This is a genomic window from Gottfriedia acidiceleris (assembly GCF_004138285.1).
Taxonomy (GTDB): domain Bacteria; phylum Bacillota; class Bacilli; order Bacillales; family Bacillaceae_G; genus Gottfriedia; species Gottfriedia acidiceleris_A.
The window spans coordinates 749,731-807,401 of the sequence record NZ_SCFN01000001.1; the positions used below are offsets into that span (position 1 = coordinate 749,731).

Sequence of the window (57,671 nt, forward strand, 5' to 3'; positions counted from 1 at the left end):
CATGCAGGATTATTAGAAGAGTTTAATGAAGATGTAAAAATTTTAGGTCATGAACGAAATATTCCGTATTTAACTCAGGAACAATCATTCTTAAATTACTATAATGAGTTTTTTATTGAAAATGCCCTATTATACGGTGTTCCAGCGGAATATGTTCAAAGGATGCCACGTACGACTGAGAAAATGCCCTATACTAGTAAGCGTTCATTAACTCATATTATAGATGAAGGCGATTTAATTGATAGTATTTTTGGATTGAAAGTATTGTACACACCTGGTCATGCAACTTCTCACATTACTTTATTTAGTGAGGATGATGGCATTGCATTCGGAGGAGATTTATTATTAGATAAGGTTTCGTCAAACCCAATCATTGAGCCTCCATTAAATGGTGAAAACGAACGTGTAAAGCCATTACTACAATACAATCACTCTTTACAAAGAATAGCAGAACTTCCGATTAAAAAATTATATACTGGTCATGGTGACCCAGTTACAGATATTAAAGGGTTAGTAAAAAGTAGATTAGAAAAGCAGAAGACTAGAGCTGAAAAAGTATATGAAATGATAAAAAAACAACCGTTAACTGCATATGAAGTTTGCCAAATGTTATTTCCAAAGGTTTATCAAAAACAACTTTCACTTACTTTATCTGAAACAATTGGTCAATTAGACTACCTGGAAAACTTAGGTTTTATTAGTTTAAATGAACGAAATGATGGTATACTTGAGTATAAAACGAATGAGCATTCAGTCAGTCAATAATAGAGGTGGGAATTTTTGAGGTTAAGTAACCAAACGGTAGTAATAACAGGTGCTTCGAGTGGTCTTGGGAAAGATTTAGCTTTAACTGCAGCAAAACAAGGCGCTAATATCGTCTTAATTGCTAGAAGAGAAACAGAGCTAAAAAACTTAAAGGCAAAAATACAAGAAGATTTTCCAGTTAAATGTCATTATTTTGTTGTAGATGTGACAGATGAAAATGCAGTATACGATGCATTTCATCAAATTGAAGAGCAGTTTGATGGAATCGATGTTTTAATAAATAATGCAGGGTATGGTCTATTTCAAACAGTTGAACAAATGTCACTTCAAGATATGAAGCAAATGTTTGATGTGAATGTATTTGGAGTCATGATTTGTTCAAAGCTTGCTCTTACGTCTATGAAGCTGAAAGGGAAGGGTCATATTATTAATATCGCTTCTTTAGCTGGTAAGATAGCAACTTCGAAGGCTGCAGCATATGCAGGTTCTAAGCATGCAGTACTAGGATTCAGTAATGCTTTGAGACAAGAAGTTGAAAAAGACGGTATCTATATTACGAATATAAATCCTGGTCCGATGGATACACCTTTTTTTGATATTGCAGATGAGTCAGGATCGTATGCTAAATCCGTTCGTAAAATGATGCTGGATCCTGAAAAAGTTGCTTCAAAAGTTATCTCTTTAATTGGAAATAATGTACATGAAATCGATTTACCTTCATGGATGGGATTTGGAGCAAAACTTTACTCTGTATTCCCCAGGGTTAGTTATTATTTTATGATGAAATTCGGAAATAAAAAATAACAGAAGTTGTTCAAGAGACAGCTTAGATGATATAGAAAAAAGAGCTAAGAGAGGAATCTTCTCGAAGCTCTTTTTTATTTAGGTTTGTTTTTATTATTCAACTAATTGACAGTATAATTTAAGTACACTTCTTCACAAACTTAACTTTTCCCCCTGAATATTTCTGATTAAATAAAAAAAGAAGTGCATTATTCCTTAATCGGAGTAATGCACTTTTTTACAAATATGTTGCTTTTAAGCGGTTAATATCTTCTTTCGGTGGTAGACCAAACAAACGAGAATACTCGCGACTAAATTGAGATGGGCTCTCGTAGCCTACACGGATGGCTGCCTCTATGGCATCTGTTGACTCAGATAATAATATGCGACGAGCTTCCTGTAATCTCAGTTGTTTTTGGTATTGAATAGGGCTCATTGCTGTTAATTCCTTAAAGTGTCTATGTAGCGAAGAAACACTCATATTTGCAATTTCAGCAAGGTCTTCAATTCGAAAAGACTGGTTATAGTTATTCATTATATGGTTAACAACGTCACTGATTTGACTAGTGGAACTACCTTCTACAGCTATTTGCCCAAGAGTTAATCCTTGCTGTCCTTGCAAAAGTCTATAGATGATTTCCTTCGTAATAAGAGGCGCGAGTACAGGTATATCTTTTGGCGTATCAAGCAATCGAGATAATCTAGTTACCGCGTCTAATAAAGATAACTCTATTTGGCTAACATACATGCCTCTTTTAGTATTATCTTTATGAAAAGTAAGTTCCGAATCATTTAACACTTCCAAGATTTGTTTGGGGGTAAATTCAAGTTTAAGTGCTAAATATGGATTTTCTATAGAAGCTTCCGTGACTATTCCAGTAATTGGTAAGTTAACAGAAGCAATTAGGTAATCAGTTGGACTGTATACATAATGCTCTTGTGCCAATACTACTTCTTTTTTACCTTGAACGATAATACACAGTGATGGCCTGTAAACCCCATAATTTGGTCCAGTAACATTAGAATATCGAGAGAAAACTAAAGTAGGAATTGCAGTCGGATGAGATCCATCCTGTTCTATATGACTCTCTATAAGTTGAATAAGTTCAGCTCGATGTTTATCGATTTGATCAGACATAAAAACCTCCTGGATACCTATTATTTCTATTTTTATTTTAATATATTTTGCACTGTTATATAAGTGGATTGAGAGGATTATGCAATCATTTGATAAGAATTGGATAACGGTATCCTATTCATTTATTGCATAATAAGAATACAAAAACAATATACCTACTGCACAAATTGAAAATTAAAACTTTAAAACATAAGAGATCATCTTAGATAAATAACATCACAGTTAAGGAGTGAAAAAATAATGAACAATACTTGGAAAATTTACTTTCTAACTCTTGTTAGCTTTGTTGTAGGCACTTCTCAATTTGTCATTGTAGGTACGTTGGATAAAGTAGCTATCTCTGTTGGTGTTTCAGTTGCAACTGCAGGTGACTTATTACTGTTTTTTTGCTCTTGGTAATGCGATCGGTACTCCTCTAGTTATGATAGCAACTACGAAGCTGGATCAGCGTAAACAATTGTTACTTGCACTCGCCATCATTTTATTAGGCGTCATTGGAGTAATTGCTTTACCTGGATTTGGTCTACTTATGGCCTCGAGAGTTTTACTAGGGATTGGAACAGGAGTCTTCGTTGTCACCGCCTATGGAATAGCTGCAAAACTTGCAGTTCCTCCGACGGCAGGGTCGAGCGATGGCAAATGTCGCAATGGGATATAGCTCTTCCCTTGTTTTTGGAGTTCCACTTGGGCGTATGATAACTTCGTCTTATGATTGGAGAGTTATCTTCTGGGGGATAGGATTCTTTAGTCTACTATCAATCTTTACTGTTGCTAGGACGTTTCCATTCATGGAAAGTGAATTGTCAGTCTCTCTAAGTAAACGACTTTTACTTCTGAGAAATCCAAGAGTCTTAACAACACTATGTATAACCTTTTTTGTATTTATTAGTTATTCAATTCTCAATACTTATATCACACCTTTTCTGACCGTCATAATACCGAGTATGAAAGAGAATCTGAGTATAATTCTTTTAGCAATGGGTATTGCGAGCTTGATTGGTTCTAAGGTTGGTGGTTTATTGGCAGACCGGATTGGCATAGTCCGAACGCTTGTCGGTTCGATGGCTATCCATACTATTTCTTTATTGATGTTGTATACAGTTTCGGATTTTAAGTGGGTAATTGTGATACTCCCATTACTCATGATTTGGGAATTGGCAGCTTGGACATTTGGACCGACCCAAAACTTCAACCTAGTTTTATTGGCTCCTGAAGCTTCTAGTATCGTTCTTAGTCTGAATAGCTCTTTTGTACAACTCGGATTCGCAGTTGGTGCTGGTATTGGAGGTATTGTAGCGGGAAGATCAACTATATTAGAAATTAGTTTAGTTGGAGCTACATCAGTCTTGATTGCTTTATTGATAGGGTGTTTTTCATTTAGAAAGAATCGTGAGCTTTCAAGTGTAGAACAATAATGTTATAAAGGGATATTCGATATTTAGCTAGCACATCACCTTGAATAAAGAAACTGTATTTTATTTAAGTAAGTAGTTTAATCCAATTAATTAGGAAACAGGAGGAATTTATATGCAAAAAGTAATTTTAAACAATGGTGTCGAAATGCCTATTTTAGGATTTGGAGTTTTTCAAATTCAAGATGAAAATGAATGTGAACAAGCTGTTTATGACGCTATTATAGCAGGTTACCGTTTGATTGATACAGCGGCTTCTTATCTAAATGAAGAAGCAGTCGGCAGAGCAATTAAACGAAGTGGAGTACCTAGAGAAGAGCTATTTATTACAACAAAACTTTGGGTTCAGGATACTGGTTATGAGAGCACAAAAAAGGCATTCGCTAATTCACTGGAAAGGCTACAATTGGATTATTTGGACTTATATTTAATTCATCAGCCATTTGGTGATGTGCACGGTTCTTGGCGTGCTATGGAGGAATTGTATAGTGAAGGAAAAATAAAGGCCATTGGAGTAAGTAACTTCCATCCAGATCGCCTGATTGATTTAATCATTCATAATGAAGTTGTACCTGCGGTTAACCAAGTTGAAACACATGTTTTCAACCAACAAATAGATAGTGCTAAATTCATGGTAGAGAACAATGTTCAGATTGAGTCTTGGGGACCATTTGCTGAAGGGAAAAATAACATGTTTCAAAATGAAGTTTTAGTTTCAATTGCTGAAAAGCATAATAAATCCGTTGCACAGGTTGTCTTACGATGGTTAACACAAAGAGGAGTTGTTGCGATTCCGAAGTCGGTACGAAAGGAAAGAATCATCGAAAACTTCAATATCTTTGACTTTGATTTAAGCCAAGAGGATATGGACCAAATTGCCAAGTTAGATACGAAAGAGAGCTTATTCTTTTCACATAGAGATCCTGAAATGGTGAAGTGGATTGGTACGCGTAAACTTGATATTTAAAGCTTACTAAATCTTGTTTTATTATTTGTGAAATATATTTACATTTTCATTTCAAAAACAGCCAGTTAACTTAACTGGCTGTTTTTCTATTTGTTATTTAGTAGTCAATTTTTAACGACATACTAACCTGTTTTTGAGCCTCATTATTATTTCCAATCTTTCATCCTTACACCTCATTCTTTTATTCGAAGTAAACCCTATTGTTTTTCATTAGTCTAACTTCATGGGCTTTCAACTATATATATAGTAATGAGATCTAAGTGAAAGATGGTGGGGTAGATGACTAAAAGAGATTATTTAATAAAACCGCTTGTAGGTGATAGTTATCCAACAATTGATCGAGGAGATACTATCTACCTATGGGACAAGCAAGGAAAGAAATATATTGATGGTTCTTCGGGTGCAGTAGCGGCAAGTATTGGGCATGGAGTAAAGGAAATAATTGATGAGATGGTAAAGCAGGCCTCTAAAGTGGCGTTTGTTTATAGATCACAGTTTACGAGTGAGGCGGCAGAACGATTAGCTGAAAAAATAGGTCAGCTAGCACCTGGAGATTTAAACTGGAGTTTTTTTGTTAATAGTGGTACTGAAGCTACTGAAACCGCTATGAAAATGGCAATTCAGCATTTTCAAGAAAGAGGTATTCATACGAAAACGAAGATTATATCAAGAAGCATGAGCTATCATGGCATCACAATCGGATCTTTATCTATGTCAGGGCATCCATTAAGAAGGAAACGTTTTACTAGTTTACTAGAGGATTATCCAATGGTTGAAGCACCATATTGTAAAAGATGCCCATTTGAATTAGAGCCTGGAAATTGTGGCTTGCTTTGTGCGACTGCGCTTGATCGTACAATTCAAAAATTAGGTTCTGAAAATGTAGCAGCCTTTATAGCAGAACCAATTGTTGGTGCGGCAGGAGCTGCGTTAACTCCCCCAAAAGGATATTATGAAAAAATTAAACAAATTTGTGATAAACACGATGTGCTACTTATTGCGGATGAAGTAATGACGGGAATAGGTAGAACAGGAGAAATGTTCGGAATGAATCATTGGAATTGTGTGCCCGATTTATTAGTCCTTGGTAAGGGATTGGCGGCTGGTTATACGCCAATTGCTGTAGCGATCGCAAGTGATCGAGTAATGCAACCTATTTTAGAAGGCAGTCGGCTTGTTATGAGTGGACATACGTTTAGTGCGAATCCTCTCTCTGCAAGTATAGCTTTAGCTGTTTTAAACTATGTCGAAAAAAATGGATTAGTACAAAATTCTAAAATACAAGGTGAAAAGATTAAATTAAAACTAAGAGAATGGCAGAAAGAGTATCCTTTTTTATTCGATGTCAGGGGTGAAGGACTACTGATCGGTATAGAAATAAATGAAGATTTCTTTGATTGTAAAAGTGTAACAAATCGTGTAATTGAGATCGCTAAAAATCATGGATTATTACTCTATCCATCTGTTAGTGGTCCATATGGAAGATCTGAAAATAGTTTCTTGCTTGCTCCACCTTTAGTCATTACTGATGCGCAAGTCAATGAATTGCTAACTTTATTGAAGGAAGTATTTAATGAGCTAAATCAAGAAGCAAAGGAGATCGAATAATGGCAATCAATACTTTCGGGAAAATTATTAGTATTGAAGAAGCTTTGCTTTATTTTAAAGATGATATGGTGTTAATGTTTGGTGGGTTTGGAGGAATCGGTAACCCCCCTACATTAATAAGGAGTATTTTAGAAAAAGGTGTGAAAGATCTTACTCTAATTGGAAATGATACGGGTTTCCCTGATGTTGGAATCGGACAGTTAGTGACGGCTAAAAGAGTAAAAAAAATGATTACGACTCATATTGGATCAAATCCGAATGCTGGAAAGCAAATGACTGATGGTACGTTAGAAATAGAGTTCAGTCCTCAAGGTACATTTATCGAACGGATTCGAGCAGGTGGAGTTGGATTAGGTGGCGTTTTAGTAGATATTGGGATTGATAGTGTAATTGATGTTGATAAACAGAGAGTGAATGTATTTGGTAAAGAGTATTTAGTTGAAACTCCTCTCATTTCAGATGTTTCAATTGTTTATGCGAAGAAAGCAGACCCGTTTGGAAATTTAGTATTTGATAAAAGTGCTCGCAATACGAATCCTTATGTAGCAATGGCTGGAAAAATCACAATTGCGGAAGTTGAAGAGATTGTTCCTTTAGGAGCATTAGAACCTGAAGAAATTATCGTACCTGGCGCTTTCGTTAACCACATCGTTCAATCGGAAGGGGTGAATTGGAAGTGGGTTTGGGAAAAATAAATCCTAGGGAAATGATGGCAAAACGTGCAGCAAAAGAAGTAAAGAGCGGTATGATTGTGAATCTTGGGATTGGAATTCCTTCACTCATCCCAAATTACTTAACAGATGATTGCCAAGTAATGTTCCATGCAGAAAATGGCGTGTTAGGTTTAGGGCCTACTCCACAAAAAGGTGAAGAAGACGAAAATTTATGTAATGCTGCAGGATTACCTGTAACACTAATTCCAGGTTCCAGTTATTTTGATAGTAGCATAGCCTTTGCGATTATTCGAAAAGGTTTATTAGATTTAACAGTACTAGGTGCTCTCGAAGTCAGTAAAAGTGGCGATTTAGCAAATTGGATTGTTCCTGGTAAAAGAGTGCCAGGAATTGGTGGAGCAATGGACTTAGCTCAAAAATCAAAAAAAGTAATTGTTTTAATGAACCATACTAATAAAAATGGTGACCCTAAAATAGTCTCTGAATGTACACTTCCTCTTACATCTCCAAGTTGCGTAGATTTAATCATTACTGAAATGGCCGTAATTGAAGTTAAAAAAGAAAGTGGAGAGCTTTGGTTAAATGAAGTAATGTCTCCATATTTAGTCAGCGATGTGATTGAGAAAACTGGTGCCCCACTATTTGTGAACCCAAATGTTATTGTTCATCGTTGGGAGTGATCAAAATTGGATTTGAAAGCTAAAATTAATGACTACATTCATAAAAATAAGAACAAGGCAATTGAATTACTTCAGAATCTTGTTCGTGAAAAAAGTGTTTCAGGAAATGAAGCTAGTGCACAAAAAATTGTCTCAAATTATTTACAGAATCTTGGATTAGTGATTGATCGCTTTGAACCGTCAATTGAGGAATTAACGAAATCAACCTATTTTATTTCAGAACGAACTTCATTTGAAGACAGTCCGAATATAGTTGCAATTTTAAAGGGAACAGGAAATGGTAGATCTATTATATTAAATGGACATATTGATGTTGTTCCCGAAGGTGAAATAAGTAGTTGGGAGCGCCATCCGTATAGCGGTGAAATCGTAGGAAATCGCTTATATGGTAGGGGTGCAACAGATATGAAGGGCGGGAATGTTGCTGCATTATTTGCGATTGAGGCAATAAAAAAATTAAATATTCCACTTAAAGGCGACATCTATTTTGAAAGTGTTATTGAGGAAGAAAGCGGAGGGGCAGGTACGCTAGCAACGATATTACGAGGATACGTTGCAGATGCTGTCCTTATTCCAGAACCAACTAAAATGAAAATGTTTCCGAAACAGCAAGGCAGTGTTTGGTTTCGAGTAAAAGTAAAAGGTAAAGTTGCCCACGGTGGAACGAGGTATGAAGGTGTTAGTGCAATTGAAAAAAGTATAATGGTTATTAATCATATAAATCAATTAGAAAAAGTTCGAAATACAAGATTACAAGATGATCCACTATACAAAAATGTGCCAATTCCAATTCCAATTAATATCGGGAAAATAAATGGGGGTACTTGGCCCTCCTCTGTCTCAGATCTAGTTACTCTTGAGGGAAGGCTAGGTGTTTCACCAAATGAAACAATCGATGAAGCAAAACTTGAAATAACGAGGTGGCTAAAAACACTTTCATTAATTGATGATTGGTTTATTGAAAATCCGGTTGAGGTTGAATTTTTTGGAGCAAGATGGTTACCAGGTAGAATCGATCTTGGGCATCCATTTATGGAATCTCTGAAGAATTCCTATCAATATGTTTATAAAAATGAACCGATTATTGAAGCTTCTCCATGGGGTACGGACGGCGGATTATTTACACAAATAAAACAAATACCTACTATTGTGTTTGGACCAGGGGAAACGAAGGTTGCACATTATCCAAATGAATACATTGATCTAGATGAATTATTTCGCTGTGCGGAGGTAATTGCCTACACTTTACTAGATTGGTGTGGAGTAGATGAATAATGAAGTATTTTATCAAAACAAGTAGATCACAAATGGTAACCTTGTTGCAGATATTTGTTTTGATTATTTTAATGAACGGATAAGAGTAGAAGATTATAGAGGCAACATAGAAGCATTACTATATTTTATTGAGCAAGAAAGCACCTACGGATCGATTTACTAAATTAATTGTTAAAACTAGAACGGAAGACTACTTACATTACAAAAACGTGGATTTGTAAAAGAAGTTGAAGTCTCAAAATATTTTCACGGAAATAATTGTTATATTTTTGCTAAAATTGACGACATGAATGTTTGATCAAAAAATGATCTCTTAACTATTGACTTAAAATTTTAAATTATTTAAGAGCCTTAATTTAATACTAAGGCTCTTAAAGTTTGATTTAATATTCAGAAAACAGCGTTAATAATGAGAATGATTATTGTTATTATTGAAGTGTAGCAAAAATATTTTCTTTAAGGAGATGCTTATGGAAAAACAATTAGAAGTTCAATTTAAAAAATATGAAAAACTTCAATCTGAATGTAAAACATTGATGATTAGTTCAATGGATGATAAAGGGGATCCACATGTCAGTTATTCACCTTTTGTCATCTACGAAGGTAACTTCTATATTTTCATTAGTAAAATCGCAGCTCATTTTCAATATTTAGAAAACAATAAGTTTATTAGTGTGATGATTATTGCAGACGAAGCAACTTCTCCAATTTTATTTGCTAGAGAACGAATTCGCTATAAATGTACTCCTGAATACGTGGGTAATGTAGACAAAGAGCACATATTTGATAAGTTTATAGAAAATCACGGAGAACAGATGATTAAGGTTTTAAGAGGAATCGATCTGTCGTTATTCAAGCTTACACCAATGGAAGGCCGATATATCGCTGGATTCGGGCAAGCTTTTGAAATCGATCCGATTGAAGGAACATTTATACAAATTGATCCTTCTAAAATGAATCATTAAATAGAAAGGCCCGTTACTACAATAAGAGTAACGGGCTTTTAAATTATTGTGTGCGACAATTAAGTTCTTACTAGTTTAAAATTACTAGAAATAATGATAGTTAAAATGGAAATTGGAACACTAAATAGTAAAAAGATAAAGGGAGGATTTTTATGCGAAAGATAACTTTATTTTTTCTATGTCTATTTTTGTGGATACAGCTACCAGAAAAAACACATGCTGCAGACAAAATTCCAATTTTAATTTATCATTCCATTGATGAGTTTACTGGGCACGGAGTAAGAGACTTGTTTGTCTCACCAGAGAATTTTGAAAAGCAAATGATCTATTTACGTGATCATGGATTTACACTTTTAACTTTTGAACAATGGGGAGACCGTAATAAAGTAAAGAAACCTGTATTTATTACAATTGATGACGGTTATAAAAATAACTTAAATGTGGTAAAAATTTTTCAAAAATTGAAATCGGATACTTTTACACCAAAAGCAACTATATTTGCGATTTCCGACTATATTGGATGGCCGGATCGTCTTTCTAGCACGGATTTAAAAAAGATGTCTGATTCAGGGATGTTTTCAATCCAATCTCATACTGCAACCCATCAAGATTTAAGGAAGATAGATGATTATAAGCATGAGTTGAAAGATTCCAAAGATAAGATTCAATCAATTACTGGAAAAGCTGTGATAGCTCTCTCGTATCCTTATGGTTATCATAATGATAAAGTAATTGAGGAAACAAAGAAGTACTATACTTTTGCAGTAGCGACAGATCCGAAATATTATCTAGAAAAGGGTACAAAGAATGAAGTCTATCTTTTACCTAGAATCTATATTAAGTATGACACTACGATGGATGAATTTGCTAAGATTGTAGAAGGACAGGCTAAAGTTATTGTAAATTTTAGGGAGTCTGAGACTATTTATGAAAATTGAAAGAGTTGTTTCTTAGGTCAAATTCGCTTTAAATATTTGGACTTACCCCGTTCAAGTAGAGGTAAAAGCACTTTGTACCTTCCTTCAAATACAGCTAAATCGTAAACTTAAATTCTAATACTAGTGTTATATAATCAGCAAGCTATTAACGCTCAATTCTAACAGAGTTGGGCGTTTTTATTGTTTTAACAAGTATGATCGTTAATTGTTGAAAGAATATCACTTAAGCGACAATTCTAATGAATTATTTTAATCTAGTATAGGACACTAGAACTGTTCTCAATGTAGCACTAAAATATTTTTGAAAATTTAGAATTTAATCTTGAATAAAAGAATAAACTTCAATATAATGAAAAAAAAGGAAATCCTTCATAAATGAATGGGAGAATTGCAATGGAAGAATTAAAACAAAAAGTTCAAGATGAATTCGATAACTTTTCGAAGGGGTTAAAAAAGGTCGCAAAATATTTCCTTGCAAATCCGGAAGACTTCGCGATGGACTCAGGTGTACAAGTTGGACAGAAGATTAATGTAAGTGAAACAACTGTTATTCGATTTTGTCATGCACTAGGCTATAGTGGCTTTAGTTCATTACAAAAGGATATCCAGAACCAACTGTTGAATCGTAAAAGCAGTTTGGTTGAATACCATTCCATGAAAAATAAGATGGACATGGATCGAGATTTTTCTAAGAAAATGATGCATAAGGACGCAGAATTAATATTGCAAACTGCTGAAGGTTTAAACGAAGAGGATTTTAATTTGGCAGTAGAACGATTAAGTCAATCCGAAAGGATACTTGTTTCTGGTACACGTTCTTCCCATGCAATGGCACATTGGTTTTCGTTTGCACTTGAACTCATCCGAGGGAACGTTAGGATGTTTCGACCAGATACGGATGATATTGTTTTACGTATAGGTGAAATGAATGAAAATAGTACGTTCGTGGCATTTTCTTTTCATCGGTACGCATTAGAAACAATTAATATGGCTAGAGAGGCGAAATTGCGGGGGGCGTTTGTGATTAGTTTTACCGATTCAGAGGTTGCACCTATTCGGGAGTATACTGATGTATTATTTACCGTACAACTACCGATCAAGTCAACTTTGGATGTTAGTCCAGCAGTTTTTTCTCTTATGAATTCCTTACTTGGTGGAGTTGTAGTAAAAAATTCTGATCAGTTTATGAAGCGTACAAAGGCATATGAGAATTTTCATTTGCACCATTTCTTTGGGGAATAAAAGCTTTTCCTCTTATTTTTATAAAGAAAGTGGGTATGAGAATGTTTCAAATTAAACGATTGGAGGATATTGCTGAAATAGAATCCATTCAACAAATTGAAAAAGAAGTGTGGAATATGTCACCAATACCCATTCATCAAACGTACACAGCATCTCATAATGGTGGGCTAATTTTAGGAGCTTATTACGATAATCAATTAATAGGGTTTCAATATAGCTTTCCAGGGTATATTGACGGTAGATCCTATTTATGCTCCCATATGCTAGGGGTTTTACCTACCTATCAAAAAAGTGGATTAGGTAAAAAATTGAAAGAGGCACAGCGGAAGTATGCTTTAGAAATGGGCTATTCATTGATAGTTTGGACATTTGATCCATTAGAGAGTGTTAATGCCTACTTAAACCTACATAAGCTAAAGGGGATTGGGGCTACCTACATCGAAAATCATTATGGCGAGATGACTGACTCACTAAACAAAGGGCTGCCTACTGATCGTTTTTTAGTAGAATGGTGGATTCGTAGTGATCATGTATGTAAGGCCCCAAGCAGGGTAGACGTACAAGGGTACAAACCAATAGTAGAAACAAAGCTTGATAACTTTGGTTTTCCGACAATTAGCAAGGAATATGAAATTAATTTTACGGAAGATATTTATGTAATACCTATACCTGAAGACTTTCAACAAATAAAAAATAAACAGCCTGAGCTTGCGAAGGAATGGCGGTACAAAACAAGAAAATGGTTTCAAATCTTGTGTGAAAATGACTTTGCTGCAAGTGACGTTATTCGAAATCCAGATGAAAGAGTCAGTTATTATATTTTTGAAAAACGTGAAAATTTATCTATTTAAGCTTCTAAACTCTTTAGAGGAGGAGAGATTTTTTTTGGTTAATTCTCGAAATAGTGCATTAACGATTGATGGGCACTTTGATATTCTAATGGATGTTCAGATCCAAAGGGAAAAAGGAAGAAAGAAAGTAATTGAAACAGATTATTACCCTAGATTTGTAAAAGGCGGTATTAACGTCATTATCGCTTCTATATTTATAGACAGTGCATTTTTACCAGAAATGGCACTACGCAAAGCACTTAGTCAAGTAAGTGCACTTTATGAAGAAGTGCAAGAGTCTCCTGATAAATTAATGATTTGTTATAACGGAGTTGACATGGACCTTGCTAAGAAAAAAGGAAAGATTGGTTTCTTACTTTCCATTGAAGGAGCAGAACCGTTAGGAACAGATCTTAGTTTATTAAGAGTTTTCTATGAATTAGGGGTTCGCAATCTGGGACTGGTATGGAGCAGGAGAAATGCAGTAGGGGATGGGAGTTTCTTTCAACCAGTTCCTGAAGGAAGAAAAGGGGGGATTTCAAGCTTTGGAGTTAAGTTGATTAAAGAGGCAGAAAGACTGGGTATATCTATAGATGTATCGCACTTAAATGATGAAGGCTTCTGGGATGTCATTGAAATTTGTGAAACGCCAGTTATTGCTTCCCATTCTAACGCTCGTTCTATTTGTTCAACATTGAGAAATTTGACGGATGAACAAATAGGGGCAATTGCTTCCACAAATGGTGTAATAGGGATTAATGCTGCTAGTATGCTAGTATCGGAAGATGATTCTAAGAGCAACATTGTGCAGCTCGTTAATCACTTAGATCATCTTGTAGATGTAGCAGGAATTGAACATGTTGGAATAGGGTTAGACCTTTGTAATGACTTTATGAAATACCTATCACCAGATGATTTAGCAAGTTTGCCAAGAGTGCCCTTTGATGTGATAGATGGACATGACCAATTACCTCTTTTTATCGAAGAGCTAATGAATCGAGGGTATAAACAAGACGAAATAACAGCGATATTAGGAGGTAATTTTAGAAGAATTTATTAGCAAAGTGGAAGGCTTTTACGAAACCGGTTCACTTTAATAGGAGGTTTTAGAATGACGTATAGTCCAATCTCGATTCGGCAAATTACGCTGAACCGATTAAACATGAAGTTAAATGCTCCATTCACCACGAGCTTTGGTACCTTTCAAGATAAAGAGTTTTATATCATTGAAGTGGAGGATGAGGAAGGGAATATTGGATTTGGAGAATCTGTTGCCTTTTCCAGTCCTTGGTACAGTGAGGAAACGGTTAAAACGAATAAACATATTATGGAAGATTTTCTTATTCCATTATTGTTTGAGGCACCTATTCATCACCCTGATGAAGTGTCTCAACGTTTCCAGTCCATTAGAAAAAATAATATGGCAAAGGCTGGACTAGAAGGAGCAGTTTGGGATCTTTATGCTAAACGACAAAAATTACCGCTTTATCAAGCACTTGGTGGAAATAAAGACAAAATCGATGTTGGAATTAGTATCGGTCTTCAGCCAACATTAAAAGGGCTTCTTCAACTCGTGGAGTCTCATGTCAAGGCTGGTTACAAACGGATAAAATTAAAAATTAAACCTGGATCCGATTACGAAATGTTAAAAGAAGTAAGAAGGGAATTTCCAAATATTGCAATGATGGCTGATGCAAATTCTGCTTATACTTTATCTGATATGGAGACATTAAAAAAACTCGATGAATTTAATTTAACGATGATTGAACAGCCGTTAAGTCATGATGATATTATTGACCATGCCAAATTGCAGAAACAGCTAGTAACGCCAATTTGTTTGGATGAAAGTATCCATTCACTAGAGGATGCTAGAAAAGCAATAGAATTAGATAGTTGTCGAATTATTAATATCAAAATTGGGCGTGTTGGTGGACTGACTGAGGCCAAAAGGATACACGATTATTGTTTAATGAAAGGAATTCCCGTTTGGTGTGGAGGTATGCTTGAAGCAGGCATTGGACGTGCCCATAATATTGCCTTAACCTCATTAAATCAGTTTATTTTACCAGGAGATACTGCTGCTTCAGCAAGTTACTGGGAGCGAGATATTATCGATCCTGAGGTAATTGTAGACCAGGGAGTTATTCACATACCAAAGAAATTCGGCATCGGCTATGACATTAATCGAGAGGCGTTAGAATACTATTGCGTCGAAAAAAATGTATTCTAAGAATCGAGTTACAAAGTGAAAACTTAAAATTTTGAAAAGTCAGAAAATACAATTGACTAGAAATTCTAAGAGATTATATAATAGGTTAAAAGGAAATACTTTATAATTTATAAAAATGAAGTTTTTACTTTTTTAAAGAAATACTAACAGGTTTGAAAATACAACTTGATTCTTCAACTAATCATCTAATCAACTAATCAACTAATCTACCCCCCTAAAAAATCTTACTTTAGTAAATGTAATGTTCCTACCCTTTCATTCAAAAATCAATCACCAGAAGAGAGTAACTTAAATTCTAGTAGTCACACCTAAAGTTAAATAATTTTAGGTTTAATAAAATATTAAGGGAGAGTGCTGTTATGGGACACAATGTTTTGAAAAAAGTAAAAGAATTTGAGGTTTATTGTAATGAAATAGTAGAGAAGTACCAAATTCCTGGGTATGCGATTGGTCTAGCAAAAAATGGTGAACTTTTCTATGAAAACGGTTTCGGTTACCGTGATAAAGAAAATGAGTTACCATTATCCTCTGACACAGTACTTGGAATTGGCTCTGTAACTAAATCTTTTACTTGTGTAGCAATTCTCCAATTACAAGAGGCAGGGAAATTATCGGTTCAGGATCCTATTATTAAATATTTACCTGAGTTTAAGACAAGCAATGATGAATATACAAAACTGATGACAATCCACCACTTTATGACACATTCAGCAGGGCTTCCTCCAATTCCAAGTCTTTTTGGTGCTATGAGTAAAACGCTAGCATTAGATCCGAAATTTGATGGCGGCAAAGAGGAAGAAAAGTCTCCTGACATTCCATACATTGCTACATATGAGGAATTAATGGAATCGATCGCTAAGGGAGAGTATACATTGCTTGGTGCTCCTGGTACTGAATTTAGTTATTCTAATGACTGTTATGCTTTACTCGGAGCTGTTGTGGAAAGAGTCAGTGGCATAACTTATGAGCAGTATATGAAGGATTTTATATTAGATCCTGCTGGTATGAAGAATAGTGTCTTCCATCTTCATGAATTGGAAGGGCACGAAGATATTTCTAACTTATATGCATCTAGAAAAAAAGATGATGAGACGATTGTGTTTGAGTCAAATAATCCATGGGATGCACCATCGATGCGTGCAGCAGGATTCTTAAAATCAACAGTGAACGATATGCTGAAATATACAGAAATCTTCCGAAATGAAGGCAAAGTAGGAGAGGCTCAAATTTTGACACCTGAGAGTGTTGAAGCCATGACGACTCCTTATATCCAATGCGGATATACTGAATTCTATGGATACGGAGTAATGATTCATCCAGATTTCTATGGATATAAACTTGTTGAACATGGTGGTTCTATTAAAGGGGTATCAGCTCAAATGAATATTATCCCTGAGTTAGGTTTAACTGGTTTTTCTAATGCTAATTTAATAGGCGTTCCTTCTAAGAAACTTTTAAATAGTGCCTTTGCAGATTATTTGGAAAAACCATTAAGATCTTCACACTTAAACATGTCAGAAATACATTTAACTGTAGATCAATTACAAGAATATGTAGGGAAATATGCTTCAGGTGAGGGCGGAAAGGTTGACTTTTCTATCAATGATGAAGGAAAACTTTGTGCTCAAATGGAAGGAATGGTAGACTCCGTCGTAAAACCGATTGAGGAAGATTGGTTTTTATTTGAAATGAGAGAAGATGAATATTCTATTCAATTTAAAAGAGATGAAGAAGGTAAGATTATTCGTTGTTTATTTGGATTCAGACAATTAGTAAAAACGGAATAAGGAGGTTTGTCAATTGCGTACAAAAACTGCACGTAAAATAATCCCGAAATTCGCATTATTATCGGTGAGCGTTCTTACTATTTTTGCAATGACTGCTTGTAATTCTACTGACCAAGCATCGACGAATAACAAGAAAAATGCAACAAGCTCTTCAGTTTCTCCACAATTAGGTGGAACGATTACAGTAGGACTTTCTCAGGAACCAGATACTCTTGATATTCAAAAAACAGCAATGAGTACAGCTGATGAAATTTCAAATCGCTTAGGAAATACACTATTAACTCTTGACCCAAAAACCAATGAAATAGCTCCAGGTCTAGCAGAGAGCTATCAAGTATCAAGTGATGGTAAAACGATTACGTTTAAAATTCGTCAAGGAGTTGCCTTCCATGATGGAACTCCTTTAACATCAAAGTCATTTAAAGAAACTTTTGATCGTATGTTAAATCCAGCAACTGGTGCGCCTTTAGTCAGCTTTTTAGCTGGTGTAAAATCGGTTTCGACTCCAGACGATCAAACACTAGTCGTTGAATTGGCACAACCATCGGCACCTTTCCTAAATAACTTAACAACTGGGTTTTTACAGCCATTATCATTATCCGCTATCAATAAGGATGGAGCTAATTATGGAAGAAACCCTGTCGGAGTTGGTCCTTGGAAGTTTGAGAAATGGACAACAGGACAATCTGTTACATTAGATCGAAATAATGATTATAATTGGGCGCCATCCTTTTTTGCAAATAAAGGAAAGGCTTACCCAGATAAATTAGTTTATAAATTTATTACGGATCCCCAAACGATGCTTGCTGCTCTTGATAGTGGCTCGATTGATGTCCTAGTAAATGCAGCTCCAAAAGATGCTGAAAGATATCGCAAAAATGATAAGTTCCAAGTCCTCGATGCTGATCAACAAGGGCTAGGATTATTCTTAGAGATGAATCTTGATAACGAATTGTTAAAGGATAAAAATGTGAGAACAGCATTGAATATGGCTATTAACAAAGATGCCATCATTAAAGCAGCCCTTAATGGTGAAGGAACAGCAGCATATGGACCACTTTCATCCTCTATTTTTGGATATGATCCGAATGTGAAAGAATATGGCATTAAATACAATAAAGACGAAGCTACCAAACTATTAGAAAGCTCAGGCTGGAGTAAAAATAGTCAAGGTATTATGGAGAAAAACGGAAAGAAACTAGAGTTTGATCTTTCAGTCTATAGTACACAAAGTCAAGCTGCACAAATCGTTCAAGCGATGTTAAAGGATATAGGCGTTAACATTAATATTAAGCAAATGGAAACAGCAACCCTAATCCAAAAAGCATCTAAAGGAGAATTCGATCTTTCATTCTTAAGTTATTCTTATTCTGATCCTGACATTCTTTATATGCTATTCCATTCAAGTCAAATTGGTGGATTAAATCATATTCGAGTGAAAAATCCAGAGCTTGATGCTTTATTAGAAAAAGGCAGAACAACTACCAATGCTGAGGAAAGAAAGCAAATTTATGCTGACGCTCAAAAGTTGATTGTTGAAAATGCATACTGGGTGCCAGTCTATTCTCCTAAAGTGTTTTATATTGTCAATAAGAGAGTACATGATATAAAACTTCAGTCAACGAATATACTTTTAAATGACAGTTGGGTGAGTAAGTAATGACTCAATACATTCTAAACCGGATCATTTCAGCCATCATTGTTATCTTTGGTATCTCGATCCTCTCATTTTTTCTAATACACTTGATACCTGGTGATCCAGTCAAAATAATGCTCGGTATAAATGCATCACCGGAACAAGTAGCAAAACTAACACACCATTTGGGGCTGGATAAGCCCCTTTTGGTTCAATATTTACAATACATTAATAATGTTTTTCACGGCGATTTTGGGACATCCTTGAAAACCGGTAGACCGGTATTGACTGAAATCTTAGATCGTTTTCCTGAAACAATAAAGTTAGCAGCATCTGGGATGGTATTTGCCGTCATTATTGGAATCGCGTTGGGTATTTTAGCAGCGAAATACAAGGATACGATAATCGATACATTTTGTACTGGTCTAGCAACCTTAGGCGTATCTATTCCGAGCTTTTGGTTAGGTATCTTATTAATTTTAGTATTTTCAGTAAAATTAAGCTGGTTTCCGATAGCTGATGGAACTGGACTCAAATCACTCATTCTACCTGCTATTACTTTAGGAGTAGTCATGTCTACTATGATTAGTAGATTAACTAGAAATGGAATGGTAGAGGTTCTATCAAATGACTATATTCGTACTGCACGGTCGAAAGGTCTAGAGGAACGTCATATATTATTCCACCATGCTTTTAGAAATGTGCTTATTCCAATTATTACTGTCATTGGATTGCAAATAGCAGCTCTGCTTGGTGGCACGGTCATTATTGAGCAAGTCTTTAATTGGCCAGGTTTAGGTACACTCTCCATTGGGGCCATAATGTCAAGGGATTTTCCGATGATTCAAGGCACGATCTTATTTATGGGAGCTGTCTATGTTAGCGTTAATATATTAGTAGACATCGTTTACAGTTTAATCGATCCACGTGTTAATTTGAATGAAAAGGGTGAAGGGTAATGGCAAAATTGAGTGAGGCATATAAACCAATTGAGGCTCCCACTCTACGTAGGAAACCTAAACTTATTAAACTCACAACTTTCCATAAAATTCTTAGCTATAAGCGGGCAAAATACTGCCTAGTTTTCTTACTATTAATTGTTTTAATTGGCATTTTTGCCCCATTCATTGCACCGTATAATCCTGAGAAGCCTTTCTATGATGCCATTTTACAAGCCCCAAATAAGGAGCACATTTTTGGAACGGATTCATTAGGAAGGGATGTATTTTCGCGCCTAGTTTATGGAGTTCGCGTTACTTTAACTGTATCCACACTAGCTTTAGGTATCACTTTAGTTGCTGGTACGTTTATAGGGTTAATTAGTGCATATATTGGAGGGCTTGTTGATAACATTTTAATGCGTATCATGGATGTATTGTTAGCTTTACCGAGTATTGTTTTAGCTCTTGCCATTGTCGCGATATTAGGTCCAAGCCTTACAAATGCCATGATTGCTGTTGGAATCGCTTCAATACCGGGCTTTGCTAGATTAACTAGAGGTGCTGTTTTGACTGTAAAATTTTCTGATTTTGTCGAAGCTAGTCGTTCAATAGGAAGCTCAAATAGTTGGATTTTGAGAAGACAAATTTTACCCAATATTTTTGGGGTTCTGCTTGTTTATACAACGTTATTTATCGGAGTTGCCATTTTAGATACAGCTGGACTTAGTTTCATTGGACTCGGTGCCCAACCGCCGACACCGGAATGGGGAACCATGCTCAGTGAGGGGAAGCAATATATTAATGACGCTTGGTGGTTAGCTACATTTCCTGGTCTAGCGATTACGGCTGTTGTGTTTTCAGTTAATTTCTTAGGTGATGTTTTGAGAGATGTATTTGATCCGAAAACATCAAGGTAACGAAAAGGAGAGGGCGATTATGTCTAATGTACTAGAAGTAAGAGGCCTTACCACTGAATTTAAAAGTAAGCATGGTCCGCTTAAGATAATAGAGAACATTGACCTTACTGTAAAAAAAGGCGAGATACTAGGAATAGTTGGAGAATCAGGCTGTGGAAAGAGTGTTACTTCACTTTCTATCCTTCAGTTATTAGATAAAAAGGCTAAAATTTCTAGTGGCAGTGTTACATTTAATAATAGTAACTTAGTAGATAAAACAGAAAAAGATATGAGGAAAATAAGAGGAAACGAAATATCCATGATCTTTCAAGATCCTATGACCTCTCTTAATCCTGTATTAACCATCGGAATGCAAATAGGCGAAGTGATACAAAAGCATAAGAAATTAACTGGATCAAATTTGAAGGAAAAGGTGTTACATTTATTGCGATTAGTTGGCATACCACGTCCAGAAGCCATCTATCACGAATACCCTCACCGTTTATCGGGAGGAATGAAGCAACGTGTCATGATTGCCATGGCTATTTCTTGTAATCCAGCACTTTTAATTGCTGATGAACCAACCACTGCATTGGATGTAACGATTCAAGCTCAAATATTAGATTTACTTAAATCCTTAAAAGATGACTTGCATATGTCTATCTTGCTTATTACCCATGATCTTGGAGTAGTAGCAGAAATGTGTGACCGAGTAGTGGTTATGTATGCTGGACAGGTTGTGGAAACAACTGATACAAGAACACTTTTGCGTAATCCAAGGCATCCTTATACAATCGGGTTGATTCAATCCACTCCTCATCAATCTAAAGGCGATCGACGTCTTAAATCGATTCCAGGTCAAGTTCCAACTCCTGACCAATATCCAAATGGTTGTCGTTTTGCTGACAGATGCCCAAAGGTGTTGGGAATATGCAGAAATAGCCTTCCACCACTTATCGAAGTTGATGATCAAACATCTTGCAGATGTTGGTTGTTACAACAAAAGGAGACGTTCGTATGAGAGCCCCCCTCTTACAAGTGAAACATTTAGAAAAAAAGTTTAAGACCAATAAATCCTGGTTGAAACCTCCTCAATATGTACGTGCAGTAAATGGGGTTAGCTTGAATCTAAATCAGGAAGAGACACTTGGGATCGTTGGAGAATCCGGTTGTGGAAAATCAACAACTGGCAGATGCTTATTACGCCTTACCCAGCCTACGAGTGGAGAAATAATTTTTCAAGGAACAGATATCACTAAGCTTAGTAAAAAAGAAATGAATAAATTTCGTAAGGACATTCAGATGGTATTTCAAGATCCAATGGCTTCCTTAAATCCGAAACTGACAGTGAGAGAAATTCTATCTGAACCATTAATATCCAATCGTGTTCCAAGGAAAGAACATGATGAATTAATTAAAGATACTCTTAGTTTAGTAGAATTATCTGAAAGCTATTTATCAAGATATCCACACGAACTCTCTGGGGGACAACGCCAACGTATTGGGATTGCGAGAGCGATTATCATAAGACCAAAGGTAGTAATTCTTGATGAACCCGTTTCAGCACTAGATGTTTCAGTTCAGTCTCAAATTCTTAATTTGTTACAAGACTTACAAGAAGAATTAGGTCTTTCGTATATATTCATTTCACATGATTTAAGCGTAGTAGAACATATCGCGCATCGAGTCGGTGTAATGTATCTTGGGGAAATCGTAGAAATTGCAGATAAGGAACAATTATTTAAAAAGCCTTTGCACCCATATACGCAAGCGCTTATCTCTGCTATTCCGAAGACGGATCCAGACGATAATAAAGAGCGTATCATTCTTACTGGAGAGTTACCATCCCTAGACAATCCTCCAAGTGGATGTGCTTTCCATCAACGATGCATCCACGCCATGGATTCCTGTAAAACGGTTAAGCCTCAAATGAAAGAAGTAGAAGGAAGAAGAGTAGCTTGTCATTTATATAATGAAGAGAATAAAGTTTGATGAACGGATAGTGAAGCCCAGATAATTGGATTCACTTTCTTCACTTTGGAGGAGATAATCGTGAGTTTAAGACTAACAATACCAGAAGATATTTATCGGTTTGAATGGCCTAGTAATCCCGTGATTTCACCTAATGGGAAACAAGTAATCTATGAAAAATCGACTGCTTGTCAGAGTGGAAATGATTATTTAACCCATTTGTTCTTAGCTAATATAGAAGGAACATCAGATCAGCAACTAACTACTAAAGGAACAAGAAATACTCATCCTGTATGGTCGCCAAATGGCAACACTATTGCTTACCTATCTAATCGTAGTTATGGTTCGCAAATCTGGGTGTTATCGTTAGACTCAAGACTAGAGAGCTGTCTAACTAAATTTAAACATGGTATTAGCTCAATTATTTGGTCACCAAATAGTGATATGATTTATGGTTTAGTGCCAGTGGCGCAAGACGGAGAAGTTGAAGTGTTTTATGAAAATATAACTGAAGCTCAAGCCAGTGATGAAATCAGTGCTCGAAATAAGCAATGGCTCGAAGGTTCGAAAAGTTTCAACCAGCTTTATTACAAAAATGATGGGATTGGTCTTCAAAACTTATACACTCGCCAGCTTGTTTCGATAAATGTCAAAACTGGGGAATTCAAACAATTAACGAATAGGCCAAATCATATCTCAGATCCTGCTATTTCACCGGATGGAAAATATATTGCTTTTACTTCTTTAAATGATGGGGAGAGTGGTCTCTATGGGCGAAGAATCTACTCTATATCCGTTCATGGTGGAGAAGAAAAATTGGTATATTCAAAAGCAAATGCGCATTCGCTATCTTATTCACCTGATGGAAAGTGGATTGCGTATTTTTCAAACCATCATAATCAAATTCAATTACTCCTTATTCCGGCTGATGGAGGAGAGGTAAGATGTCTAAGCAAACAATATCATGATACGCTAAGTGATATGATTTTTACTGATATGCGCTTCCTAAAAAGTCCTTTGAAACCTCAGTGGTCCCAAAATGGAAAGTATGTTTTTGGTCTCGGAACTCGTGAAGGGAGAAATGAAATTGTCCGCTTTGCAGTGGATGATTCAGATGGAAGAGGGCGTATAGTAGTTGGTGGAGACAGAACTATTTTTCATTTCTCCTATAATGGGGATCAAACGTTTGTTATAGCGTATTCGTCTGTTGAACACCCTGGAAAAATTGCTGTGGTTAATGTTGAGAAAGATACAGGATACAATTATAAAAAGAGAGAACCAAAAGAAGATCTTTCTATTCAAGAAGTATCATCCTTTTCCACAAATGAAGTACGAATTGATCACTGCAATGATGCCTTTTTATCTGAGGTAAAGGTGGTCAAACCAGAAGTCTTATCGTATCTTTCAGAAGATGATTGGCACGTTCAAGGATTTGTTCTTAAGCCAGCTAATTTTGAAGAAGGGAAAAAATACCCTGTATTATTAGATATTCATGGTGGTCCCCATTCTTCGTTTGGCTATACTTATTTTCACCAAATGCAACTATTCTCTGCACATGGTTTTGCTGTTGTCTACCTTAATCCACGAGGGACTTCTGGGTTTGGTGAAGATTTTACTAACGCAGTGTGTGGTGATTATGGCGGGAAGGATATGAAGGACCTTTTTAATGGGTTAAACGAGGCCTTACGTCGTTTTGATTTTCTTGATAAAAACAAGGTGGCAGTCAATGGTATTAGTTATGGTGGATTTATGGTGAATTGGTTAATTACTCATACCAATCAATTTTTTGCTGCCGTATCCGAAGGCTGTATTTCTAACTGGGTGTCGATGTATGGTACTAGTGATATCGCCCCTGAATTTATGGATGTAGAATTTCAAGGGAAAACGGATGTAGAATTACTTTGGAAACGCTCCCCACTTGCTTATGTGGAAAATGTGAATACTCCACTTTTGCTTCTTCATAATGAGAGCGACTTGAGGTGTCCTATAGAACAGGCTGAACAGTTTTATTCACAAATTAAGCGCAGAGGAGGAGAGGTTGAATTTGCACGGATACCGAACTCAAGCCATGCACTCCTTCAAGTAGGGAAACCTACCCTGCGAATTGAAAGGTTAGAAGCTATGCTAGATTTTGTAACATCACGGTTACCAGAATAATTAGCAAAAGGGAGATTGGCCATTTATGAATGAGATAAATACATGGGTTTCTCAGCATGACGAGTCTATAAAATCCACTTACCAGTACCTTCATAAACATGCTGAAATTAGTTGGAAAGAGGTTGAGACAACTAGGTTCTTATGTAAACAATTAGAAAAATTGGATATTCCATACGAAACGTTTGAGGACATAACAGGTGTCGTTGGTTACTGGGGCAATAAAGAAGAAGGACCAACAATTGGGATAAGATCAGATATGGACGCTTTGTGGCAGCTAGTGGATGGAGAATGGAAAGCGAATCATTCTTGTGGTCATGACGCTCATATGACCATGGTCCTTTTTGCCATAACTTGTTTGAAGGAAATTGGTTATGAACCTAAAGGACTAGTAAAAATAATCTTTCAACCAGCTGAGGAAACTGGGAAAGGTGCAAAAGCAATGATTGAAAAAGGGGTTCTAAATGACGTGAAACTGTTACTTGGTCTTCATGTGCGCCCTGTTCAAGAATTGAAATTTGGTGAAGCAGCACCTGCCATCTATCATGGGGCTACTACTTTATTAAAAGGGACCATCAAAGGGAAACAGGCTCACGGCGCTAGACCGAATCTTGGTATAAATGTAGTAGATTCCCTTGGAGCAATCATTCAAGCAGTCAATGCGGTAAAGGTAGACCCATCTGTTTCTGCATCTGCAAAGGTGACAATGGTAAAGGCCGGTGGAGATAATGTAAATATCATCCCAGACTTTGCTGAGTTCGGAATTGATGTACGAGCCGAACGAAATGAGATAATGATAGAGTTAATCAAAGATATTAAACAAGCGGTTTTTGCAGCTGGAACGGCCAATCATGCAGAAGTATCTATGGAAACCATTGCAGAAATGGTGGCTGCAGAAAAGAGTCACGTTATGGAAGATGTAGTAAAAGCGGCTATCGTGGAAGCGATTGGAGTTGAAAGCTTGGCCCCAGCGGTTAATACTCCTGGAGGAGAGGACTTCCATTTTTACAAAACAAATTTCCCTCATTTGCAATTAACAATGGTAGGTTTAGGAACAGACTTGGAGCCAGGCTTGCATCATCCGAATATGAGCTTTAATCTAGATTCACTTTCAAACGGAGTTAAAATCTTAAGTACTGCTTTGATCAAGATGTTGTCATTATAATTACCATAGTGGCGGATATAATAAATCAATTGAAAGAGGGTTTCACATAAGACAATGCAAGTTAAATCTTATGAGATATCCTTTTTTATTGATTGAAACAATTACTATATTCCATCAAATTTAGGGGCTACTTCAAATGAAAAATAAAGGGTATATTCAATAAGGGAATCTGCCATTTAATAAAATTTCACGTACCAAAATTTCATCTTTTTTTTAATTTTTAAGTACTTCTTAATCAATATTTTTATTGAAAAAATTACTCTTTTTTAGCTTTGTCGATAAATAGGAGGTTTGTGAATAGTTTGTCTCATGGTATGATATAGTAAGTGATAGATTAATGAGATAGAAAAGGTGATTAAATGAGAGCAAATCCATCACAAAGACCATCACCTAAAATGAGGTCAGTATGGAGAATTACATCACTATTAATGAGTATCTCTCTAGTTGCATTACCAATTATCTATTATTTTCTTATGAGACATTTTTCACTTCCCTTCTTTATTTTAATGATTATTATAGGTGTCGTTATAGCGTTAATAATTTTTTTAACTTTGTTTTTACCTACACTTAAATTGAAATATACCGCATATGAGATTTATGAAAATGAGTTAGAAATTCAAAAAGGAATATTTGTTATTAAACGAATTGTTATTCCTATGGTCAGAGTTCAACACGTTACGACAGAAGTAGGACCAATCCTACGTCGATACGGTTTATCTACAGTGAATATTTCCACGGCAGCCACCACACATGAAATTGAAGGCTTAGAACACCATGTCGCAGAAAAGCTTAGAGATAAAATTATCTACTTAGCAAGGATAAGTGATGACGATGTTTGAGCCAAAAAGACAACATCCAGCTTATATACTTACCGTATTTTTAGAGCAAATTAAAAACGTACTAATACCACTTATTATACTTTTAGTTTCAGGTGGTAAAGGGTCAATGTTTCAATATTTGTTTGCTGTTGTTCTGATCGTTTTTCCAGTTGCTTCAGCAATCATAAAATGGTATCGATTTACCTACTATATAACTGAAGATGAATTTAGAATTCGTTCGGGATTGTTTGTAATCGAAAATACGTTTATTCAAAAAGAGCGTATTCAGTCTTTTTCAATTAATGCTGGATTTATTCAACAGCTTTTTAATGTGGTGAGCGTACGAATTGAAACAGCTGGTGGAAAAAAAGCTGAAGGTATATTAAATGCAATACCTAAGGAAGTGGCACTTTCATTAAAAAATGAAGTATTAAACTCTAAAAAGAAAAAAGTAGGTTTGGTTGTAGCTGAGGAAAATAGTGTACAAGCAGTGCCATTAGTTGATATAAGTTTAACAATTGAAACGCGAAAGCTTTTTTTAGCTGGAATCACTTCCTTTGAAGTTGGACTAGCTTTTGCCGTTTTAGCATCATTATTTTCACAAATCGAGGATTTACTTCCACATAGTATTTATGTGGCAATATATAATCAAATACAAACATTCACTTACATGATGTTTTTTATTGTATTTTTAGGTAGTTTATTACTTTCCCTAATTTTTTCAACCATTAGATACATATTAAAATTTGCAAACTTTACTGTCCAAAGAAGAGATGAGCGAATTATTATTACAAGAGGGTTATTCGAAAAAAATGAATTTACGGTTTCGTTAAAACGAATTCAAGGAGTAGTTATAAAAGAAGGGATCATTCGTCAATTATTTGGCTATTCTACAGTTTACGTCGAAGCTGTTGGCATGGGGGATAAGCAGGAACAAGGTAGACATGTTCTACATCCATTTATTAAAACGAAGGATGTCCACTTATTCTTAAAAAATTTTATTCCTTCTATTAACTATGATGAAATATCAAACCGAGCACCAAAAAGAGCTCGAAAAACGTATTATTCAAGAATGATTATTACTTTTCTTCTAATAGCAAGTGGAATTGTATTACTTCCATTTATTCACTTCTGGGTTTATGGCATTGTTTTAATCGGTATATTTATTGGGGAATTAGGATTTAGAAATGCAGGCTATACATTATTAGATCGAACTGTGATCGTTCAGTCTGGTTATTTCTCAAGAACAACTGCGATTTTACCAAAAGAGCGAATACAAGTATTGATCGGTGAACAAAGTTTCCTTCAAAAAAGAGTAAAACTAAAATCTATATACATTACGATTCTTTCAAGCCAATTTGGCCGTACTTATCAGGTAAGACATTTAGATGAAAAAGATGTAAATCGAATGATTGGTTGGTTTAGTTAATAAATATTTAGTATGATCATATAGCTTTATTGTTAAAAGAAGACGTGTATACATTTGTGTAAGCACGTCTTTTTTTAACGCTTAATTTGTTTTTGCTATTAGGAGGAAAAGAACTTGGGGAAACGAATATTTGTAGGAATACTCCTCTTAACCGTGTTTGTGACAGTTTTACATACGCTGTGGAATAAACCTGCACCATTACAGCATGGAGTGATTGATGATGTTGGCCATCTTCTTCCTACTAAAATTGATCGTATTGTCAAAGGAAACGAAGTAGATCAATTAAAGAAAATTGTCATCGATGCAAAAAAACAAGGGAAGACAGTTTCAATTGCAGGCGAGCGACATAGTCAAGGTGGTCATACATATTATAAAGATGGTGTGGTGATTGATTTAAAAACATTTAATAAGGTTGAAAAAGTGGATCCTGTTCAAAAGACAGTTATTGTTCAAAGTGGTGCAACGTGGGGAGATATACAAAAAGCGATTAATCCTTTTCATCTTGCATTAAAGGTAACTCAGTCACAAGAGATATTCTCAGTAGGTGGTTCATTAAGTGTGAACGCACATGGTCGTGACATTCGGAATCACTCATTAGCTAGTACTGTTAATTGGTTTACATTATTAACGCCTGAAGGGAAAGTAATTAAAGTAAGCCGCACTGAGAATAAAGAATTATTCCCTTATGTATTAGGTGGATATGGATTATTTGGAATTATTTTAGAAGTAGAGTTTCAACTAACGGATAATGAATTATATAAAATAGAAACAAAAACGATGGACTATAAGAAGTATCCAAATTATTTTAACAAGAACGTTTTAGAAAACCAAAATGCAAGAATGCATATTGCTAGAATTTCTGTAGCACCAGATAGCTTTTTAGATAAGGTTTATGCAATTAATTATATGGCAACATCCCGTAAAATGTCCGATTCAGATCAAGAGCTAAAGGAAGATCATTCTGCTTTTTTTCCGAAGTTTGCACTAGGTATGTCTAGAACTTCGGACATTGGTAAAAATCTTTTTTGGGATTTTCAATATCGCTTTATTCATTCCCTAAATGGAAACTATGAAACTCGTAATAATGTCATGCGTTCTGAAAGTAAGTTTATGGAATTCGATGACCGTCAAGATACACAAGTTTTACAGGAATTTTTTGTACCTGTAAATGAATTTGTTCTTTACATTGATGATATTAGAGAATATTTACAATATGAAAATTTAAATATATTAAATATAACGATTCGTTACGTTGAAAAAGATGATGAAACAGTCATGAATTATGCGAAAGATGATATGTTTGCTTTCGTTGTTTTGATTCAACACGGTAAAGATAAAGATTCTGTTCAATATGCAAAGGAGGTAATTCAAAAGTGGACTGATATAACTTTGGAGCATCGAGGAACTTATTATTTACCTTATTATCCATATCAGTCTAAGCAACAAATGGTTACAGCATATCCAAAAACGCAAGATTTTTTTAATAAGAAAAGAGAGTTTGATCCAAAAAGTGTATTTATGAATACTTTTTATGAAAATTATGGGGAGTAATCCTATGAATCGTTTTTTAATCGCATTACTTAGTATTATTGGATTTAGTAGCTCTTTAGTATTCCCTTATTATGTTCTCTTCTTAAGGAATATAGGAGATGCGTATGGCGTATTTAGTTTATTATATGGACTTTTTTCATTAAGTTTGAGTGTGGTAGTATACTTTGGTGGCCGATTCGTTGACCGGGTTTCACCATTTATATTAATGATATTCCATTCAATATTTTGCTGTTTATTGTTTTTTTCACTGCCTTTGATCGATAATATAAAGATTGTCTATATTGGGCAAGTTTTATTTGGAGGATTTACTGCGTTATTCAAGATTGCTGAAAAGAAATTATTTATGAACGCTTCATCTGATTTTTATAGAAGTTACTTATTTTGGACATCTTTTGTAACAGCTATTTGTATTATAGGTGTAGGAACTTTGCTTGAATCAATTGACATTCAATTTATGTTTCATTTAGCGGCTTGGCTTTTCTTAATAAGTGCACTTGGTCTTTGTTATAAAATGATAATGAGTAAGCAGCAGACTAGTTGAAGGTTTTTGCAACGATTGATTTAAATTCAGAGTAACACAACAATGTTTTGTTTTTTGTGATTGGTTTTTATGCGTAACGTTGTTATATTCCTTTTTATACAATAAAGTTAATGAACAAGTAGCATGTTTTACATATAAAGTACTGTTTTTAATAAAAATAAAACAATAAGTTTAAATTTATATATTGTTTAAGTAACGAAACAATGTTATATTAACTTTAAATTAAATAAAGTATTTATGGAGACATTTATTACTTTATGTGAAGTTAAATTGTATGGAAGGAATGATTATATATTATGAGACATGAGGAAGCTGTAGGAATTTTTTATGCTGCTTTTGTAATTTTAGGCTTAACGATTGGTTTAGGTGTAGGTTATTTTACATCACATTTAGTCGTAGGAGGATTTCTTGGTTTTGGAATTGGAATAGGTTTAGGTCTATTAAGTAATGCTATTTTATACATTAATAGAGACTGATTTTGACTGCTGTGCTAATGATCGCCAAAGGTAACTTTAGCTCTTTATCAGGCTATGCGCCCCAAAAGACAAGCGTTTTTTAGTCAGTTAGATACTTAAGTTAGGCCATGAATACAAAATTGAAATTAAATTTTATGCTTGAAATGTTAAAGGAGAGATGGTCATGCAAAAAAGGGAAACTAAATTGGTTCCTGTTATGATTGCGTTATTACTTGGGATATTTTTCGCTTCCCTTGACAACACAATTGTTTCTACGGCGATGCCTACAATTTTAAAAGATTTAGGTGGCTATGATAAATTTGTTTGGGTAACATCGGCTTACTTAGTTACAGAAATGGCTGGTATGCCAATTTTCGGTAAACTTTCTGATATGTACGGTAGAAAAAGATTTTTTATGTTAGGAATTATATTATTCATTTTAGGTTCAGTTCTTTGTGGTACAGCGAACTCTATTATTCAGCTTAGTATTTACCGTGCAATTCAAGGTATTGGTGGAAGTGCTTTAATGCCAATTGCTTTTTCAATTATATGGGATGTGTTTCCTGTTGAAAAGCGTGGTAAAATGAGCGGTATTTTTGGTGCCGTTTTTGGATTATCAAGTGTTCTTGGACCATTAATTGGCGCTTATATTACAGATTATATTAACTGGAGATATATTTTCTATATTAATATTCCTTTTGGACTTTTAACACTTGGACTAATTAGTTATTTTTATATCGAGTCAAAAAATCACACGAAGCAACAAATCGACTGGTGGGGTGCAACAACATTTGTTATTAGTATCGTCTGTTTAATGTTTGCACTTGAGTTAGGTGGAAAAGAATACGCTTGGGATTCTGTTCAAATCTTAGGATTATTTGCTGGATTTGCTTTTTTCCTTATTGTCTTTTTATTTATTGAACGTAAAGCTGCTGAACCGATTATTTCATTTAGTATGTTTAAATATCGTCTTTTTGCTGCTAGTAACTTTGTTGGATTATTTTATGGAGCGGCATTCATCGCTGCAACAATTTACATTCCAATCTTTATCCAGTTTGTTCAAGGTGGAACAGCTACAAATTCTGGTTTAGTTTTATTACCAATGATGGTAAGTGTTAGTATTTCTGCTTCATTTGGTGGGGCTTTAGCGAATAAAACTAGTTATCGAAATATAATGGTCGGATCAGTTGTGCTTCTGTTAGCAGGTATTATTTGCCTAGGTACTTTAACTCCTGATACGACTAAATTCCAAGTAATCGTTTATATGGTCATCGTTGGACTAGGCGTAGGGGCATCATTCTCAGTGCTTGGTATGTCTGCGATGCATCATTTTGATAATGAAAATCGTGGTTCGGCAAGTTCAACTAACGCATTCCTTCGTGCTTTAGGAATGACGGTTGGTATTACTGTTTTTGGTGTTATTCAACGAAATGTATTTACCGATAAAATTGCTGATGCATTTGCAAAAAGCGGCGCACCACAGGATTTTTCGAATATTAATCAAGCCTTTACTCCTGAAGCTGCCAAATTGATTCCTGCACCAATACTGACAAAAATTACTGACGTGTTTTCAACATCAATTGCTCATACATTCCTTTGGACATTAGTTCCTGTAGGATTCGCATTGATTTCAATTTTCTTAATGGGTAATGAACGTTTATCAGATAAAGAAATGGCTAAGAGCAATGCGTCATAAATAGTAATGAAAAAAGAAAGACCTTGGGTCTTTCTTTTTTTGAACACAATAGTATAGCTCAAGTAGGTAAGTAGATTGGATGATTTTGAAAGGGGATTTAGATATGACAGAATTTTGGGAATCAAGTTTTATAGAAAATCAAATGATGTGGGGATATGAACCTTCAGACTCCGCAATTTTAACAAAGGACTTTTTCCTTGAAAAGAAAGTTCAGGATGTATTGATTCCTGGGATTGGATATGGTAGAAACGCAAAGATTTTTACTGACAACGGAATAAACGTAACAGGTATTGAAATATCAAAAACAGCGATTGAATTGGCAAGACAAAATGGGATTAATTTTACTATTTTTCATGGTTCTGTAACCGACATGCCTTTTGATCAAAAGCTGTATGACGGTATATTTTGTTACGCACTTATTCACTTATTGAATAATCATGAGAGAGAGAAGTTTATTAAAGATTGCTATAATCAGTTAAAGCCAAATGGCTATATGGTATTTACTACGATTTCAAAAGATGCTCCAATGTTCGGAAAGGGCAAACAGTTAGATAAGGACTACTACGAAATAATGGAAGGTGTAAAAATGTTTTTTTATGGTTCTGACTCAATCAAACAAGAATTTGGAAACTATGGACTGATCGAAGTTTCGGAAATTCTTGAGCCACATAAGAATATGGAAAGTAAACTTCCGTTTAAATTTACTATGGTGAAATGTCAAAAGAAATAATCATTTACAAAGCTTATTGTCACTAAAATCACTACGAAATATTATTGCAATTTGGAAAGACGTAGGGCTTAGCTATTTCACTTAATTTTTTTCACCATTTTATAACATTATCTCTTTATAATTTAGATAAGGTTGTCTTTTTCAAAAAATAGTTTAGACTAGTAACTGAGGTGAATGATCTTGAAAGATAAGGTTTCTAGTACGAAGTGGTTTGGACTAGCACTGCAATCTCTATTAGTTTTAGCGGAGCAAGACGGAATTTGTCCAAGCGCAGTATTAGCTCAAAAACTTGAAGCACAGTCTACTTTTTTAAGAAAAATTCTTGCTAATTTAGTTAAAGCAGGCATTATTTCAGCTAAAGAAGGACGAGATGGTGGATATTATTTAGCCAGAGGTGCTAATGAAATTACTTTAAAAGATGTTTATGATGCGATGAGATCAGATCCATATTCAAAAGGCTTTTTAGATGTAAATAGTAAGGAATGTTTTGCGCCATCTACACGTTCTGCTTTATATGATTTAAAAGATGAGATGGAAAGCTGGCTTGTTGAAGGTCTTGCAAAGAAAACAATTTCAGACTTATTACCAAAGGAAAATGGGTAAAATAAAATCGAAACTAGGTTGTTTCGATTTTATTTTTTTATAAACTGTAGTTGACTTTTATACAGTTAAAGTCATATACTGTATTTATAAATAATACAGTTAATTAAGGAGAGATTAAATATGTCTAATGTTAAATCTGAAAAAGAAGAGTATTTAAATAAAGTAAACGAAATTGATTTTGGTAAAGAAGCTCCAAAAGAACTTGACAGTACGGATTTCTTTACTGTAGCAAAGGAAAGAAGATCAGTTCGTCACTACGATCCAAGCTTTCAAATGTCTGATGATGAAATTAAGGAGTTACTAGAAATTGCAGTTCAAGCCCCATCTTCTTCAAATTTACAGCCATGGAGATTCCTTGTCATTAAAGACCAAGATACTAAACAAAAATTATTACCAATTGCTAATAACCAACAACAAGTTGTGGATGCTTCTGCGGTTATCGCTGTTTTAGGTGATACAGAAGCTTACAAAAATGCTGATCGCATTTATGATGAATTAGTTGAAAAAGGTATGATGACTCAGGAAGTGAAAGACTTCTACGTAGGATCAATCGTGAAAAACTACGGTGGTTTACCAGAAGAAATTGCAACAAAAGTTGCTATGGTTGATGGTGGATTAGTTTCAATGCAATTTATGCTTGCAGCAAAAGCAAAAGGTTTAGATACAGTTCCAATGGGTGGATTTGACCAAGCGAAGTTTGTAGAAGCATTCAATGTACCAGCAAACTTCAAACCAGTTATGTTAATTTCAGTTGGTAAAGGAATCAAAGCAGGCTTCGAAAAAGTTCGTTTAACTTTAGATGAAGTTGTTGCTTGGGATCAGTACTAAGCACTAAGAAGTAAGTGTATGAAGAGCAGGGATAAGGGAAACCTTAGACCTGTTCTTTTTTTGTTTGAAGGAAATTTGCATCCGTTTAAAGAATAAGTTCTTAAAATTATTATCTCGAAGGGAACTAATTGGTCAACAAACTAGCTAAGAAATAAAGTGGATAAGCCGATACGAGTGGTATTATAAAAACATGTATAGTAAAATTTAAAGCGAAGATTTTTGATGAAGCACTAATAATATTATTGAGATGAAAATTCTGAGGTTAATTTATATTCAAGTAATGCTAAACAAGTGGTAGAAAGAATTAATGAGAGGTGTCTATCGATGACAAATAATAATATGCATCCTAAAGTTGAAGCGTTTTTATTGAGAGCGAAAAAGTGGCAAGAGGAATTTTATAAATTGAGAGAAATCGTCATTGACTGTGAACTGACTGAAGATTTTAAATGGATGCATCCTTGTTACACACTTGATAATAAAAATATCGTTTTAATTCATGGTTTTAAAGAATATTGTGCACTTCTGTTTCACAAAGGTGCGTTGTTAAAAGATCCAAAAGGCATTCTGATTCAACAAACAGAAAATGTACAATCAGCACGTCAGATTCGGTTCACCAATATTCAGGAAATAATAGAAATGGAAAGCGTTTTGAAGGACTATATTAAAGAAGCAATTGAAGTGGAAAAAGCAGGTTTGCAAGTAGAACTAAAAAAGACTTCAGATTATGAAGTCCCAGAAGAATTACAACTTAAATTAGATGAAAACCCAGCCTTAAAAACGGCTTTTGAAGCATTAACGCCAGGACGTCAAAGAGCTTATATTTATTATTTTTCTCAACCAAAACAATCGAAAACACGTACGTCTAGGGTTGAAAAATATATTGATCAAATTCTCGAAGGAAAAGGATTAAATGATTAGTATTTTTTTATTGAAACAAAAAAAACTTAGGAGCGATTATGATTAATCCTGCTCTTTGTTTAGAGGAATATGAAAGGATTTTTTTCATAAAATACATGCCTTTACAATATATAATAACATGTTACTTTATACCGATTCATCAAATTGGTAAAAGTATTTAAAAAGAAGTATTGTGGAAGTTAATAAATAATATCTTTAGGAAATGAGGGGATTCATATGGGACAAAACAAACATGCACACAATCTTCACAAGCGTCTAAACACTTTCCATACGAAACATAATGAACGAGTTGCGGAGTTTCACAAACAGCACGCGATTCAGATTGAAAATGGTGAAAATGGAAATGGCTTATTAGCTAAATGGGAAAGATTCATATATTTCAAAGGAAGAAATATATTTAAGACAATTAAGGGAATCGTCAAGTGAATAGTAGGAACATGGGGGATAGGGGAACCCTTGCCCTTTTTCATATTCTCTAAGATAAAAAAGAGGGTATCCAAGAGCGATTAAATGTATAGTAGTGGCGAGTTTAATCTGAGCTGCAAATAAGTCTTATAAAATTTGCAAATAAAGAGTCCTTTTATGCATATAAATGATGAATTGTTGCAATTGAACAGTGGAATGCAAATAAAATCTGAAAATCGCAATTAAAATTAGAGAATCGCAAATAAATTTAGCGAAACTGCAATTAAATTCCAGGGAATCGCAAATAAAATAAAAAATTACCGATACCAGTTAAGGTATTATGACCTCCAAATTAGTCAATAGTAGATACTTTCAAATCAAAAACTAGTAATTCTGTTCCAAATCGAATAAAGACTTGATAAAAATCTGCTAATGATCTATAAAAAAGATCAATCATATCAGCTTCCAGTAAAAGCACTGTTGAGATCCCCTACCAGCGTCAATACATTCCATTTTTTACTATTAAAAAAAGGGCGCCCCATGCGTCAGTTAATCTGACTTATGAGACTGCCCCATTATTTGTTATTAGCCTTCTCCATGTAATCGATATGCCATGTGGTTTGTTGGGCCAACGTATTGATTAAGTGGGAATGAGTGACGAATTGCTTCAGTAATAAATTTCTTTGCAGTGTAGATTGCTTCTCTTGGTTCTGCTCCTTTAGCAAGCTCTGCACAAATCGCTGCAGAATAAGTACAACCCGCACCGTGAGTATATGTAGTTTCAATTCTGTCAGATTCTAGATGCTCGATTTTTTCACCATCAAATAATACATCTATTGCATTTTCATGCTGAATTTTGCTTCCACCTTTAACTAAAACATATTTAGCACCTAATTCATGGATTTTGCGTGCTGCTTCTTCCATTTGTTCAACAGTGCAGATTGGAGGCATTTTAGCTAATTGAGCTGCCTCAAATAAATTTGGCGTTACAACAGTTGAAAGTGGTACTAAAATTTCTCTTAATGCATCATTCGTCTCTGGGTGAAGAGCCTCGTCATTTCCTTTACAAATCATAACTGGATCTACAACAACTCGATCAATATTATGTTTTTTTATTGTTTTTGCAGCTAACTCAATTATTTCAGTTGAACCAAGCATACCTGTTTTCATTGCCTGAATTCCAACGCCAACAACGATTGTTTCTAATTGTGCTGCAATTGTATCTATATCAATTGGAAATACTTGATGATGCCAATGATTATGAGGATCCATCGCTACTAAAGTTGTAATTGCACTCATGCCATAAACATTACGTTCCTGAAATGTTTTAATATCAGCTTGTAATCCCGCGCCACCACTACTATCAGACCCCGCAAGTGTCAATGCTTTATAAATTGTCATGTGAAAAATTCCTCCTTTGAATTACATAGAATTATTATACAAAAACATATGTGCTGGGTACAAGGCATGAGCATCCTAAAGCGAAAATCAAGCAATGCATCTCTTAAGTAGAGTCTATTTTTGTCGAAAAATCTATTGACAAACTAGATTAATAGATTGTATATTGAATTTATAAAAATTAATTTAATATAATCTTTATCTCGTATGGATAGAGGCGCAGTTTTGATTAGTCGTTACTATGAGGTTTATGGTACCTGTGAAAAGTAATTAAAGGTGAAACTGCCGAAGTAATAATTTAACCATTTAAATTTATTACTGGGCCTATTGCTGAATAAGCATAGGACTGTCACAAGATTTCTTGTGGAGGGCTATTGAAGAGATGTTGATGCTGTTTGACACATATAATGAGTCTTAAACACGTGAACATTGCTTCACGTGTTTTTTGTATTTTACCAGATTTTCCATTCTTTACATATTGCCGAAAAAACTGAGTAAAATACACATCATACAACACTTTTATACCGTCCCATATTCTCGCGTTAAGATAAGATTGCAAGAATGAAGAGGAGGAAAACAAGATGGGACTAACAAACCCTAAAAATGATAAAGTGGTATCGAATACTCACGATGGTTCTTTAAAAAGGGGCCTAAAAGCAAGACATTTAACAATGATTTCAATTGGTGGTTCAATTGGGACAGGTTTATTTTTAGCTAGTGGAAATTCAATTAGTGAAGCTGGTCCTGGAGGAGCTGTTTTAGCATACGGATTAATTGGTATTATGGTTTATTTCTTAATGACTAGTTTAGGTGAGATGGCGACTTATTTACCTGTTTCCGGTTCATTTAGTACTTATGGGTCTCGCTACGTTGATCCAGCATTTGGTTTTGCTATGGGTTGGAATTATTGGTATAACTGGGCAATCACTCTAGCATTTGAATTATTAGCTTCAGCAATGCTGATGAAATATTGGTTCCCTCATTCTCCAGCAGTATTATGGAGCGGAATCTTTTTAGTTATTATATTAGGTTTAAATTTACTTTCAGTTAAAGGTTATGGTGAATCAGAGTTTTGGTTTTCATTAATTAAAGTTGTAACTGTAGTTGTCTTTTTAGTTGTTGGTATTGCAATGATTTTTGGCATTATAAGTGGACATCATGCAGGTTTCAAAAACTTTACTGTTGGAGATGCTCCGTTTCATAATGGATTTCTAGGTGTACTATCGATCTTTATTGTTGCAGGTTTCTCATTCCAAGGTACAGAGTTAATCGGTGTTGCGGCAGGGGAGACAGAACATCCAGAAAAAAATGTTCCAAAAGCAATTCGTCAAATTTTCTGGCGTATCCTTTTATTTTATGTTTTAGCTATCATCGTAATTGGTTTATTAATTCCTTATACAGATCCTGATTTAATAAGAGGCGACGTTGCAGTTAGTCCATTTACTTTAGTATTTGAAAAATTAGGTGTAGCATTTGCGGCTTCTGTAATGAATGCAGTTATTTTAACATCAGTTTTATCGGCAGGTAATAGTGGAACATACGCTTCAACTCGTATGTTATATACTTTAGCAATTGAAGGAAAAGCTCCTAAATTCTTAACAAAAGTAAATAAAAATGGTGTTCCTACAAATGCTTTATATGTGACACTTGCAGTTGGTTCATTGGCTTGTTTATCTTCATTCTTCGGTGAAGGTCAAGTGTATAATTGGTTACTAAATTTATCAGGATTATCAGGTTTCCTTGCTTGGTTAGGTATTGCGATTTCTCATTACCGTTTCCGTAAAGCTTATGTTGCTCAAGGTAAAGATTTGAATGACTTACCTTACCGTGCAAAATGGTTCCCGCTTGGACCAATTTTAGCTTTCTTAGCTTGTTTATTTATAGTGCTAGCTCAAAACTATCAAGCATTTACAGGTAAAGTTATCGATTGGCAAAGTGTACTTGTTTCTTACATCGGTATTCCTGTTTTCTTAATTGTTTGGTTAGGTTATAAAGTTAAACACAAAACAAAAGTTGTTTCTTATAAAGAGATGGATTTATCTAGAAAATAATTATAATGTATAACCCTTTCATCTTGGATGGAAGGGTTTTTTGGTCATTTTAACGATTTTTATGTAAATTTGGAATTTTTGTTCACAAAAACTAATACCTTTAGTATTATAAAACTAAAGGTATTAGTTTTTATTATTAGGAGGGTATAATATGAAGATTACGAAAAATAACTATCTTTATGAGTTGAGCTTTTTACCCAATTTCTTTCCTGTGAATTGTTTTTTAGTTGAAGAAGAAAATGAGCTTACGTTAATTGATACAGCGCTATCTTTTAGTGCGACTAAAATTATTAATACAGCTAATCAAATAGGCAAAAAAATTACGAATATCGTTTTAACGCATGCGCACGGTGACCATGTTGGATCGCTTGATCAATTAAAATCACTACTTCCAGATGCAGTCGTCTCCATTTCAAAACGAGATGCAAAATTATTAAAAGGAGACTCTAGTTTAGAAGCTAATGAGCCAAATACTCCTATAAAAGGTAGCGTTCCTAAAAATATCCAAACCATTCCGGATCGTTTACTACAGGAAGGAGACACTATTGGGTCTTTAATAGCAGTTGAAGTTCCAGGTCATACACCTGGTTCAATGGCATTTTTAGATCAACGTACAAATGCCATTATCGCTGGTGATGCTTTTTCATTAAGAGGTGGCTTTGCGATCTCTGGTCAATTAAGAATTTTATTTCCTTTTCCATCTATGGCAACATGGAATAAAGGTGCTGCATTAAATAGTGCTAAGAAAATTAGTGAATTAAAACCTACATTATTAGCAGTCGGTCATGGTACGATGTTAAGCCATCCACAAGAAGCGATTGACCGTGCTCTTATAAAGCAGTAAGTGAAGGGGTATAAGCAATGTCGCCAAGAATTGGATTGAATTTTAATGAATTACTGAGAACTTCAATTAAAATTGTTGATACAGAAGGGTGGGAGGCTTTAACGATTAGTTATCTTGCTAAGAAGCTAACGATTCAACCACCATCGATTTATAATCATATTAAGAATTTGGATGAACTAAAAAATAGTGTTGCATTACATGGGATTACACAGCTTTATGAAAAACTTCGTGATTCGGTTGAAGGTAAAAATAATGAGAAAGCAATTTTTGCATTAGCTTTTGCTTATCTTGATTATGCTAGAACTCATCCTGGTTTATACAAAGCTACATTATCTCCGTCTCAAACACCAGGAGATGAGTATCGATTAACTGGAAATAAAATATTGAACTTAATCTATGAAGTATTGAAACCGTATAATTTAACTGACATTGAACTTATTCATGCGGTTAGAGGTTTAAGAAGTTTGCTCCATGGTTTTGTTTCGCTTGAAAAAAGTGATGGATTTGGAATAAATATTCCAATTGATGAAAGTGTATTTTTTGTATTGAAAAATTATGTAAGAAATTTGAAGCCGGAAAGAAAGTAATAATCAAAAGGATAGGAAGGTTTAAATACCCTCCTATCCTTATTTATAGAGAAAATACGTTTTTATTTAAAATTAAGCTTGTACGCCATCTTTAAAGTTTTTATTCCAGTTTTTATCTCCAGCATGTTCAAGATCTTCAGTAGTACGTTCTAATACGTCAATTAGTAACGTCTTCATATGGTGAATATTGTTATAAAATAATTTTTCTTCTTCTAAATCTGGCTTTGCATGATGAGCTGCCTTAATTGCTGTTTCTTCACGAAATCTTTTAACTTTTAAGTCTAACTCATCAAAGACGTGTTTTACATACTTTACAATATTTCTATGGTTTAACGTATTTCTCTCATTTAATTCCTCTAATTTGTTTACCATAGTCATTTTCCTCCATGAATAAGATTAAAAGATTAATATTGATTATACTGAATCAATGTGAAAAAACAATATAAATTATAAATTTTTAACCATTATAATCAAAACCTTATGATTCAATTTGAGGTCAAAATTGTATTTTTTTCGATCTGTTGTATGCTACAATGACTTAATAATATTTTCTATTTCGAAAGAGGAGGCTATTATGAAAGCAATTGTCATTCATCAATATGGAGATAGCTCTGAGTTTAAAAATGTTGAACTTTCAATACCGAAGCCATCTGGTCATCAAGTTTTAGTTAAAGTTTCTGCGACTAGTATCAATCCGATTGATACAAAGATTAGAAAAGGGATTGTACCAAATGCGTTCCATCCTAATTTTCCGATGATTTTACATAGTGATTTTTCTGGTGAAGTTGTTGAAGTGGGTGAAAATGTTTCACGTTTTTCAGTTGGAGATTTTGTTTTCGGTTTAAATGTCTTTACTGGCACTCTTTCAGATTATTTTTTAATAGAAGAATCAGTAATTGCTAAAGCTCCAAAAAATTTACCAATTCAAGAAGCGGCAAGTTTACCATTAACAGCTATTACTGCATGGGAGGCACTTTTTGACAGAGGTAATTTAAAACAAGGTGATCATATTTTAATTCATGGCGGGGCAGGTGGTGTTGGTCATCTAGCTATTCAGTTGGCGAAAGCTTTTGGAGCTACTGTTACGACAACTGTTTCGTCGAATGAAAAAGCGGACTTAGTTAAAAAGCTAGGTGCAGACCACGTCATTAATTATAAGGAAGAGACCGTCCAAGAATATGTAAACCGCCTAACTGAAGGGCAAGGCTTTGATCTTGTTTTTGATACTGTCGGAAAAGAAAACCTAGATAAATCATTTATTGCAGTTAAACCAAAAGGTACTGTTTTAGCAATTGCAGCACGTTCGACGCATGATTTAACACCTTTACATAACAAATCTTTATCTTTACATGTAATTTTTATTCTGCTTACTCAAAAAACTGAGGAAGGGCGTAAAGAACATAGTGCTATTTTAAATAAAATTGCTACTTTAGTTGAAGAAGGTAAGCTAAAACCGTTAATCAATCCAAAATCTTTTACATTTAATCAAGTGAAAGAAGCTCATGATTACTTTGAAAATGATGAAGTACAATTTGGTAAAGTATTAATTGAAAATAAGTAAGTGTTATTGAATCCCTTTTGCATATGCATTGGGATTTTTTTCAATAATTTTAGAATGATTTCGGGTCTTAGTAGTGTAATTATGGATTATTGTTATATCTTCAAATAGCAATTTTAATCATTGGATTTTGAGCACATAATCATACCTATCAGTCAAAAAAAGCCCAGATCTCTGAGCTTTCTAGTTTTTATGGTTGTATTTTTCTTCCTATTATTGTGGAGCGTATTATGATTTATACTTTTACTACAGTAAAATGATTTAATACAGGTACCTTTGTATATACATCACCTACATATTCCCATTTTCCGCTACCCATAACAGTTTTTCTATATTGCTTATATTTTTTTACTTCAATATCCTTATGAATTAAAAGTTTAACTGCTTTTCCAGTATATGGCGATTTTACTACAACCCCAGTACCACTTATACTTCCTGGAGTTACTCCTATTGAATAAGCACCGTATGCAACGGATATTGTAACTGTAATTTTACTTCCACTATTTGACCAATAAAAACTTCCTGGTGAGTGAAATATAGTCCCTTTTGGCGGTTGACCTTCTGCATAACCAATTTTGACCTTTTTTGCTATTTGAGTTCCCACTAGTTCAGTTTTATACTCATATAATGGAGTTCTTCCTTTACTATTTTGTTGTTCTAATTGTTGTTGTTCTTCTCTATCAATTTCTTCTTGAGGTACAGGTATTACAAAAGCTTCTTGGCTTGTCTCTTCAGTTGGAATTTCTTGTGCATTAATTGAGGTTGAAGAAATTAAGATGCTTAAAAAGACTAGTAGACTTACTATTTTTTTCATAATCAAACTTCCTACTTTCATAATTTGTTTGGATACTTGGGTTTGCATCGATTTGTTTAAAGTAATATGCTTTTTCATTTATCATAATCTTGAAACCACTATTTTTATAAGTGACTTCTATGTCCTTAAAAATTGAACTTTTTATTATATATTGGGAATCAGATTTTCTTAAAAATGTTCCTTTATCTAATTTTCCATTACCTTGTAAATCAGCGTAATAATAATAAAATGTATAGTCATTTTCTGGATCAAAGACCATTGATACAAATGGCAGTTCATTACACGCAAATGTACCTCTCAATAAAAATGTCTTATTAGAGGAATTACAACTACTAGTTAGGAACACCAATATAAATGTAATAAGTATTTTTTTAGTATTAAGCTTTTTCATGAACTTATTTTTCTCCTGTAATAAGACTTGTAATGTTTTCTTATTTAATAAGGAAAAAGGTTACCTCATTTTAGCCGGCGTTAATTAAAGTATTAACTTATTTGTAACTTTTTTGAAAACGACAGAAGTATAAACAAATAAGATAAATGGCAAACATTTTTTAGTAAAATTTAACAGAGCGCTCAATTAAATTTTACTAAATTTTTCGAGAAATTTTACTTTAACTATTGAATAAATTGTGAAATTAGTCACAAAGTGAGAGTTCGTGTGTTTTGTTTACCTTTTTATTAATGAATACGTCAAGACTTTGTAAAACAATAAAATTATGTAATTAAGTGATTTATTTTGTGAAATCAATAAGATTAATCTTGTTCTCATGGTATTTAGTCAATAGTGGTATATAATGGAAATATAATTCATGGGATAAAGGATGTGAAAACGAGGTAGAAATTTTCTCCCTCTATTCAAATGAAAATAAAATTAATTATTGCTGATGATAATTCATTTATTAGAGAAGGTCTTAAAATCATATTGAGCTCTTATGAAGAGTTTGAAGTATTGGAAACCGTAAATGATGGGAATGAAGCGTTAATATATTGTCAAAATAATGAAGTAGATGTTGCGCTTTTAGATGTTCGAATGCCAAATATGAATGGTGTAGAAGCTACGAAGCATATTTCCGAGCAAACTAAAACAAAGCCACTTATTTTAACGACTTTTGATGATGATGAGTACATTATTGATGCTGTGAAAAATGGTGCAAAGGGCTATTTATTAAAAAATAATGATCCAGAACGAATTCGAGAAGCGATCAAAAGTGTTTATCATGGGAATACAATTATGCAAGATTTAGTACTAGATAAAATTAGAACGAATTTAACAAGCAATGCGAATATAGCAGATACGAAAATAGATACGAGTTTGTTTACCCAAAGAGAGTTAGATGTAATGGCTTTAATCGCAAAAGGGTTTTCGAATAAGGAAATTTCTAAGCAAATTTATATTTCTGAAGGAACAGTTGCTAATTATATTACTTCAATTCTCGGAAAAACAGGGCTAGAACATCGGACACAAATTGCTATTTTCTATATTACTGGGAAAGTAGACTAACGCGAAGGAGTTACATATGGAGCGTTGGATTATATTAAATAAGCTTTCTGTTATTTTGTATATAGCTTTAATTTGTATTCAAAAAGAAATTCCTAATTTCTCTTGGGTACTTTTTGCATTACTTGTTTATTTTTGTTTAAATATTAGTCTTTATTTAATAAAAAATAGATCATTGATAAAATTTTTATTAATCCTATCAATTTGTTTAATTGTCTATTCCAATTTAAAGATTCAGCCATTATTTCTTTTACTACTGCCAATGTCTATCTTAGAGCTCGTTTCTTTTTTTACTTCGAAAAAATGGATTAGTTGTTTTCTTGCAATACTTCCAATCTTCTACTTACCTAATTCTTTACAGCCTATTTATGGATTAATTTCATTATTTAGTTTTATCGTCTTTTCGATTGTTAATTTGTATAACACCAGATTACGGTTTAAAGAAGATCGAATTGACAAGATGAGGAGTACAATTCAAAAGCTTTCAAAAAAGATAAATAACCATAATGAGTTTATTGAGCAGTCGGAATATACCTTTAAATTGGAGGAACGAAATCGTATTTCTCAAGAAATACATGATAAAATAGGGCATTCAATGACAGGTGCTCTATATCAAATGGAAGCAGCTAAACATTTAATGAGTACTAATCAAGATAAAGCATTAGAATTGCTTCAAAATGCGATTAATATTTCAAAGGATGGTATTGAAAACATAAGACTCACTTTAAAAAATATGAAGCCTCCAACTGAACAAATGGGAATTCATCATATGAAATTATTCATAGATGAATTTTCTGCTAAGCATGATTTAAAAACATTGTTTGTCTATAAAGGAAATCTCGACCTTATTACGCCAATTCAATGGAAAGTAATTCAAGAAAATGTAGTTGAAGCTTTAACAAATACGATGAAATATGCAGATGCTACAGAGGTTTCGATCGAAATACATGTCATGAATAAAATGATAAAAACTAATGTAAAAGACAATGGTAAAGGCAAAGTGAAAATTAAAAAAGGTTTAGGCATCATTGGGATGGAAGAGAGAACAGCGGCTATAAACGGGAAAATAATAGTTGATGGTCATGATGGTTTTTCAGTTACAACTTTGCTTCCAATCCAATAATTTCATCATGTGATATGAATTTCTATTAAGTCCATCATGATTTTGCCTAAGTAAAAACATGAATATTCTCATGTGAAAAGGGTGAACTAATACACTGATATTAGTTCACCCTTTTGCTTATAATAGCATCATACACAAAGCTTAAGAGGTGAGAGGATGAAAGTTTTAGAGATAAAAAATTTAACTAAAAAGTTTGGGGATTTTATAGCAGTAGATAATATGTCTTTATCAATTGAAGAAGGAGAAATTTTTGGATTTCTTGGAGCAAATGGAGCAGGAAAAAGTACGACAATTAATATTATTTCAGGGCTACTTCGAAGTAATCAAGGTACTGTAGAAATCCTAGGTAAAAACAGTAAGAAGAATAGTAAGTTCGCAAAAATGAATATTGGAATGGTACCTCAGGACTTAGCTATTTATGAAGATTTAACTGCCTATGAAAATGTTAGATTTTTCGCAGGACTTTATGGTTTAAGAGGTTCGGAACTAAATGAAAGAGTAGAAGAAGCATTACAATTTGTAGGGTTAGAAGATAAATTTAAGGAATATCCAAAAAATTTCTCTGGTGGAATGAAGAGAAGGCTAAATATTGCGTGTGCGATTGCACACCGACCTAAGCTTATTATTATGGATGAACCAACTGTTGGGATTGATCCACATTCACGAAATTATATTCTTAATAGCGTACGTAAGCTTAATGAAATGGGCTGTACAATTATTTATACGAGCCATTACATGGAAGAAGTTGAAGAAATATGCTCACGTATTTCGATTATTGACCATGGGAAAATCATCGCTGAAGGAACGAAGGAACAGCTTAAATCGATTATTACGAATACAAAGGATATTCGAATTGAAGTTAAAACGACTGAAAATATTGATGTTACGGAGCTAAAAGCAATTAATGGCGTTGAGAATGTTCATATTTTAGATAATGTTATTACGATTACTTCAGATAATGGTGTGAATAATTTAAATAAAATCATTCAACATTTTATTAATAATGAAATCGAAATCAGTTCATTACAGGAAAATGCGCCTAACTTAGAAACTGTTTTCCTTACATTAACAGGTAGAAATTTACGTGATTAACTTTATGGAAAATTATTTAATAAGGAGGCAATTGGCTTGAATATTTTTAATATTGCTTTCATGGAAATTAAGCGTGACTTTCGAGATGTAAGGAACCTATTTTTTATGTTAGCATTTCCAATCATTTTAATGCTTGTCTTAGGGACTTCACTTTCAAATGCTTTTTCAACATCCGTCCCGATTAAGGATGTGCATGTTTTATATAAAGATCAATCTACAACTGGTGAGTTTTCGCAGTATTTTAACCAATTAATAAAAGGTACGAAAAAGTCTGGAATTCATTTTAAAAAAGCTGCGAGTAATACAAATGGTGAAAAAGAAGTTAAACGAAATCATTATGATGGCTATATTTCTATTCAAGATAACGGAATTAAGCTTTATATCAATGAAGGAAACAGTGTTGAGGGTAGTGTGATTCAAGGAATGTTAACTTCATTTGTAGATAAATATAATGTTAGTGTTGAAGTTGCAAAAATAGATCGAACTCAAGTTAAAGAAGTCTTTTTAGGTAATTCTCATGATGATTATATTAAGGATACGTCGATTGCATCAAATAAACAGCCAGGTTCAATGGATTATTACGCGATTGCCATGACGACTATGATTGTTCTTTATGCAGCTATGTCTGCAAGTAAATTGATTACAGGAGAAAGAGTTAGAAAAACTGCAGATCGATTAATCGTTTCTCCTATTTCTAAGTTTGAGATTTTTATAGGGAAAATACTTGGAAGTTTGGTTGCTAACTTTCTGTGCATTATTGTAGTTGTCTATTTCAGTAAATTCTTTTTTAAAGCCAACTGGGGTAGCCATTTATTATTAGTCTTTATTGTTTTATTAACGGAAGTTCTTCTATCCATTAGTTTAGGGTTGGTTGTAAGCTATATAACGAAATCAAATGCATCATCTAGAGCAATCATCATGATTGTTGTGCAGCTATCTTCATTCTTTGGTGGAGCTTACTTTAAATTGGGCGATACTAGTGGGATTTTAAAAATCATTACTCAGCTTTCACCACTTACATGGGTTAATACTGCAATTACAAAAATTATTTATGCAAACGACTTGTCAGCTGCTATCCCAGCGCTTGTCTTTAATATAGGCTTTTCTTTGCTATTTCTATTTTTTGCATCTATTTCTCTACAAAGAAGGGAGGGGCTGTAGGATGCAGTCAGTTTTTTGGCTAATTTCGAATACTTTAAGAGCTACTTTTAAAAATAAGAAAAATATTATTATGTATATTTTAGTACCTCTAATTGGTATTTTTATTTCCTTTCTTGCTTATGGGGGATCTAATAAAACGATCGTTCACGTTGGAGTTGTCAATGAAGATTATCAATATATTGCAAATGATACGATTAAGTTTTTAGAACACTTAGATAACGTTCGTATTGAAATAATAAACAATTCTGATGCCGATGATAAGATCGCTTCAGGATCACTTGATTGTGTTATTTCGTTCCATGATGGTTTTACAGATAGTGTACGTTCTAGTAATCCAGATCATATTCAAATATCTTCTATAAAAGGTGCTCAAATTACGAGCTTTGTAAAATCTTATTTATACAATTATATCGACAATGTTTCAGCAATTAGTAGAGTGGCAAAAACAGACCAAAATAAATTTAATCAAATGTATTCCAACTACCAAAACGCAAGCTTCAAGGTAGCAACAAAAACATTATCAGATTCATCTCAGTCTGAAAATATGACGACATATAGTTTAGGCTTTTTGATTATGATTATGTTAATGTCTGCAGGGAATCTTTCTGAAATTATTTTAAAGGAAAAAGAAAATCGAATTTACTACAGACTTTTGTCAGCGCCTATTAATGCTAGAAAATATATTTTCTCAAATGTTGTAGTAAATATGATTGTAATGACTATTCAAGTAATTATTACGCTCCTCTTTATGACTAAAGTGTTTCATATCGATATTCATATTCCGTTTTGGGAAGCGGCAATTGTTATGATGCTTTTTGCTTTGGTCTCAGTAGGGATTTCATTAATGATTGTGGCGTTCTCTAATAGTTCAAAATCATCTGGAGCATTGCAGAACTTAATCGTTGTTCCAACTGTCATGATCTCTGGTTGTTTCTGGCCAATTGAGATTATGCCGTCATCAGTGCAAAGAATTGCAGATTTTCTTCCTCAAAGATGGACGTTAGAGACATTGACGAAGTTACAACAAGGAAGTAGTTTAGGAAGCTTATATTTAAACATTTTAATCCTTCTAGTTTTTGCGGCTGCATTTTTCTTAATTGCTATTTATAAGTTTAGTCGTAATAGTTCTACTAGAAATTTTGTGTAAGTAAAAAAAATCCATCTCGTTTTTAGAGATGGATTTTTTCGCTATTTTATTAGTCCATTGAACTACAAATTTCAATATAATGACCGTCTGGATCTGCTACATATGCTACTGTTTGACCCCATGGCTTTGTAATTGGTTCTTTGATGATGTTTACACCTTTTGTTCGTAAATCTTCTATTGTAGAATTCACATCATCAGTTACAAATCCGATTTCAAAGGTTTGAGAGGATGCCTCAGTATTTTTATAATTTAATCCGGTAAGCTCTTGAACATTACCACGTTCAATCATAGCAAGTACGGTATTGCCAGTATCTAATTCCACATACGTACCATGATTTCCACGAATAGGAAGACCTAAAGACTCAGTGTAGAAAGTAAGAGATTTTTCTAGACTTGAAACATATAAAATTAAATACCTCATTTTCAACATTTCATTAACCTCCAGAATAGTTTAATCTCTTTTTCTTTCTACATATATAAGTTTTTTACCTTCTTACATTGTTTTTGGCAAATGCTTATTCAAACTGATAGGTATAAAACGATTCCTTCGCAAAAAATGATTTTAATCGATCATCTGGTATATCCTCAAATTTTTCGATTTTTACAACGTCTTTTAGCATCGATTCTGTTTGAGAACGGTGTGCTTTCAATGTTCTTAGTTTCTGGGTTGCAACATCCATTACATCATTCACGATATCTGGTTTCCCTAAAACTTCAAAGCGTTCTTTTGTAATGGCAATACACCATACTGTAGGACGATCTTCTTTATCCATTCGTCGAACTGCTTCAACAGCAGCTCTTGCGGTTGCATCATGGTCTGGGTGAACACCATGCTCTGGATAAAAAGTAATTAATAATGTTGGCTGAATCTCATCGATAATTTCCTTTATTGGACTAATTACATCCTCAGGGTCTTCGAATTCAATTGTTTTATCATGGAATCCTAGCATTCTTAAATCTTGGATTCCCATTTCTCTACAAGCGTCGATTAATTCGTTTTTACGTATTGTAGGAAGTGATTCTCTTGTTGCGAAAAATGGATTTCCCATATTTCGTCCCATTTCTCCTAAAGTTAAACAAGCGTATGTAACTGGAATCCCTTTATTTGTAAATTTAGAAATCGTTCCAGCAGCCCCAAAAGCTTCATCATCAGGGTGAGGGAACACAAGTAATACTTTTTCTTGTTTTTGACTCATTTTTAGTGCTCCTCTCTTAAAATGGCGTATAGCTTAAATGTATCGCGATTGCAAGCTTTCCATCCTCATTATGACCTGCTAGTAGGAGGCGACCTTGGTCATCAACTTCAAAATCAGTTAATCCTTCTGCAACAACCCAGCCTTCTTCAAGCTTTAATCCCACACGGTATGGGTATTTGCCTGTGATCGTAGCACGGCTAATGACTACTTTCGTATTTCTGATAAAGGCATTTACTGTCATTACTTTTTCATTAAAGTGATTAGCATATGCACCATTTGTAGTTTCTAAATGTAAATAGACTGTTTGATTTATATAATTTTGAAGTGCATCTTGGGCAGCACCAATTTCTAATTTTTGCATTTTCTCGTACCTCCTTTAAAAAGTATTATAATCCAACTTTCCCTAAATTGGTAATTTGTTGGCTTGTGATTTTGAACATAAAAAGATCCCTATCTAATTGGGTGATAGGGATTGGGGGGATGTGTATAACATGATTACTAAAATTTAACTGTTTAAATATTCAGTTAATTTATATTTAATATACATGATGGGAAAATATTCGTCAACCTCTTTTGTTAAAAAAATTTAAAATATTCAAAAAATAATCAATTAAGGTAATTAATGGTATCTTTTTATTGGTAATATACGCGAATACAACTCGACAAAAAAGACGAGTTTTTGTGTAAAATAGTCAAATTTTTACTTGTTTTACCTTTTTTTTCTTTTCTAAAAAGATATTAATTGTTAAACTAGAGTAGAATAATATTTTTAAAGGAGGTTTTTAACGTGAAGGCAGAAGCGCGAAAACTATATAATCTACAAAGAGAAGAATTAAACAAGCCTTCTCGTAATCAATTTCCGCAGACTAAAAAAAGAAAAACAATACGAATCCATCGAATCATTTTGACAACATTATTTTTGTCTTTAATTGTCGCGTCTGGAATATATATGTTTAGTCAAAACAAGATAGCTTTGGCAAAGCAACATGAACTTTCAACATTACATGTCGAACAAAAAAAAGTGGCTAAAACTGAAAAGGATTTAAACAGACAGATTAGACTATTAAATGATCCGGATTTCATAGCAAACTACGCTCGTGATCAATACATGTTCTCTAAAAAAGGAGAAACAATCATCATCGTGCCGAAATCGAAAGATGATACCAACTAAAAACTAATAATTAATTAAACTAAAAGATTCTCATATATTTGGGAATCTTTTTTCTATATTTATTATAGAACTAGCGTTCGTTTCGTGCAAGTTTAAAGTCGAACGTACGAACCTAAATAGGAAGAAGGGAATAGAATTTTTTAATATCTTTTAAAGTTTTCTTTTATAAACAGACTCTTTCTCTTATCCTTTTGTTGTCTTTTTGGTTCTAATTACCCATGCTTTCTACAAAATTTTTACTATTCTGAAAAATACATCTTTGTTATAATTTAAATAAGCTTAAATAAGGAGGATTAACATGAAAAAGTTCATTTACGTTTTTGCTATTTTAATTGTACAAGTAATTTTGACGTTCCTTGTTAGTGTTCTCTCGGATTCATCGGCTAGTAATATTGCTATTATGGTAGGATTCGTTACGACGGTCTTCCTTTATTGGAAAACAGCTAAAAAAGTAAGTTATACTCCCCTGCAGCAGTATCAATGGTTGCGTGCTGCTGGATTAGAATTTAATGATTTACATAAAGATTTTCAAAGAAAAATTGCTATTAAAGCATCGTTAATTTATAGTTTTTCAGGTTTAGTTGTTACTTTGTATACATCACATATTTTACTATGAGGAATAGTCAAAAAAAAAAAATGGACAAGCATACTAATTGCTGTCCATTTTTTTTTATTCTGATTCATGTTGTAGGCGTTTAATACGTCTTCTATATGCAATTGATGAAACAAGAATACTTAGTTCGTATATAACTAATAATGGTAAGCTTGTCATCATATCAGATACAAAATCAGGCGGTGAAATTGCTGTTCCGATAATAATAAGGATAAAATATGCAAATCGTCGAGATTTTCTTAAAAATGCTGGTGATACGATTCCGATACTTGTTAAAAATAGTATAATGACTGGTAAATCAAAGAAAAACGCAAAAGGAACAACTAAGTTAAATAAGAAGCTAAAATAGCGTTCAGCTGTGAATGTAACTGTTACTAAGTCTTCTCCGATGTCCTGTAAAAATTTTAAAACGTTTGGAAAGATGAAATAATAGCCAAATGCTAATCCACAAACGAACAATATGAATAAAGCTGGTATGTAAAGCATTGTGCTTTTTCGTTCTTTTACATGCAAGGCCGGCTTTACAAACGCCCATATTTGGTAAGCTATGACAGGGATACTACACGCTATTGCGAACACTCCACCAATCATTAGATAAATCCAAAGGACATCACTTGGACCAAGTGCTAGAAGCTTTCCATGCAAATCTTGAACAAGGAAATTGAATATAGCTTTCGTATAATATAATCCAATCCCTAAAAAAATAACGAACGCAACAATAACTTTTATTATTCGATTTCGAAGCTCATCTAAATGGTCAATGACACTCATTTCTTTTTCTTGCATAATTTCCCCCAAAGCAACCTGTGAAAGTATTTTACTACACTTTAAAAAGTATAAATTAGCTAGCGATGTCGATTACTCGATGTAGGTAGCCAATTCTAGGAATAAAGTGTAAGTGCAACTACGTCTTTAGTCTTCGCCTAAAAGGCTCGCAATCGACTAGTTTTCTATAATATTGAGCTTCCTATATTTTGTCAGAAAAAAGAACAATCGTCAATGAATATAAAGACATTAATTATTCTTAAATTACCATCATTTGTAAATATATTCATATGAAAACTAACCTTATCCGACTATAATAAAAGTATGAGTATGTAAGATAAGGATGGTAAATATTTTGGATGGAAAAAGTCATGTAATTGTAGGATTATTTGCAACTGGTGTCACAATGTATGCAACAAAAAATGATTCTATGACCGTCCCACTTATAGTTGGTGCAATCAGTAGTTTAGCTCCTGATTTAGATCATCATAATAGTTCATTAACAAAAAAAGTTTCAATGCCGCTAAAAGTTCTTTTCAGCTTATTATTTTTAGCAGTTACATTATTTATTGTTGTGAAAACAGGGAAGTTAATTTATTCTGGATCATGGATTTATGCAGTAGGTATTCTCACATTATTTATTGTTTGTGTTAGCTGGCTACGGAATTTAAAAACAATATTAATGTTAACAGGCATATTAATTGCAGTTATTGGTTGGTTTTTCTTTTATGGTTATTGGTCAATCTTTGCGCTTGGATTATTTGTTGCTGTTTCATCGAGATTAAAGCATCGTGGACCAACCCATTCTCTTTACTTTTTAGCTGTTTGGAGTGGAATTTGCTATTTGCTGCAAAAAGACTTAATGATAAATGGGTTATGGTTAGCTGGTACAGTCGGTTATTTTTCTCACTTATTAGCGGATCAGTTGTTCACAAAACAAAGTATTAAGTGGTTATAGACTTCTTTAATTATCACATTTTTTTATTAAAATAATCCATACTAAGAAAGATGTGATGATGAAAGAAGGGTCAATATTGAAAAAAATAAATTCTCTAATATCCATGTGGATTTTGTTTTTTATGCTTTTTTTGTCAATCCCGGTTGATGCAAGTAGTAATACGTATAATCATCAACGTATTAAGGTGAATACTAATTCCTTTGTTTCTAGCAAAAAACCATCAACGCATCTTGCAATTAGGAGATCGTATCGTTCTAATAGAAGTTATCGACCAACAGCACCTAGGTCGAGTTATCGATCTTATAGAAGTCCTGGAAGGAATTTTTTAGGGTATGCAGGTGCATTTGGGTTAGGCTCTCTTTTTGGTTCGATGCTAAACCCATTTGGTGGCTACTATGGTGGTCAGCAGTTTGGTTTTTCATTTTTTGGATTACTATTAGATTTTTTAGTAATAATAGTGATTATTTGGTTTATTAAGAAAATCTTTCGTAGAAACCGATATTAACTTTCCCCTCTGAGGTGACTTGTGAAAATCTATTTTGATGAACAAGATGTTGCTAATGCGATTTGTGTATATGCTGCTGATTTGGAAGGGGTTCGACCAGAAAGCGTACAAATTGAATTTCAATTTAATGAAGATGATGGAGTAAGCTGTGAAGTATCAGCTAATCATCGGAATTTAATCTATTTCGAGCAACAAATATCTGACGCAATTGGTTTTTACTTGGAAGAGATTCATCGTTTTTCATCCTATGCAATGGAAATCATTATTGGTTTTGATGAAGAAGATGGAATTACGAGTGAAATATCATTTATCCATTCATAAAACCCGAGAGAGAACTGGACGTTCTTTCTCGGGTTTTTTTTGCTTGCTTAGGCATAATTTGTTACGTATTCGTAAACAATATCTTGTACTAATTCATGTAATTCGCGGTCATCATTTAATTGTTCGGTAACGATTTGATCGTACAGTTCATCTAGCATATCAGCTGTAATCCACTGTTCGTGCTCTCCTCTATATTGCATTAACGCTCGTTTAATCATCTGCTTTACAAACTGTCCATCCACTTTTAGTCTTTCCTCCCTTAAGCTAATTTTAGTATAGCTAAAATTTTGTATTGTTCCTAGCGAAAAAATTTTATTGAAATCGAACGTATATTCGTTTAATATATGTTTATAATAAAAATAAGAACATTAGTTCTGCTATTTTTTGGAAAATCGGAGTGATATGTATGAGCATTTGTTATGAAGAGTTACCACATCATCGGATATTATGCATCGATATGAAGAGCTTTTATGCAAGTTGTTCTGCGGTCATGCTCGAATTAGATCCATTAGGATGTTATTTAGCAGTTGTTGGAGATGTGGAGAGAGAAGGAAGTATCGTACTTGCAGCCTCCCCACGATTAAAAAAGGAATTTGGGATTAAAACAGGATCAAGGGTTTTTGAAATACCAAAAGATCCGCGAATCAAAATTGTAAATCCTTCAATGTCAAAATATCTAGAAATCTCAACAAACATAGTAAAGTTATTAAATGAATTTGCACCTTTAGAGGATTTACATGTATACAGTGTTGATGAATGTTTTTTAAAGGTGGATGGAGTGAAGAGATTATGGGGGGATGCATGGGAGATTGCCGAAAAAATTCGTACTGAGATTATGGCACGATTTCAATTACCTTGTTCGATTGGGATTGGACCGAACATGCTTTTGTCGAAGCTCTGCTTAGATTTAGAAGGAAAAAAAGATGGGATAGCGGAGTGGACTTATGAGGATGTAGAAAAAAAACTATGGCAGGTGAGTCCTCTTAGTGAAATGTGGGGAATCGGTAAAAGAACCGAACGAACTTTAAATACAATGGGTATTTTTACCGTAGGACAGTTAGCGAAATATCCTCTTCATTTGCTGGAGAAGAAATTCGGAGTGATGGGAAATCAACTATATCATCATGCGTGGGGAGTAGATCTGTCTGAGCTAGGTGCGCCAATAATGAACGGACAAATTAGTTTTGGTAAAAGCCAAATATTAATGAGAGATTATACGAAAGTCGAAGAAATTAAATTTGTTATTCGTGAAATGTGTGAAGAGGTTGCACGCCGAACTCGTAATGCTAAGAAGGCAGGACGTACGATTACATTAGGAATTGGATATAGTCGTGAAGAATTCGGTGGAGGATTCTCCCATGCATATACAATGGATGAACCTACAAATATTACTTCAGATTTGTATGAGATCTGTACAAAACTATTTGATCAATATTATGAAGGGAAGACAGTTCGGCAAGTTCTCATTTCTCTTTCGAATATTGTAAGTGATGAAATCATGCAGTTAAATTTGTTTGATCAGAAAAAACCTCAAAAGCGCAATTTAGGATATGTGATGGACGCAGTCCGAAAAAAATACGGATCATCTTCACTCCTCTGGGCTGTTTCTTATGCGGAAGGAGGCACAGCACTTGCCCGAAGCAAGCTGGTAGGTGGACATAAAGGCTAAAAAATTTCCTTTTGTCCTTTTTCCCCTGCAAGTGAAAGCCACTAGTTCTACCCCGATAAAAAGAGAAGAAAAGGAGAAGAATGCCGATGATTCGTGACCGTGGCACGATTAAATGGACGTCAATGATGTTACCGGAACATGTAAAAATGCTTCGTGATTGGAAAGTATCACAAAATTATGAACAACAAAAAGATGTAGATGAACAACTATTAGAGGAAATGAACCGTCATCTTCAACAGGCAATTCACGAAGATGAAAGTGTACAAATTACTTATTATAAAGATCACTATCACCATAATGTAAAAGGAAAAATAGGAAAAATTAATTTACACCAAAATAGGCTATCTATTTATGAAGAACAAGCTGGATATATGGAGCTGTTATTAAGTGATATTGTGGACGTGAAAATTGGATCTTGAAAATCAAAAAAATAATTAACCATTAACGAAAACTCCCCCCTTATTTTGTACATATACATCGAAAGGGGGAGTTGAAAATGGCACAAATTGCTACTCAACAACTAACATTGTATGTAAATTTACATGCAGGAAAAGATGCACAAGGAAAAATCATTATCAAGAGGAAGGCATATAAAAATGTCCGAGTTGATGTTGATTTAGTGAAGCTAAGTGAAATTGGTAATGCATTAGCATCATTGCAAGATCTACCATTAGTAGAGCTAGAAGTATTAAGCAATGGACTACTTTTAAACAGTCTGTAAAAAAGGAGGAAAGCGATATGATTCAAACATTAGAGCTTAAATTTTTAAATGAAAACGAAAAGGTTGTTACGCTAACAGTAGACAATCCAACAATTCCAGTTAATCCAACATTAATCAATCAAGTAATGGATAAAATTGTAGCAAACAACGTATTCACTTCTACAAGTGGAATTGTCGTAGCCAAACAAGGCGCACGCCTGGTTGGTAAGGAGATTATTGAGATAGAGTTATAAGCTTCTATTAAGGTTAGAAAATGAGTTTTGTAGGCAGTCTAAAGACCTTCTGAAATGCAGAAGGTCTTTTCAGATTGGTGAAATATAGCATTGTCAAATATTCAAAAAATACGAACACTAAGTGAGCTTTGTTGATAAATTTGTGAACTTCGTTGAGATTTTTGTTGTTAAAATCTTCTGTTCATGGTTTGAATATTAATTCAGGTTATTGAACT

At 34.0% G+C, this 57,671-nt stretch carries 64 protein-coding genes and 1 riboswitch (1 of these 65 running past the window's edge); of the genes, 53 read left to right on the plus strand and 11 right to left on the minus strand.

The window, feature by feature from the left end; translation table 11 throughout:
* Positions 1-765, plus strand: the 3' portion of a protein-coding gene (locus EP747_RS03575) for an MBL fold metallo-hydrolase (protein ID WP_419179266.1). The gene continues 165 nt to the left of window position 1, outside the view; the window shows 765 of its 930 coding nt (coding positions 166-930); its start codon lies beyond the left edge, outside the window; it ends in the stop codon at positions 763-765.
* Between the two features lie 15 nt (positions 766-780).
* Positions 781-1,569, plus strand: coding sequence for an SDR family NAD(P)-dependent oxidoreductase (locus EP747_RS03580; RefSeq protein ID WP_129688554.1), 789 nt, complete (start codon positions 781-783; stop codon positions 1,567-1,569).
* Positions 1,570-1,786: 217 nt separating this feature from the next.
* On the opposite strand, the gene EP747_RS03585 is transcribed toward EP747_RS03580, so the two are convergent.
* On the minus strand, positions 1,787-2,686 hold the full coding sequence (locus EP747_RS03585) for an AraC family transcriptional regulator (RefSeq protein ID WP_129688555.1): 900 nt from the start codon (positions 2,684-2,686) through the stop codon (positions 1,787-1,789).
* Positions 2,687-2,926: 240 nt separating this feature from the next.
* Between EP747_RS03585 and EP747_RS24650 the strand changes: the two genes are divergently transcribed.
* From EP747_RS24650 to EP747_RS03740, 33 genes are all read left to right on the plus strand, one after another.
* Entirely contained in the window at positions 2,927-3,085 is a 159-nt protein-coding gene (locus EP747_RS24650; protein ID WP_235832735.1) for a hypothetical protein, read from the plus strand.
* Between the two features lie 22 nt (positions 3,086-3,107).
* A complete protein-coding gene (locus EP747_RS24655) occupies positions 3,108-3,344 on the plus strand; it encodes an MFS transporter (RefSeq protein ID WP_235832757.1) in 237 nt (78 codons plus the stop codon).
* A complete protein-coding gene (locus EP747_RS03590) occupies positions 3,319-4,101 on the plus strand; it encodes an MFS transporter (RefSeq protein WP_235832736.1) in 783 nt (260 codons plus the stop codon). Before EP747_RS24655 ends, EP747_RS03590 begins: the two co-directional genes overlap by 26 nt.
* A gap of 112 nt (positions 4,102-4,213) precedes the next feature.
* Positions 4,214-5,065: an aldo/keto reductase gene (locus EP747_RS03595; protein ID WP_129688556.1), complete on the plus strand. Its 852-nt coding sequence runs from the start codon at positions 4,214-4,216 to the stop codon at positions 5,063-5,065.
* Between the two features lie 279 nt (positions 5,066-5,344).
* Entirely contained in the window at positions 5,345-6,673 is a 1,329-nt protein-coding gene (locus EP747_RS03600; protein WP_129688557.1) for an aspartate aminotransferase family protein, read from the plus strand.
* Complete coding sequence (locus EP747_RS03605; protein WP_129688558.1) at positions 6,673-7,368, plus strand: CoA transferase subunit A; 696 nt, start codon at positions 6,673-6,675, stop codon at positions 7,366-7,368. Before EP747_RS03600 ends, EP747_RS03605 begins: the two co-directional genes overlap by 1 nt.
* 11 nt (positions 7,369-7,379) lie before the next feature.
* Positions 7,380-8,027 carry a 3-oxoacid CoA-transferase subunit B gene (locus EP747_RS03610; protein WP_419179267.1) on the plus strand — a complete coding sequence of 216 codons (648 nt, stop codon included), beginning with the start codon at positions 7,380-7,382 and terminating at the stop codon, positions 8,025-8,027.
* Between the two features lie 6 nt (positions 8,028-8,033).
* Positions 8,034-9,302 (plus strand): peptidase, encoded by a 1,269-nt coding sequence (locus EP747_RS03615; RefSeq protein WP_129688560.1) that lies wholly within the window; start codon positions 8,034-8,036, stop codon positions 9,300-9,302.
* Between the two features lie 470 nt (positions 9,303-9,772).
* Complete coding sequence (locus EP747_RS03620) at positions 9,773-10,267, plus strand: HugZ family protein (protein WP_129688561.1); 495 nt, start codon at positions 9,773-9,775, stop codon at positions 10,265-10,267.
* 152 nt (positions 10,268-10,419) lie between these two features.
* A complete protein-coding gene (locus tag EP747_RS03625; protein ID WP_129688562.1) occupies positions 10,420-11,205 on the plus strand; it encodes a polysaccharide deacetylase family protein in 786 nt (261 codons plus the stop codon).
* Positions 11,206-11,598: 393 nt separating this feature from the next.
* A complete protein-coding gene (locus tag EP747_RS03630; RefSeq protein WP_165346818.1) occupies positions 11,599-12,447 on the plus strand; it encodes a MurR/RpiR family transcriptional regulator in 849 nt (282 codons plus the stop codon).
* 41 nt (positions 12,448-12,488) lie between these two features.
* Positions 12,489-13,298 carry a GNAT family N-acetyltransferase gene (locus EP747_RS03635; protein ID WP_235832737.1) on the plus strand — a complete coding sequence of 270 codons (810 nt, stop codon included), beginning with the start codon at positions 12,489-12,491 and terminating at the stop codon, positions 13,296-13,298.
* Between the two features lie 34 nt (positions 13,299-13,332).
* The gene (locus EP747_RS03640) at positions 13,333-14,337 is read left to right on the plus strand and encodes a dipeptidase (RefSeq protein ID WP_235832738.1); all 1,005 of its coding nucleotides are present in this window, start codon (positions 13,333-13,335) and stop codon (positions 14,335-14,337) included.
* Positions 14,338-14,388: 51 nt separating this feature from the next.
* Positions 14,389-15,507 carry an o-succinylbenzoate synthase gene (gene menC, locus EP747_RS03645; protein ID WP_129688566.1) on the plus strand — a complete coding sequence of 373 codons (1,119 nt, stop codon included), beginning with the start codon at positions 14,389-14,391 and terminating at the stop codon, positions 15,505-15,507.
* A gap of 359 nt (positions 15,508-15,866) precedes the next feature.
* The gene (locus tag EP747_RS03650) at positions 15,867-17,294 is read left to right on the plus strand and encodes a serine hydrolase domain-containing protein (protein ID WP_129688567.1); all 1,428 of its coding nucleotides are present in this window, start codon (positions 15,867-15,869) and stop codon (positions 17,292-17,294) included.
* A 13-nt stretch (positions 17,295-17,307) separates the two neighbouring features.
* A complete protein-coding gene (locus tag EP747_RS03655; RefSeq protein WP_129688568.1) occupies positions 17,308-18,954 on the plus strand; it encodes an ABC transporter substrate-binding protein in 1,647 nt (548 codons plus the stop codon).
* Entirely contained in the window at positions 18,954-19,889 is a 936-nt protein-coding gene (gene nikB, locus EP747_RS03660) for a nickel ABC transporter permease (RefSeq protein WP_129688569.1), read from the plus strand. The genes EP747_RS03655 and nikB overlap by 1 nt, the downstream gene beginning before the upstream one ends.
* Positions 19,889-20,788 (plus strand): ABC transporter permease, encoded by a 900-nt coding sequence (locus EP747_RS03665; RefSeq protein WP_129688570.1) that lies wholly within the window; start codon positions 19,889-19,891, stop codon positions 20,786-20,788. The genes nikB and EP747_RS03665 overlap by 1 nt, the downstream gene beginning before the upstream one ends.
* A gap of 19 nt (positions 20,789-20,807) precedes the next feature.
* Entirely contained in the window at positions 20,808-21,788 is a 981-nt protein-coding gene (locus tag EP747_RS03670) for an ABC transporter ATP-binding protein (protein WP_129688571.1), read from the plus strand.
* Entirely contained in the window at positions 21,785-22,759 is a 975-nt protein-coding gene (locus EP747_RS03675; RefSeq protein ID WP_129688572.1) for an ABC transporter ATP-binding protein, read from the plus strand. Before EP747_RS03670 ends, EP747_RS03675 begins: the two co-directional genes overlap by 4 nt.
* A gap of 60 nt (positions 22,760-22,819) precedes the next feature.
* The gene (locus EP747_RS03680) at positions 22,820-24,895 is read left to right on the plus strand and encodes an alpha/beta hydrolase family protein (protein ID WP_129688573.1); all 2,076 of its coding nucleotides are present in this window, start codon (positions 22,820-22,822) and stop codon (positions 24,893-24,895) included.
* A 25-nt stretch (positions 24,896-24,920) separates the two neighbouring features.
* Complete coding sequence (locus EP747_RS03685) at positions 24,921-26,057, plus strand: M20 peptidase aminoacylase family protein (RefSeq protein ID WP_129688574.1); 1,137 nt, start codon at positions 24,921-24,923, stop codon at positions 26,055-26,057.
* A 359-nt stretch (positions 26,058-26,416) separates the two neighbouring features.
* Entirely contained in the window at positions 26,417-26,896 is a 480-nt protein-coding gene (locus EP747_RS03690) for a PH domain-containing protein (protein WP_129688575.1), read from the plus strand.
* On the plus strand, positions 26,889-28,304 hold the full coding sequence (locus tag EP747_RS03695; protein ID WP_165346820.1) for a PH domain-containing protein: 1,416 nt from the start codon (positions 26,889-26,891) through the stop codon (positions 28,302-28,304). Before EP747_RS03690 ends, EP747_RS03695 begins: the two co-directional genes overlap by 8 nt.
* A gap of 114 nt (positions 28,305-28,418) precedes the next feature.
* Complete coding sequence (locus EP747_RS03700; RefSeq protein ID WP_129688577.1) at positions 28,419-29,855, plus strand: FAD-binding oxidoreductase; 1,437 nt, start codon at positions 28,419-28,421, stop codon at positions 29,853-29,855.
* Positions 29,856-29,859: 4 nt separating this feature from the next.
* Complete coding sequence (locus EP747_RS03705) at positions 29,860-30,396, plus strand: hypothetical protein (protein ID WP_129688578.1); 537 nt, start codon at positions 29,860-29,862, stop codon at positions 30,394-30,396.
* Positions 30,397-30,692: 296 nt separating this feature from the next.
* Complete coding sequence (locus tag EP747_RS03710) at positions 30,693-30,872, plus strand: hypothetical protein (RefSeq protein WP_129688579.1); 180 nt, start codon at positions 30,693-30,695, stop codon at positions 30,870-30,872.
* 163 nt (positions 30,873-31,035) lie between these two features.
* A complete protein-coding gene (locus EP747_RS03715) occupies positions 31,036-32,547 on the plus strand; it encodes an MDR family MFS transporter (RefSeq protein WP_129688580.1) in 1,512 nt (503 codons plus the stop codon).
* A 103-nt stretch (positions 32,548-32,650) separates the two neighbouring features.
* The gene (locus EP747_RS03720) at positions 32,651-33,277 is read left to right on the plus strand and encodes a class I SAM-dependent methyltransferase (protein WP_129688581.1); all 627 of its coding nucleotides are present in this window, start codon (positions 32,651-32,653) and stop codon (positions 33,275-33,277) included.
* A 180-nt stretch (positions 33,278-33,457) separates the two neighbouring features.
* Positions 33,458-33,880, plus strand: a complete 423-nt coding sequence (locus EP747_RS03725) for an RrF2 family transcriptional regulator (RefSeq protein ID WP_235832739.1) — start codon at positions 33,458-33,460, stop codon at positions 33,878-33,880.
* 120 nt (positions 33,881-34,000) lie between these two features.
* Positions 34,001-34,708 carry a nitroreductase family protein gene (locus EP747_RS03730; RefSeq protein ID WP_129688582.1) on the plus strand — a complete coding sequence of 236 codons (708 nt, stop codon included), beginning with the start codon at positions 34,001-34,003 and terminating at the stop codon, positions 34,706-34,708.
* Positions 34,709-35,032: 324 nt separating this feature from the next.
* A complete protein-coding gene (locus EP747_RS03735; RefSeq protein ID WP_129688583.1) occupies positions 35,033-35,626 on the plus strand; it encodes a YdeI/OmpD-associated family protein in 594 nt (197 codons plus the stop codon).
* Between the two features lie 216 nt (positions 35,627-35,842).
* Entirely contained in the window at positions 35,843-36,052 is a 210-nt protein-coding gene (locus tag EP747_RS03740; protein WP_129688584.1) for a hypothetical protein, read from the plus strand.
* 331 nt (positions 36,053-36,383) lie between these two features.
* On the opposite strand, the gene EP747_RS25055 is transcribed toward EP747_RS03740, so the two are convergent.
* Complete coding sequence (locus EP747_RS25055) at positions 36,384-36,509, minus strand: hypothetical protein (RefSeq protein ID WP_268895568.1); 126 nt, start codon at positions 36,507-36,509, stop codon at positions 36,384-36,386.
* Positions 36,510-36,616: 107 nt separating this feature from the next.
* On the minus strand, positions 36,617-37,432 hold the full coding sequence (pdxK, locus tag EP747_RS03745) for a pyridoxine/pyridoxal/pyridoxamine kinase (RefSeq protein ID WP_098429334.1): 816 nt from the start codon (positions 37,430-37,432) through the stop codon (positions 36,617-36,619).
* Positions 37,433-37,633: 201 nt separating this feature from the next.
* Positions 37,634-37,811, plus strand: a riboswitch (Lysine riboswitch).
* Between the two features lie 199 nt (positions 37,812-38,010).
* Here pdxK and EP747_RS03750 point away from each other — a divergent pair.
* From EP747_RS03750 to EP747_RS03760, 3 genes are all read left to right on the plus strand, one after another.
* Positions 38,011-39,480 (plus strand): amino acid permease, encoded by a 1,470-nt coding sequence (locus EP747_RS03750; RefSeq protein WP_129688585.1) that lies wholly within the window; start codon positions 38,011-38,013, stop codon positions 39,478-39,480.
* A gap of 151 nt (positions 39,481-39,631) precedes the next feature.
* On the plus strand, positions 39,632-40,324 hold the full coding sequence (locus tag EP747_RS03755; RefSeq protein ID WP_129688586.1) for an MBL fold metallo-hydrolase: 693 nt from the start codon (positions 39,632-39,634) through the stop codon (positions 40,322-40,324).
* 17 nt (positions 40,325-40,341) lie between these two features.
* The gene (locus EP747_RS03760) at positions 40,342-40,911 is read left to right on the plus strand and encodes a TetR/AcrR family transcriptional regulator (protein WP_129688587.1); all 570 of its coding nucleotides are present in this window, start codon (positions 40,342-40,344) and stop codon (positions 40,909-40,911) included.
* A 72-nt stretch (positions 40,912-40,983) separates the two neighbouring features.
* Here EP747_RS03760 and EP747_RS03765 read toward each other — a convergent pair whose 3' ends face one another.
* On the minus strand, positions 40,984-41,283 hold the full coding sequence (locus EP747_RS03765) for a hypothetical protein (protein ID WP_129688588.1): 300 nt from the start codon (positions 41,281-41,283) through the stop codon (positions 40,984-40,986).
* A 202-nt stretch (positions 41,284-41,485) separates the two neighbouring features.
* On the opposite strand from EP747_RS03765, the gene EP747_RS03770 reads away from it, so the two are divergent.
* On the plus strand, positions 41,486-42,472 hold the full coding sequence (locus EP747_RS03770; RefSeq protein WP_129688589.1) for a zinc-dependent alcohol dehydrogenase family protein: 987 nt from the start codon (positions 41,486-41,488) through the stop codon (positions 42,470-42,472).
* A gap of 232 nt (positions 42,473-42,704) precedes the next feature.
* Here the strand turns inward: EP747_RS03770 and EP747_RS03775 are convergent, their stop codons facing one another.
* Positions 42,705-43,283 (minus strand): hypothetical protein, encoded by a 579-nt coding sequence (locus EP747_RS03775; protein ID WP_129688590.1) that lies wholly within the window; start codon positions 43,281-43,283, stop codon positions 42,705-42,707.
* Entirely contained in the window at positions 43,222-43,674 is a 453-nt protein-coding gene (locus EP747_RS03780; protein ID WP_129688591.1) for a hypothetical protein, read from the minus strand. Before EP747_RS03780 ends, EP747_RS03775 begins: the two co-directional genes overlap by 62 nt.
* Positions 43,675-44,142: 468 nt before the next feature.
* Between EP747_RS03780 and EP747_RS03785 the strand changes: the two genes are divergently transcribed.
* From EP747_RS03785 to EP747_RS03805, 5 genes are all read left to right on the plus strand, one after another.
* On the plus strand, positions 44,143-44,784 hold the full coding sequence (locus EP747_RS03785; protein WP_129688592.1) for a response regulator transcription factor: 642 nt from the start codon (positions 44,143-44,145) through the stop codon (positions 44,782-44,784).
* Positions 44,785-44,800: 16 nt separating this feature from the next.
* Positions 44,801-45,904 carry a sensor histidine kinase gene (locus EP747_RS03790; RefSeq protein WP_129688593.1) on the plus strand — a complete coding sequence of 368 codons (1,104 nt, stop codon included), beginning with the start codon at positions 44,801-44,803 and terminating at the stop codon, positions 45,902-45,904.
* Between the two features lie 156 nt (positions 45,905-46,060).
* Positions 46,061-46,996 (plus strand): ABC transporter ATP-binding protein, encoded by a 936-nt coding sequence (locus EP747_RS03795; protein WP_129688594.1) that lies wholly within the window; start codon positions 46,061-46,063, stop codon positions 46,994-46,996.
* Positions 46,997-47,032: 36 nt separating this feature from the next.
* Positions 47,033-48,157: an ABC transporter permease gene (locus tag EP747_RS03800; protein ID WP_129688595.1), complete on the plus strand. Its 1,125-nt coding sequence runs from the start codon at positions 47,033-47,035 to the stop codon at positions 48,155-48,157.
* A 1-nt stretch (position 48,158) separates the two neighbouring features.
* Positions 48,159-49,304 (plus strand): ABC transporter permease, encoded by a 1,146-nt coding sequence (locus tag EP747_RS03805; RefSeq protein ID WP_129688596.1) that lies wholly within the window; start codon positions 48,159-48,161, stop codon positions 49,302-49,304.
* Between the two features lie 49 nt (positions 49,305-49,353).
* Here the strand turns inward: EP747_RS03805 and EP747_RS03810 are convergent, their stop codons facing one another.
* From EP747_RS03810 to EP747_RS03820, 3 genes are all read right to left on the minus strand, one after another.
* Entirely contained in the window at positions 49,354-49,734 is a 381-nt protein-coding gene (locus EP747_RS03810) for a VOC family protein (protein WP_129688597.1), read from the minus strand.
* Positions 49,735-49,819: 85 nt separating this feature from the next.
* A complete protein-coding gene (gene bshB2 / locus EP747_RS03815; protein WP_129688598.1) occupies positions 49,820-50,500 on the minus strand; it encodes a bacillithiol biosynthesis deacetylase BshB2 in 681 nt (226 codons plus the stop codon).
* A gap of 16 nt (positions 50,501-50,516) precedes the next feature.
* Entirely contained in the window at positions 50,517-50,861 is a 345-nt protein-coding gene (locus tag EP747_RS03820) for a YojF family protein (RefSeq protein ID WP_088010818.1), read from the minus strand.
* 426 nt (positions 50,862-51,287) lie between these two features.
* Between EP747_RS03820 and EP747_RS03825 the strand changes: the two genes are divergently transcribed.
* Both EP747_RS03825 and EP747_RS03830 read left to right on the plus strand, forming a co-directional pair.
* Entirely contained in the window at positions 51,288-51,671 is a 384-nt protein-coding gene (locus EP747_RS03825; RefSeq protein WP_129688599.1) for an FtsB family cell division protein, read from the plus strand.
* Positions 51,672-51,969: 298 nt separating this feature from the next.
* The gene (locus EP747_RS03830; protein WP_129688600.1) at positions 51,970-52,287 is read left to right on the plus strand and encodes a hypothetical protein; all 318 of its coding nucleotides are present in this window, start codon (positions 51,970-51,972) and stop codon (positions 52,285-52,287) included.
* Positions 52,288-52,341: 54 nt separating this feature from the next.
* Here the strand turns inward: EP747_RS03830 and tatC are convergent, their stop codons facing one another.
* Entirely contained in the window at positions 52,342-53,070 is a 729-nt protein-coding gene (gene tatC / locus EP747_RS03835; protein ID WP_129688601.1) for a twin-arginine translocase subunit TatC, read from the minus strand.
* Between the two features lie 334 nt (positions 53,071-53,404).
* On the opposite strand from tatC, the gene EP747_RS03840 reads away from it, so the two are divergent.
* The 3 genes from EP747_RS03840 to EP747_RS03850 all read left to right on the plus strand — a co-directional run bounded on the left by EP747_RS03840 (position 53,405) and on the right by EP747_RS03850 (position 54,833).
* Positions 53,405-54,007, plus strand: coding sequence for a metal-dependent hydrolase (locus EP747_RS03840; RefSeq protein ID WP_165346822.1), 603 nt, complete (start codon positions 53,405-53,407; stop codon positions 54,005-54,007).
* Between the two features lie 121 nt (positions 54,008-54,128).
* Complete coding sequence (locus EP747_RS03845; protein ID WP_129688603.1) at positions 54,129-54,512, plus strand: hypothetical protein; 384 nt, start codon at positions 54,129-54,131, stop codon at positions 54,510-54,512.
* Between the two features lie 21 nt (positions 54,513-54,533).
* Complete coding sequence (locus EP747_RS03850) at positions 54,534-54,833, plus strand: DUF2653 family protein (RefSeq protein WP_129688604.1); 300 nt, start codon at positions 54,534-54,536, stop codon at positions 54,831-54,833.
* A 47-nt stretch (positions 54,834-54,880) separates the two neighbouring features.
* Here EP747_RS03850 and EP747_RS03855 read toward each other — a convergent pair whose 3' ends face one another.
* A complete protein-coding gene (locus EP747_RS03855) occupies positions 54,881-55,075 on the minus strand; it encodes a YqzH family protein (protein WP_129688605.1) in 195 nt (64 codons plus the stop codon).
* Positions 55,076-55,239: 164 nt separating this feature from the next.
* On the opposite strand from EP747_RS03855, the gene EP747_RS03860 reads away from it, so the two are divergent.
* The 4 genes from EP747_RS03860 (at position 55,240) to EP747_RS03875 (ending at position 57,456) form a co-directional block, all read left to right on the plus strand.
* Positions 55,240-56,502, plus strand: a complete 1,263-nt coding sequence (locus EP747_RS03860) for a Y-family DNA polymerase (protein ID WP_129688606.1) — start codon at positions 55,240-55,242, stop codon at positions 56,500-56,502.
* 86 nt (positions 56,503-56,588) lie between these two features.
* Positions 56,589-56,921 (plus strand): YolD-like family protein, encoded by a 333-nt coding sequence (locus EP747_RS03865; RefSeq protein WP_056475525.1) that lies wholly within the window; start codon positions 56,589-56,591, stop codon positions 56,919-56,921.
* Between the two features lie 77 nt (positions 56,922-56,998).
* Entirely contained in the window at positions 56,999-57,223 is a 225-nt protein-coding gene (locus EP747_RS03870; protein WP_098234305.1) for a DUF1659 domain-containing protein, read from the plus strand.
* A 17-nt stretch (positions 57,224-57,240) separates the two neighbouring features.
* On the plus strand, positions 57,241-57,456 hold the full coding sequence (locus EP747_RS03875) for a DUF2922 domain-containing protein (protein ID WP_056475532.1): 216 nt from the start codon (positions 57,241-57,243) through the stop codon (positions 57,454-57,456).
* Positions 57,457-57,671 lie beyond the last annotated feature (215 nt).

What these genes read in the sequence shown, in the direction of transcription:
- EP747_RS03635 (WP_235832737.1), top strand. Translation starts at nt 12,489, where the DNA reads ATGTTTCAAATTAAACGATTGGAGGATATTGCTGAAATAGAATCCATT.
- EP747_RS03690 (WP_129688575.1), top strand. Translation starts at nt 26,417, where the DNA reads ATGAGAGCAAATCCATCACAAAGACCATCACCTAAAATGAGGTCAGTA.
- EP747_RS03610 (WP_419179267.1), top strand. Translation starts at nt 7,380, where the DNA reads ATGATGGCAAAACGTGCAGCAAAAGAAGTAAAGAGCGGTATGATTGTG.
- EP747_RS03670 (WP_129688571.1), top strand. Translation starts at nt 20,808, where the DNA reads ATGTCTAATGTACTAGAAGTAAGAGGCCTTACCACTGAATTTAAAAGT.
- EP747_RS03695 (WP_165346820.1), top strand. Translation starts at nt 26,889, where the DNA reads ATGTTTGAGCCAAAAAGACAACATCCAGCTTATATACTTACCGTATTT.
- EP747_RS03585 (WP_129688555.1), bottom strand. Translation starts at nt 2,686, where the DNA reads ATGTCTGATCAAATCGATAAACATCGAGCTGAACTTATTCAACTTATA.
- EP747_RS03730 (WP_129688582.1), top strand. Translation starts at nt 34,001, where the DNA reads ATGTCTAATGTTAAATCTGAAAAAGAAGAGTATTTAAATAAAGTAAAC.
- EP747_RS03790 (WP_129688593.1), top strand. Translation starts at nt 44,801, where the DNA reads ATGGAGCGTTGGATTATATTAAATAAGCTTTCTGTTATTTTGTATATA.
- EP747_RS03750 (WP_129688585.1), top strand. Translation starts at nt 38,011, where the DNA reads ATGGGACTAACAAACCCTAAAAATGATAAAGTGGTATCGAATACTCAC.
- EP747_RS03675 (WP_129688572.1), top strand. Translation starts at nt 21,785, where the DNA reads ATGAGAGCCCCCCTCTTACAAGTGAAACATTTAGAAAAAAAGTTTAAG.
- EP747_RS03755 (WP_129688586.1), top strand. Translation starts at nt 39,632, where the DNA reads ATGAAGATTACGAAAAATAACTATCTTTATGAGTTGAGCTTTTTACCC.
- EP747_RS03845 (WP_129688603.1), top strand. Translation starts at nt 54,129, where the DNA reads ATGCTTTTTTTGTCAATCCCGGTTGATGCAAGTAGTAATACGTATAAT.
- EP747_RS03625 (WP_129688562.1), top strand. Translation starts at nt 10,420, where the DNA reads ATGCGAAAGATAACTTTATTTTTTCTATGTCTATTTTTGTGGATACAG.
- EP747_RS03770 (WP_129688589.1), top strand. Translation starts at nt 41,486, where the DNA reads ATGAAAGCAATTGTCATTCATCAATATGGAGATAGCTCTGAGTTTAAA.
- EP747_RS03805 (WP_129688596.1), top strand. Translation starts at nt 48,159, where the DNA reads ATGCAGTCAGTTTTTTGGCTAATTTCGAATACTTTAAGAGCTACTTTT.
- EP747_RS03595 (WP_129688556.1), top strand. Translation starts at nt 4,214, where the DNA reads ATGCAAAAAGTAATTTTAAACAATGGTGTCGAAATGCCTATTTTAGGA.
- tatC (WP_129688601.1), bottom strand. Translation starts at nt 53,070, where the DNA reads ATGCAAGAAAAAGAAATGAGTGTCATTGACCATTTAGATGAGCTTCGA.
- EP747_RS03865 (WP_056475525.1), top strand. Translation starts at nt 56,589, where the DNA reads ATGATTCGTGACCGTGGCACGATTAAATGGACGTCAATGATGTTACCG.
- EP747_RS24655 (WP_235832757.1), top strand. Translation starts at nt 3,108, where the DNA reads ATGATAGCAACTACGAAGCTGGATCAGCGTAAACAATTGTTACTTGCA.
- EP747_RS03705 (WP_129688578.1), top strand. Translation starts at nt 29,860, where the DNA reads ATGAATCGTTTTTTAATCGCATTACTTAGTATTATTGGATTTAGTAGC.
- EP747_RS03685 (WP_129688574.1), top strand. Translation starts at nt 24,921, where the DNA reads ATGAATGAGATAAATACATGGGTTTCTCAGCATGACGAGTCTATAAAA.
- EP747_RS03830 (WP_129688600.1), top strand. Translation starts at nt 51,970, where the DNA reads ATGAAAAAGTTCATTTACGTTTTTGCTATTTTAATTGTACAAGTAATT.
- EP747_RS03810 (WP_129688597.1), bottom strand. Translation starts at nt 49,734, where the DNA reads ATGTTGAAAATGAGGTATTTAATTTTATATGTTTCAAGTCTAGAAAAA.
- EP747_RS03710 (WP_129688579.1), top strand. Translation starts at nt 30,693, where the DNA reads ATGAGACATGAGGAAGCTGTAGGAATTTTTTATGCTGCTTTTGTAATT.
- menC (WP_129688566.1), top strand. Translation starts at nt 14,389, where the DNA reads ATGACGTATAGTCCAATCTCGATTCGGCAAATTACGCTGAACCGATTA.
- EP747_RS03765 (WP_129688588.1), bottom strand. Translation starts at nt 41,283, where the DNA reads ATGGTAAACAAATTAGAGGAATTAAATGAGAGAAATACGTTAAACCAT.
- EP747_RS03860 (WP_129688606.1), top strand. Translation starts at nt 55,240, where the DNA reads ATGAGCATTTGTTATGAAGAGTTACCACATCATCGGATATTATGCATC.
- bshB2 (WP_129688598.1), bottom strand. Translation starts at nt 50,500, where the DNA reads ATGAGTCAAAAACAAGAAAAAGTATTACTTGTGTTCCCTCACCCTGAT.
- EP747_RS03650 (WP_129688567.1), top strand. Translation starts at nt 15,867, where the DNA reads ATGGGACACAATGTTTTGAAAAAAGTAAAAGAATTTGAGGTTTATTGT.
- EP747_RS03780 (WP_129688591.1), bottom strand. Translation starts at nt 43,674, where the DNA reads ATGAAAAAGCTTAATACTAAAAAAATACTTATTACATTTATATTGGTG.
- pdxK (WP_098429334.1), bottom strand. Translation starts at nt 37,432, where the DNA reads ATGACAATTTATAAAGCATTGACACTTGCGGGGTCTGATAGTAGTGGT.
- EP747_RS03630 (WP_165346818.1), top strand. Translation starts at nt 11,599, where the DNA reads ATGGAAGAATTAAAACAAAAAGTTCAAGATGAATTCGATAACTTTTCG.
- nikB (WP_129688569.1), top strand. Translation starts at nt 18,954, where the DNA reads ATGACTCAATACATTCTAAACCGGATCATTTCAGCCATCATTGTTATC.
- EP747_RS03735 (WP_129688583.1), top strand. Translation starts at nt 35,033, where the DNA reads ATGACAAATAATAATATGCATCCTAAAGTTGAAGCGTTTTTATTGAGA.
- EP747_RS03605 (WP_129688558.1), top strand. Translation starts at nt 6,673, where the DNA reads ATGGCAATCAATACTTTCGGGAAAATTATTAGTATTGAAGAAGCTTTG.
- EP747_RS03720 (WP_129688581.1), top strand. Translation starts at nt 32,651, where the DNA reads ATGACAGAATTTTGGGAATCAAGTTTTATAGAAAATCAAATGATGTGG.
- EP747_RS03785 (WP_129688592.1), top strand. Translation starts at nt 44,143, where the DNA reads ATGAAAATAAAATTAATTATTGCTGATGATAATTCATTTATTAGAGAA.
- EP747_RS03820 (WP_088010818.1), bottom strand. Translation starts at nt 50,861, where the DNA reads ATGCAAAAATTAGAAATTGGTGCTGCCCAAGATGCACTTCAAAATTAT.
- EP747_RS03795 (WP_129688594.1), top strand. Translation starts at nt 46,061, where the DNA reads ATGAAAGTTTTAGAGATAAAAAATTTAACTAAAAAGTTTGGGGATTTT.
- EP747_RS03740 (WP_129688584.1), top strand. Translation starts at nt 35,843, where the DNA reads ATGGGACAAAACAAACATGCACACAATCTTCACAAGCGTCTAAACACT.
- EP747_RS03875 (WP_056475532.1), top strand. Translation starts at nt 57,241, where the DNA reads ATGATTCAAACATTAGAGCTTAAATTTTTAAATGAAAACGAAAAGGTT.
- EP747_RS03870 (WP_098234305.1), top strand. Translation starts at nt 56,999, where the DNA reads ATGGCACAAATTGCTACTCAACAACTAACATTGTATGTAAATTTACAT.
- EP747_RS03600 (WP_129688557.1), top strand. Translation starts at nt 5,345, where the DNA reads ATGACTAAAAGAGATTATTTAATAAAACCGCTTGTAGGTGATAGTTAT.
- EP747_RS03665 (WP_129688570.1), top strand. Translation starts at nt 19,889, where the DNA reads ATGGCAAAATTGAGTGAGGCATATAAACCAATTGAGGCTCCCACTCTA.
- EP747_RS24650 (WP_235832735.1), top strand. Translation starts at nt 2,927, where the DNA reads ATGAACAATACTTGGAAAATTTACTTTCTAACTCTTGTTAGCTTTGTT.
- EP747_RS03760 (WP_129688587.1), top strand. Translation starts at nt 40,342, where the DNA reads ATGTCGCCAAGAATTGGATTGAATTTTAATGAATTACTGAGAACTTCA.
- EP747_RS03620 (WP_129688561.1), top strand. Translation starts at nt 9,773, where the DNA reads ATGGAAAAACAATTAGAAGTTCAATTTAAAAAATATGAAAAACTTCAA.
- EP747_RS03775 (WP_129688590.1), bottom strand. Translation starts at nt 43,283, where the DNA reads ATGAAAAAAATAGTAAGTCTACTAGTCTTTTTAAGCATCTTAATTTCT.
- EP747_RS03590 (WP_235832736.1), top strand. Translation starts at nt 3,319, where the DNA reads ATGGCAAATGTCGCAATGGGATATAGCTCTTCCCTTGTTTTTGGAGTT.
- EP747_RS03715 (WP_129688580.1), top strand. Translation starts at nt 31,036, where the DNA reads ATGCAAAAAAGGGAAACTAAATTGGTTCCTGTTATGATTGCGTTATTA.